The following is a 54427-nucleotide window of genomic DNA, read 5'->3' as shown; positions in this document are numbered from 1 at the left end:
CTCGGTGAGGGCGGTGTTCTCGAACTGCTGAAGCCGCGACGTGAGCAGATCGTTGACCGCCTCGGCCGCCTCCTGGGTCGAGCAGCCCAGGAACCTCTCCAGGACCAGGACACCGTTGCTGTTCTCGCCCTCGTCCTCGACCTCCCGCTGGTACGAGAACAGGTCGTTGCGCAGATGCACCGCGTCGGAGAACGCGTCCCTCAGTACGCGCAGTGGCCGCGAATCCGCCACCGGGTCAGGGACCTCCGCGTTCGCCGCGTACTCCACCAGCCCTGCCGACCACGGTGCCCCGCCGACCTTGCGGCGCATCTCGATGTACTCGACGGGGTTGGCGATCCGCCCCTCATTGATGTTCGAGAGCTCCCACAGGGACTCGTTGAGCAGATTCTCCGTCGCCTCGGCGAACCGGGCCCGCCAGGCGTCGGACATGGCCGGCACGGTCCTCGCCCAGAGATCGGCCAGGCCCGCCTCCACCGGATTGTCCGGCTCCGGAGTCGGCGCACCCCGCTCCATAGGCATGAAGGCGGGCAGCCGGTCCAGATACCGCTTGCCGCCCTCACGGTCCGGAGTGCGCTTGAACAGTTCGAGGAAGTGGTCGTCGAAGAAGAAGACCCACACATACCAGTCGGTGACGAGGGACAAGGCCTCGGCCGAGCAGTCCGGATGGGTGTACGCGCAGAGCAGCGCGTAGTCGTGGGCCTCGAGGTCCTTCTCCTCCCAGACACCGGAGCCCTCCAGCATCCCCATCCCGCGCGCCCACTCCCGGGTATGGGCCCGGGCAGCCTCCAGATGAGGGTTGAGACGCGCCGGGTACGGCACGTAGAAGTCCGGCAGTGAGAAGGGCTGTGCCATGTGCGTCCGGCCTTTCCGAGAACTCGCGCGATCCACACGGACCGGTCCTGTCGGCGCCAGCACTACCCCTCGGCCATACGGGGTACGCACAGCGCGGAATAGTCACACAAACCCATGTCTGGCGGCACACTGCACTCTTGACTCGCCAACACCTCCCGCCACAGAGTGTGCGCCGACCGACGAACACGGGGGCGTCCCCCCGGGAACCGCTTCGCCACCGGGCCAAGAAGGGTTGTCATGACGTCGAATCAGAGGACCGGACTCGCGCTCGCACTGACCACGGCAGGGGCGCTGAGCGTGGCGCTGCTCTCCCCGGCCGCGGCGGCAGCGGACAGCGTACGACCGGAATGCCCACGCGGACTCGCCTGCGACTGGATCCCCGCGGCCTACCGGCAGACCGGCGACCCGGCGGACAAGGAGACCTACGGCAACTACGACACGGCGAACCGGCCCGACAGCAACGCCATCCGGTTCATCGTCCTGCACGACACCGAGGTCGACTACGACACCACCCTGAAGATCTTCCAGAACCCCGCCAACCAGACCTCCGCCCACTACGTGGTGCGCTCGGACGACGGTCATGTCACACAGATGGTGAAGAACAAGGACGTCGCCTGGCAGGCGGGCAACTGGTACCTCAACTCCCACTCTATCGGCATCGAGCAGGAGGGTGTCGCGGCCGACGGCGCCAAGTGGTACACCCCCGAGATGTACCGCTCCACGGCACGCCTCGTACGTCACCTGGCGGCGAAGTACGACATCCCGCTCGACCGGCAGCACATCCTCGGCCACGACGGCGTGCCGCCCACCAGCGCGGCGGGTACCCGGAACATGCACTGGGACCCGGGCCCCTACTGGGACTGGAACCGCTTCATGAGGCTGCTGGGCGAGCCCACCGTGCCGAGCGCCCCCGGAAGCAGTGAACTGGTGACCGTCAGCGCGGACTTCACCAAGAACCAGCAGGAGTTCCGCGACTGCGAGAAGAACGTCGACCTGCCCCGGCAGGGCAGCAGTGCGGTACCGCTGCACACCGAACCGTCCGAGGACTCGCCGCTCTTCTCCGACCCGGGTCTGCACCCGGACGGCTCGCCCGGGACGAACTGCGCGGCGGACTGGGGCAGCAAGATCAGCGCCACCCAGCAGGCCGTCGTAGCCGGCAGGGCACCCGGCTGGACGGCGATCTGGTGGTACGGGCAGAAGGCGTGGTTCCGCACCCCGGTCGGGACCCGGACCGTCACCCCCACGTCCGGCCTCGTCGTACGGCCGAAGACCGGCAAGGAAGCAGTGCCGGTGTACGGCGTCGCCTATCCGGAGAAGGCGGAGTACCCCACCGACTTCGACAAGCCGACCGTGGGCAGTCCGCTCCTCTACACCATCAAGGCGGGGCAGGCGTTTCCCGGAGGGGGCGAGGCACCCACCGGCTACTACTACGCACCGACGATCGACGCCTCGAAGCCGTACGACCACACGTACTTCCGCGGAAGCCAGAAGTATGTGACGGTCCAGATCGGACACCGGATCGGTTTCGTGAAGACGTCCGACGTCGATGTGGTGCGAGCCGGGTCGTGAGCGGCTGCCGAGACGCGAACAGCGCGCGCTGCGGGACCCATGTGTCGGCACCGGTCCCGCAGCGCGCATCCCCCGTCCGTCGGGCCGGTTTACCCGGCGTGGTCAGCGTGTCCCCACCGCGGCGCGCACGGCCCGCCGGGCCATCGCGCAGTCGTCGTGCAGTCTGCGCAGCAGCAGCCTCTGCTCCTCGCCCGAGGTCAGCAGGCCCTGCCGTGCCTGACCGGCCCCGGCCGGCGCCCCTTCACGCATGGCCCGCTGGACAGCCGTCTCGTACGTACGGATCTCGCGGGTCAGTACGATCATCAGGTTTACCAGGAAGGCGTCACGGGCGGCAGCTCCGGCCGCCTGCGCCAGCTGGCTGATCTGCCGCCGGGACGCCGGTGCGTCACCGAGCACGGCCCAGAGCGTCGCCAGGTCGTATCCCGGCAGATACCAGCCGGCGTGCTCCCAGTCGACCAGCACGGGCCCGGTGGGCGGCAGCAGGATGTTCGAGAGCAGGGCGTCGCCGTGGCAGAACTGGCCCATGCCCTGCCGCCCGCCCGCGTGGGCCAGGCCGTGCAGCAGCTTCTGCAGGTCACCCAGATCACGATCGGTGAAGAGACCCAGCTCGTGATAGCGGGCGATGCGTGAGGCGTAGTCCAGCGGGGCGTCGAACAGCCCGGCCGGCGGCCTCCAGGCATTGATCCGGCTGATGGCTCCGAGCACGGCCCGCAGATCCGCACGGGGCGGCGCCTCCGCGGGATGCCTCGTCAGCGCCGCGACCCGTCCGGGCATCCGCTCGATCACCAGGGTGCAGTTCTCCGGGTCGGCTGCGATGAGCCGCGGGGCCCGGACCGGCGGGCGGTGCCTGACGAAAGCGCGGTATGCCGCTATTTCGTGCCGGAACCGCTCCGTCCACGCCGGGGAGTGATCGAGTAAGCACTTGGCCACCGCGGTCGCGCGGCCGGTGGTGCCCACGATGAGCACCGAACGCCCGCTGCGGCGCAGCACCTGCACGGGATTGAACTCCGGGCAGATGCGGTGCACGGAGGCGATGGCCATCCGCAGCTGCGCACCCTGGGCGCCGGACAGGTCCAGTCTTCCGCTGAGCGGTTGGGAGCCCGGCCCCGCCGCCCGCCGGGTCCGACCCGTGCCGGACGCCGGAGACGCGGCGCGGGGGTCGAGATACGGCCCGCCGCCCGCCCCCGAGGGACGGAGCGGCCGGGGCGGGGCGGACACGGAGGACGATGCTGTGTACATGGGCGAGACAGATCCCTTCGTGCGCCGACAAGTTACGTGCGCCGCCCCGGCCGGCGGCCGTCCGGCACCCTGGGGAGTACCTAGGGCTGCCGGGCGGGGTGGCGCTTTCCTACCTGACACCGGCCCGCGGGTGGCACAACATCTAGCGACCCCTGGCGAACCCTGGCGAATATTCGCCCGGCATCCGCCGGGGGGCTAGGGTCAAGTCAGCCGAGAACCTGGGGGCTTGACGTGACCGGAGAACCCAACACCCGTCTTTCCGACCTGTTCGGCCTGGCCGGCTGGTCCAAGGGCGAACTCGCGAGAATGGTGAACAGGCAGGCGGCGGCCATGGGCCACCTCCAACTCGCCACCGACACCTCGCGGGTGCGGCGCTGGATCGACATGGGGGAGTCCCCCCGCGATCCCGTGCCCGAGGTGCTGGCAGCTCTGTTCACCGAGCGGCTCGGCCGTGTCGTGACCATCGAGGACCTCGGGTTCGGCCGGCGCGGGCGTGTGGGGAAGCGGCGAAAAGCCGGGACGGAAGACAATCCCGACGGTTTGCCGTGGGCGCCCGAACGGACGGCAGCGGTCCTCACCGAATTCACGGGAATGGACCTCATGCTCAACCGACGCGGCTTGGTGGGCGCGGGCGCCGCGCTCGCCACCGGCTCAGCTCTGACCGGCGCCATGTACGACTGGCTGCATTCAGATCCCGCTCCGGCGGCCCGGGCCTCACGGATCAACGCCCCTCTGCACGCCGACAACGCCGGCTTCGACCTCTACGAGGCCGCGCCCATCGGGTCCGAGGAGATCGAGGCACTCGAGCGCTCGGTCGAGGTGTTCCGGGCCTGGGACGCCTCCAGAGGGGGCGGACTCCAGCGCAAGGCCGTCGTGGGCCAGCTCAACGAGGTGGGCGGCATGCTCGCCTACCACCACCCCGAGCATCTGCAGCGCCGCCTCTGGGGCGTCGCCGCCAATCTCGCGGTCCTCGCCGGCTGGATGTCCCACGACGTCGGCCTCGAACCCACCGCCCAGAAGTACTTCGTGATCGCCGCCCACGCGGCCCGCGAGGGCGGCGACCGTCCGCGCGCGGGAGAGGCGCTCTCGCGCGCCGCCCGACAGATGGTCCACCTGGGCAGGCCCGACGACGCCCTGGACCTGATGAAGCTCGCCAAGTCCGGTTCCGGGGAGGAGACCCTGCCGCGTACGCGGGCGATGCTGCACACCATCGAGGCCTGGGCACAGGCATCGATGGGACGCGGGCAGGCCATGCGGCGCACCCTCGGCGAGGCGGAGGAGCTCTTCGTCTCGGACAAGGGCGATGTGCCGCCGCCGAGCTGGATGCAGATGTTCGACGAGGCGGACATGCACGGGATGCAGGCACTGGCTTTCCGTACGCTGGCCGAGCACGACCCGGGGGCGGCCTCCACCGCGCAGCGCCACGCCAAGCAGGCACTCGATCTGCGGATAAACGGCCGCCAGCGTTCCAAGATCTTCGACTACATCTCACTCGCCTCGGCGTGCTTCATCGCCGACGACCCCGAGCAGGCCGATCGCTACGCACGGCTGGCCCTGGTGTCGATGGGGGAGACGTCCTCGCACCGGACCTGGGACCGGCTGCGCGAGATGTACCGGCTCACCGGCCAGTTCGCGGGCTACGCCAAGATCGAGGACCTGCGCGAGGAGATCGAGCTCGTCCTCCCCCCGAGCGGAGCCAAAAAGAAGGCCAGGGGCTCCCAGGTCTGATCAGAGCCCGCCATCGATGAGCGCACCAGACCTTCCACAGGCCGGCCGGGGCGCGGTCATGCCTCGACGCGGGCCACCAACACGCAGGCGTCGTCGAACCGTTCGGCAGACCCGAGCGACTCGACCACCGCTCGTACGCATTCCTGTGCCGTGCGAGCCTGCGCGAACCGCGGTGCCAGTCCCAGAAGCATGTCCGGGCCTGCGCTCCGGTCCGTCAGTCCGCCGGTGTGCAGTACGAGCACATCGCCCGGGAGCAGGCACACCTCGTCCTGCTCGTAGGTGACCCCGGCTGCTGCCCCGAGCAGTACTCCGTCAGGTGCCGGCAGAGGACGCCCCACTCCGTCGCGGAACAGCAGCGGCGCGGGGTGCCCTGCCTGTGCCCAGACGAGCGTGCCGGTCGCCGGGTCGAAGCGGCAGCACACGGCGCTGCCCAGGGCGGGCTGTGCGGAGCACTCGATCAGCTGGTTCAGATGGCCCATGACCGGCCCGGGGCCGACGCCTGCCACAGCCATGCCGCGGAGCGCGCCGAGCAGCATCGCCATGGCCGAGGTGGCGGGGATTCCGTGGCCGGTGAGGTCGCCGACGGTGAGCAGGGTGTTGCCGTCCGGGAGTGGCAGCGCGTCGTACCAGTCGCCGCCGATGAGGTCGCTCGACCCTGAGGGAAGGTAGTGCGCGGCGATGTCCAGGCCGCTCGCGCCCTGCCCGGATATCGGCAGCGAGCCGCGCCACGGTGGAAGCACGGCAGCCTGGAGTTCCACGGCCATCCGGTGCTCGGCCCGGGCCATCTGTTCCTGCCGCCGCAACGTGTCCCGCGTCCTGCCCACGATGTGCTGGCTGCGCCGCAGCTTGGTGACATCGCGCAGGACCGCCCACATGGAGGCCGTGCAGCCGTCCGCGTCGAGAACGGGTTCGCCCGTCATGTGCAGCGTGCGCATACCACCGCCCGGCAGCAGGATCCGGAATTCGCCGTCTATCGGCCGCCCGTCCACCAGACAGTCGGTCACCATCGACGTCAGAAGAGGCTGGTCCTCCGCGAGGAGCACGGACGGCAGTTCGTCCAGCGACAGGCCTCCCGCCGCCGGGTCCCTTCCGAAGATCTGGTACAGCTCCTCGGACCAGCTGACCTCGTCCGTGAGCAGGTTCCACTCGGCGCTGCCCACTCTGCTCAGGAGCGAACCGGTCGGCGGTTCGGCCGGCGCCGGACGGCGCTCTCCCGCAGGCTCCGGGGCCGTGACACGGGGGACGCCGTCCCTCAGCTGTCCCAGATGTTCGCCGAGGTCGTCGAGCTGGTGCACCGCCAGGTCGCAGAGCGCCCGCTGCCAGCGCTGCTGGGGATCGTCGTCGTCGATCACAGACGTGTCGCTCCGGACCGCGTCGATATCGCCCCGGAGCAGCCGGGTCCGGTTGATCAGGGCGTCGACGGCGTCCCGCTCGGGCGGTTGCGGGGCGGGGCGGTCCGCAAACAGATGGGACGGCATCTGGTACTCCGATACAGGCGGAACGGCCGGTTCGTGGGGGTGGACCGAACACGACTGTTGCACAGGCTCCGGAGCCCCGTAAGGGGTTTGGCAACACTCGATACGTTCTTGCTTCCGGCATATGCCATCGGCTGGGTGGAGCGAGGGTCCGCCGAACACCCTTGCCCCTGGCGGTGAGTTGACGCAAGTCCCCGGGCGTGAGCCGCTCGGCGTACGCCCGCGCGTGCGACCCCGCACGGCTCGCACCGGCCGGGATCTGGGCATATGCGGGGTCGCGTGGGCCGTGGATCCTACGGCGTGCGCCGTCGGCGCCGACGCGGGGCCGATGAAGTGTTCGATCTTGTGACGCAGGTGCGTCGGTCGTCTGTTCGATAGCCGGGTCCGAGGCGTGGGGGCTCGCCGTCCCGGCTGGCCGGCGGAGGGAATGGTGGTGCACGTGTTCGTGTTGGGTGAAGCAGAAACGAAAACGACACTCATCCCCACCCCGGGGGCGAGGTCGGCATCCCTGTCTGGAGGCTCCATGGCACGCAGTGAGACCAGGCCCGTCGTCCTGCTCCGCTCCACGGCCGGAACCGGCCACACCTATGTGACGCGGAAGAGCAGGCGCAACAACCCCGACCGGCTGGAGCTTCGGAAGTTCGACCCGGCCGCCGGGCGTCATGTCACGTTCCGTGAGGCCCGCTGACGACCGGCTGGGTCACCTTCCGGTAGTCGTGAGGTCCCCGGCCTGCGGGGTCGTGGTGTGGATCACACGGCCGGGGGCGGATTCACGGGAACGCCGAGTGGTGGTGGTTCGTTCATCTATGCGTCGGGGTGAGCGGCTGAAAGCCGCCGGGCGGCAGTCCGCCCTCACCTCCGCACACAAGCCGCCCCGGCTGGATTCCCCCGATCCGGCCGGGGCTTCTCCTTGGGCCGCCCCCTGTGTCGCGCGATCCCATGGGGGCGGGACTTGCCGGGGTCCCCTGCTCGAGCTGCTGCCCGCACGGGACTGTGCTCACATGGTCCGCGTGAGGTCTGCGGCGTAGTGCTCGATGGCGGGCCGGTACTGCTGCACGCCCGGGCTCTCGCTCGTCGCCGCCAGCAGGCACAGCAGGAGCTGCATGGCCTCGTGGTGCTCGCCGGTGTTGAACAGAGCCATGGACAGGAAGGTCTTGAGGGCCCCGTCGTCCGGGAATTCCGCCACACCGCGCCGGAGGGTCTCAACGGCCTGACCGAACCTGCCCAGGACGCGATAAGTGCTGCCGAGACCCAGCAGCGCGCCCCGGCGTTCCTCATCGGTGAGGCCGTGGCCCTGCAGGCTCCGCTCGTAGTACGGGACGGCCTCGGCCTCCAGGCCGAGCACGTCATGGGCCCAGGCGGTCTGATAGGCGACGTCCGCCGCGTCGGGGAACGAGGCCGTGAGGGAGAGGAGACGTTCCCTGGCCTGTTCGGGGTGGCCTTCTTCCCGCAGCCGCACGGCTTCCGCCAGCAGTTCGTCCTTCTTCTGTGCGCTCATGCGCACATGGTCGCACCCGCCCAGGGTGTGGCCGACGGGGTTGGGGGCATCCGTTCCGCCATGACAGCAGAGGCGAATCGTAGTGCACGACGCAGAGGCGTGGGGAATCTACTGCTGCGCGCGGCGGTGCTCGCGGCGGCGTTCGTGGCCCTTGTCGCGTTCTCCGTGGTCCTGGCGAAGGTGACGCTCACGCCGTCACCCGCGTCGGAGGACATCGTCACGTCCAATCTGAAGCCGGGGCGGTCCTTGCGGCAGTACGCGCAGGAGTACACGTTTCTCGCAGCGTGCAAACAGGCGGGCGGCAACCTGCTGCTGGGCGCCCCGTTCGGCGTGCTGCTGCCGATTCTGGTGCCGCGTCGGCTCCGGATGATCCGGATGACCGTGCTCACCGTGCTGGTCATGGCAGTCGTCGAGCTCGCACAGGGCGCGCTCGTGGCGGGGCGGGCCTTCGACATCGACGACGTGATCCTCAATACGGCAGGCGCGCTGCTGGGGTACGCACTCGTGGGGCGGCGCATCAGCCACCGCTACCACGCGCTCTCGGACGAGCCGGCCGCCGCGGACGAGGCGAAGCCCGGACCGCGGACGCCGGCTGGGACAGGGGCGGCCTCCAGCAGCAGTGCGAAGCCCGGCGCCGCACCGAAGCCAGGGAACAGGACGAAGCCCGGCGCCGCGTCCGAGCCCGGCGCCTCGCCGAAGTCCGGGGCCACGACGAAGGCCGCCGGCAGCCCCGCGACCGGTTCCGCCGCACGGCGGAGCGCGCCCGCGCCGATGGCTCGCGGACGCGCTCTGCTCGACAGGTGGCGCGGTCGGCGGGAGGGCCCGGGCGGGGGAGCGCCCGGAGCCCGCCGACGCGGAGCCTAGAGCGCCGGGTGGGCGTTCTTCATGAGCTCCTGGAACTGCGCGGAGAACCACTGGCCGGAGATCGGGGCGTCGGGCAGCGCACCGGACATGTTGTTGCCGTTGCGGACGTTACCTTCGTAGGTCGGGTCGCACATCCGGTCGAATCCCTTGCCGTCCGGGTTCGGGATCAGCTTGCTGGAGCCGTCCGACTCCCCCGGGGGCTTCATCCAGACGTACGCGTCGATGCCTGCGGCGGGAGCCGCCTGCGGCCGTTCACCGAGACCGGCTCCGGCCTGGTTGCACCAGTTCCCCAGGTGGATGCGCCGGTCGTAACGGCCGCCGTCCACATAGGTGTCCACGCTGGTGGTCGCACCAGGTCCGGTCGGCCGGTCGGCGCCGCCCCAGCCGTTGCGGGAGGTGTCGATGAGCATGCCGATGTCGGAGTTGAAGCCGACGGAGACCAGCTCGTCGCGGAAGGCCTGGGCGTAGGACTGCTCGTCCGTGTAGCGGTTCCAGTCGACCCACTTCGACTGGCGCACGGAAGTGCCGTTGACGGAGTCGTCGATGGAGAAGTGATCCTCAGTCGTCGCACCGTAGTTGGCCGTGTTGGTGATGAAGCCGTGGACGTCGTCGACGGTCGCGCCCTCGGTGGTGGCGGCCTCCTTGAAGATGTCGGCGGTCGGACCGAAGTTGTCGTCCCAGCCGATCCAGCCGTGGTGGCCGGCGTCTATGTAGTTGTAGACGTTCGGAGCGTCGCCGAGCTTGTTGAGGGCATAGCCGACGCCCTTCTGGTAGTTGCCGTTGGCCTTCATCACGTCGCACTCCGGCGTGGCGGTGGGACGGCCGCCGGCGTTGGTGATGAGGTTGGGCAGCGAGTCGATCTCGACGGTGGTGACGATGCGCAGACCCGCGTACTTCGCGTCGCCGAGGATGGCCGCGATGGGGTCGATGTACTCGGTCTTGTAGCGGTCGATCTCGGTGGGGCCGAGCTCACCGTTGGAGGCGAGTGCCGAGCAGTCACGCCCGGGCAGGTTGTAGATGACGAGCTGGACGACGAGTTCGCCGGAGCCCTTCTGGGTGAGGGCTTCGTCGAGGTGGTCGCGCAGCCCCATTCCGCCGTTGGCGCCCTCGATCGCGGCGATGCGGTCCAGCCACACACCGGTCGGCTGGTCGGCGATGCGGTCGCCGCCCGGCTCGGCGGCGGCGTTGGCCGACCACTCCGGGTTGACGTAGACCTTCGAGCCCTCGTACGGGTTGTTGACCCGGTCCGAGGGATCGGTGGGCGGGTCGGTCGGGTCCGGCGGGTCGGTCGGTCCGGTGGTGCCTCCGTCACAGGTGACGCCGTTCAGCTTGAACGTCGCGGGCACGGTGCTGTTCCCGCTCCCGGTCGCGTTGAAGCCGAACGTGGCGGAGGACCCGGTGGCCAGTGCGGCGTTGTAGCCGGCGTCCTTCGCGGTGACGGCGGTGCCGCTCTGCGAGACGGTGGCGTTCCAGCCCTGGCTGACCTTTTCACCGCCGGCGAACGACCACTGCAGCTGCCAGCCGGATACGGCGTCGCCCAAATTCTTGACGGTCACCGAGGCTGTGAGACCCCCGTTCCACTGGTTCTGGATCTTGTAGTCGACGGAGCAGCCTGCCGCCGCTGCGGCAGAGGTTCCGAAGGGTGCCACCGCCGCGGCGGATCCGGCGGCTGCGGCGACGAGTGCTCCCGCGGCTATGAGCGCCGTTCGGGATCGGCGCAGGGTGGTGCGGCTCGTGCGGCTCATACGAATTCCGTTTCCTCAGCTGTCGAGGGCGCGCAGATGATCACGCGGCCCGATTCCGTACGGGGGTGGGGATACCGTCGTAGTCGCTGATCAAAGGCAGGCCGATGGGGCGGTGCTCCGGCCTGTTTCGCTTGCTGCGAGGGGGACTTCGGCCCGATCGGTGCGCGCGAGGAGTTCGAGCGGTCCTCGTTCACACAGGTGCGTTCGTGCCGACCGCGATGTCCGGTCCCCGGAAACCGCCGGCCCGATACTGCGCGGCGCTGTTCTCCACCGTGCGTACGAGGGCGGATCCGGAAGCCGTGGCCGTGTCCGGGAGACTGCTTCCGGACACGCCTGGCACTGCTCCGGGGAGCAGCCTGAACAGGTGCGGTATGTGCGGGGGGTGAAGCATGAGCGACTCCTTGCAGATCGGGCGTGCCCCCTACGGCACGTCGACTGGTGGAACCGCTCCCACTGGTGTGGCTTGACGTTAGAGCGTCAAGTGGTGGCGGTCAACACACCAGTTCCCATCTCTTGGTATCGAATTAATTCGACTCTTCAAGTCTCTTGACTCCCTTTTTCCTCGTCCCCATGCTGGGAGCGCTCCCACTGGTTCAAGGCTTGTGCTCAGCCCCGCACACCCCCCATGTCGCCGAGCCGCGAGGAGGTACTCCGCATGCCATCGGGACGCACACGAAGAACCTGGTTACCCGGAAGACCACGCAGAACCGGAGCCGTGAACCGACGTTTGTGGACGGCATCGGTGGCCGCGCTGGCCCTCCCTCTGGGGATGACCGCCGCAGCCGGTACGCCGGCCCAGGCCGCCGCCGTCCAATGCAGCGTCGACTACAGAACCAATGACTGGGGTTCGGGCTTCAGTGCCGAGCTCACCGTCACCAACAGGAGCTCCACCCCGATCGACGGCTGGACGCTGAGCTATGACTACGCCGGCAGCCAGAAGCTCACCAACGGCTGGAACGGGAACTGGTCCCAGTCCGGCAAAACGGTCACCGTCAAGAACGCGAGCTGGAACGGCACCATCGCCGCCGGGGCCGCCGCCACGACCGGCGCACAGTTCACCTACAGCGGCACGAACACCGCGCCCACCACCTTCGCCGTCAACGGCACGGCATGTGCCGGCGCCCACCAGCCGCCGATCACCGTCCTCACCAGTCCGGCGGCAGGCGCCGTCTTCTCCGCCGGAGACACCGTCCCCCTGGCCGCGACGGCCGCGGCCGCCGACGGCGCGGGGATCAGCAAGGTCGAGTTCTACGACGACACGACACTGCTCGGCACTGACACGACCTCCCCCTACACGTACGACGCCGAAGGGCTCGCCGTTGGCGGCCACTCCGTGTACGCCAGGGCGTACGACAGCCTCGGTGCGTCCGCGGAATCGACCCCCGCCGGCATCACCGTCGCAGCAGGCCCGGCCGTCGTCGCCACCCCCGCCCAACTAGGCGTTCAGCAAGGGAAGTCGGGGACCTTCGAGGTCTCGCTGTCCACCGCCCCGGCCTCGCCCGTCACCGCCACCGTGGCGCGGAGCGCCGGCAACACCGGTCTGAGCGTCACCGGTGGCGCGAGCCTCACGTTCACCCCGTCGAACTGGTCCACGCCTCAGAAGGTGACCGTCTCGGCCGACGGCTCCGGTACGGGAGCCGCCACCTTCACCGTGACGGCCCCGGGCCACTCCACGTCCCAGGTCACCGTCACCCAGCTCGCGGAGGCGAAGGAGTACGACGCCCGCTTCCTCGACCTGTACGGGAAGATCACCGACCCGGCGAACGGCTACTTCTCCCCGGAGGGCATCCCCTACCACTCCGTCGAGACGCTGATCGTGGAGGCTCCCGACCACGGGCACGAGACGACGTCGGAGGCGTACAGCTATCTGATCTGGCTCCAGGCGATGTACGGGAAGCTCACCGGGGACTGGACGAAGTTCAACGGTGCGTGGGACACCATGGAGAAGTACATGATCCCCACGCACGCAGACCAGCCCACCAACTCCTTCTACAACGCCTCGAAGCCCGCCACCTACGCACCCGAACACGACACCCCGGACGAGTACCCGGCCGTCCTCGACGGATCGGCGGCCTCCGGCTCCGACCCGATCGCGGCCGAGCTGAAGAGCGCGTACGGCACCGACGACATCTACGGGATGCACTGGATCCAGGACGTCGACAACGTCTACGGGTACGGCAACACGCCGGGTAAGTGCTCGGCCGGCCCCGCCGAGACCGGGCCGTCGTACATCAACACCTTCCAGCGGGGGGCGCAGGAGTCGGTCTGGGAGACCGTCACCCACCCCACCTGTGACAACTTCACCTACGGCGGGGACAACGGCTACCTGGACCTGTTCACCGGGGACGCCTCATACGCCAAGCAGTGGAAGTTCACCAACGCACCGGACGCGGACGCCCGAGCCGTACAGGCCGCCTACTGGGCCGACACCTGGGCGAAGGAGCAGGGCAAGTCGGGTGAGGTCTCCGCGACCGTCGCCAAGGCGGCGAAGATGGGCGACTACCTGCGTTACTCCATGTTCGACAAGTACTTCAAGAAGGTCGGCAACTGCGTCGGACCGGCCACCTGCCCCGCAGGCAGCGGCAAGGACAGCGCGCACTACCTGATGTCCTGGTACTACGCCTGGGGCGGTGCCACCGACACCTCCGCCGGCTGGTCCTGGCGGATCGGATCCAGCCACGCGCACGGCGGCTACCAGAATCCGATGGCGGCCTACGCCCTCAGTTCCGTCGCCGACCTCAAGCCCAAGTCGGCCACGGGTCAGCAGGACTGGGCCAAGAGCCTGGACCGGCAGATGGACTTCTACCAGTGGCTCCAGTCCGACGAGGGAGCCATAGCGGGCGGCGCGACCAACAGCTGGAAGGGCAGCTACGCCCAGCCGCCGGCCGGGACGCCGACCTTCTACGGCATGTTCTACGACGAGAAGCCCGTCTACCACGACCCGCCGTCCAACCAGTGGTTCGGATTCCAGGCATGGTCGATGGAGCGCGTCGCCGAGTACTACCACGAGTCGGGTGACGCACAGGCCAAGGCCGTACTCGACAAGTGGGTCGACTGGGCCCTGTCCGAGACGACCATCAACCCCGACGGCACCTACCTCATGCCCTCCACCCTCAAGTGGTCGGGCGCGCCCGACACCTGGAACGCGTCGAGCCCCGGCGCGAACTCCGGGCTCCACGTCACGGTCGCCGACTACACCAACGACGTCGGGGTGGCCGGTGCCTATGCCAGGACGCTGACCTACTACGCCGCCAAGTCCGGTGACGCCGAGGCGAAGGCCACGGCCGAAGGACTGCTCGACGGCATGTGGAGCCACTACCAGGACGACGCCGGTGTCGCGGTTCCCGAGACCCGCGCCGACTACAACCGGTTCGACGACCCGGTGTACGTCCCGGACGGCTGGACCGGCGTAATGCCCAACGGCGACACCGTCGACAACGACTCGACGTTCCTGTCCATCCGGTCGTTCTACGAGGACGACCCGAACTGGCCGAAGGTGCAGGCCTATCTCGACGGCGGGAGCGCACCCGTGTTTACCTACCACCGGTTCTGGGCACAGACCGACGTCGCACTGGCTCTGGGGGCGTATGCAGACCTCCTGGAGTGAGTGACAGCACCCGGCGGATCCCGGCCGCACCGGCGGCCGGGATCCGCTCGGTGCCCTGTTCCGGCCCGGCCCGCCTTCAGGAGAAGGCGCCGGTGTAGTTCTCGGCGAACTCGGCTGCAGCGTGGCGGGAGTCCGCGATCCGGTGCAGCTGCGACAGCTGGAGCCGGCTGTCGAACGGGCTCCCCTCCGGATGTGTGTGCAGGGTCGTCGTCATGAAGTACGAGAAGTGCTCGGCACGCCATACCCGGCGCAGACAGGTGTCCGAGTACGCGTCGAGAAGTGCGGAGGACCCCTCACGCTCAAGATGCTCGAACGCGCGGGCGAGCACCACCACGTCGGCGGCCGCGAGGTTCAGTCCCTTCGCGCCCGTGGGCGGCACGATGTGCGCCGCGTCGCCGGCCAGGAAGACACGGCCGTGGCTCATCGGCTCGGTCACCTGGCTGCGCATAGGCAGCACCGACCTGGCCGTGATGGGTCCGCGTTCGAGCTTCCTGCTGCCCGCCGAGGCCAGCCGGACGTCGAGCTCGTCCCATATCCGCTCGTCGGGCCAGTCGGCCGGATCCTCTCCCCCGGGGACCTGGAGGTAGAGCCTGCTCACCTCCGGCGACCGCATGCTGGCCAGCGCGAAGCCACGCGAGGAGTGCGCGTAGACCAACTCGTCGTACACCGGGGGCGCGTCCGCCAGGATGCCCAGCCACGCGTACGGATAGGTCCGTTCGTACGACCTCAGCGCACCCTGGGGGACCGACCGCCGGGTCACCCCGTGGAAGCCGTCGCACCCGACGACGTAGTCGCACTCCAGCGTCTGCGCACGGCCGCCGTGCCGGTAACGGATCAGCGGGCGGGCCGTGTCGACCCCCTCGACCGAGAGGGCCTCCGCCTCGAACAGCAACGGTGCTCCGTCGGCCAGCTGGAGCGCGATCAGGTCCTTGACGACCTCGGTCTGCGCGTACACCCACACCCGGCTGCCACCTGTCAGCGACGGGAAGTCCACCCGGTGCGAGCGCCCGTCGAAGCGCAGCTCGACCCCGTCGTGCGCGATGCCTTCCCGGTCCAGACGTGCACCCGCACCGCTCGCCCGCAGCGCGTCGACCGTGCTCTGTTCCAGGATCCCGGCGCGTTGACGCTGCTCGGCATACGCGCGGTCCCGGCTCTCCAGGACGACGCAGTCGACGCCGTTCCCGTGCAGCAGCCGGGCCAGGAGCAGGCCCGCGGGGCCCGCGCCGACGATCCCCACACGGGTGCGGCGGGGGAGGGGTACGGCGGTGTCCACAGAGAGGTCCTTTCGGACGGGGTCGGAGCTCCGTTGTCGTCGGGCGGAGCCGGTGGCGACCACATGGTCATGAGAAATCCTCCTGCCGCGACAGGAACAGCCTGGCCCGTTTCGGCGGATCCCGGAAATCGATTCTCTGGATGAGGTGGATCCATCCGGCGAATACCCGGGCTTCTCTTCCCGGTTCCGCGTGCCGCCGGGTCCCGCAGAGGGGCTCGCGGGACCCGGCCCGTGGGAGGCATGATCATGCGATGACATGGACAGCTCCCGAAGCCACCCGCGCCATCGGACCGCTCGCCGGCGGCGAGCGCGAGACGCTGACCGCGTTCCTCGCGTTCTACCGCAGCACACTGCTGCAGAAGTGCTCGGGCCTGACGGGCCACCAGCTCGCCGAGCAGACGGTGGAGCCGTCCGGACTCACCCTGCTCGGCCTCGTCCGGCACATGGCCAAGGTGGAACGCACATGGTTCCGCGAGGGTCTCGCCGGCCTGGATCTTCCTTCGATGTACGACACCCGGAAGGGCAAGGACGCCGACTTCGAGGACCTCTCGCCGGACCGCGCCCCCGAAGACTACGCCCGTCTCCTCGACGAGATGCGTCTCGCCGACGAGTCGGCGGCGGACGCGCCGCTCGACACCACCTTCACCCGGCGCGGTTCGGTCTACTCGCTGCGCACGGTGTACGTCCACATGATCGCCGAGTACGCGCGCCACATCGGCCACGCCGACCTGCTGAGGGAACGGCTGGACGGTACCACCGGCGCCTGAGGCCGCCCGAGACCCCGGGGCCATGGGGTCCTGAGGCCGGCCAAGACCTCGCGCCCGTACAGGATCTGGCGTAGTCGTGCGCCCAGGCGGACTGAATCCCCCGGACGGGGTCACACGGAAGGCATGACGTCCACTGACGTAAGGACAGACGGCGGCGCCGGGGACCCGGCCCGCGGAGGAGCGCCGCGTCGCCGCGCCCGCACGCGAGGATGCCTGCCGTTCGCGGGTGTGTGCGCCGCGGCGCTGGTTCTGCTGCTCCTGGGCACCCGCCTCAGCCTGCTGCCGGGGCTCGGCGGCCTCTTCGGCGAGGAGACCACCGACCGCTCCGGCCCCGCGGTGCTCAAGTCCATCCAGGACATGAGTGCGTACGAGGCGGCATCGGGCAACTTCCAGGTCGTCGTCGACCTGGAGAAGGACGCGAAGTTCCTGCCCGACGCCATCCGCGGCACCCGGACGCTGTACGTCGGCGCGGGCACCGTCGGAGCCTCCGTCGACCTCGGCAAGGTCGGGGCCGACGGGGTGACCGTCGACGAGGACCGCACCACGGCCCAACTCGTCCTGCCTCACGCCGTGCTGGGCAAGCCCGCCCTGGACCCGGACCGCTCCTACGCCGTGTCCAAGCAGCGCGGCCTCCTCGACCGGCTCGGTGATCTCTTCTCCGACAACCCCGGCAGCGAGCAGGCGGTCAACAAGCTGGCCGCGCGGCACATCGGGGAGGCGGCCGAGGAGAGCGGCCTCACGAAACGGGCCGAGAAGAACACCACCTCGATGCTCCAGGGGCTGCTCGCCTCACTCGGGTTCGAGAAGGTCACCGTCCGCTTCACCGAACCGCGCGGCTGACCTCCTCGCACCCCCACCCGCCCCGGCCCCGCGGCCCTGCGTCACACTCGCCGGGACGAACGGTCGCCTCATCGACCGTCAGGAGCCGGGGAGTGATGACCATGACCGCCGAGACCACGGAACGCTTCAGGGCAGCTGTCCAGAAGCGGGACCACGCGGCACTGGAGGAACTGTTCACCGACGACGTACGCCTCTTCAGCCCGGTGAAGTTCACTCCCTTCGAGGGCAGGCCGATGGTGCTCGGCCTCTTCGGCGTCCTCCTTCGCACCTTCGAGGACTTCCGCTACGTCGGGCATTTCGAGGGCGAGGCCTCCACCAGTGCGGGGAGCGCCCAGGAGCCCTCGGAGATCCTGCTGTTCAGGGCCACGGTGGACGGCAAGGAGATCCACGGGATCGACCTCCTCCAGTTCGGTGAGGACGGCCGGATCAACGAGTTCACCGTGATGGTCCGCCCGATGTCCGCGGTCCAGGCGCTGGGTGAGGCCGTCCTGCGGGGGCTCGCCGCCGACGGTCTCGTGCCCGACGGGGCGGCCCGCTGAGAAGACTGTGCCCGGGCCGGGGCCCCCGGCCCGGGCACCGGACGGCATGGCGCAACGCCGTTGCGGAGTCGTTCGGTTACCCTACGTGAGCTCGACGAGCACTCATCGGCATCCGAGGGGACCCCCGAATGAACCGCATCCGCACCGCACTTGCCGCCGCCGGCCTCGCCGCCGGCCTGGTCGCCGCTCCCGTTGCGAACGCCGCGCCGCACGAGAACCGCACGGCGGCAGCCGTCCACGATCCCTGCACCGGCGAGTTCCTCGGGGACGCGCGGCTGGGCCCCAAGTGGCTGCCCTCCACCAAGCAGGCACCCGTCGGCCCGCTGCTCAAGGGGTACAAGCGCACGGGCGGCCTGTCTCCCTCCGCCTTCCTGAACAAGTACTGGGAGGGACCGGCGGACACGGGCAGCTGGAAGTATCCGCCCAACGACGGCTTCGCCGAAGTCAACGGTGAGGTCGACAAGGAGCCCACCGAGCTGCGCACCGGCCAGCGCCTGGACCGCTTCGGATCGGAGTACGGCGCCTACCTCGCACCGGCCGGCGACGCCTACAAGGAGCGGGCCTTGCCTCCGCAGAACCTCAACACCCGTGACACCGCGGTTTCTTGTGACTACCGCGTCTACAAGGTGGCCAAGCCCTTCTGGGTCTGGGAGGGCGGCATCGCACCGTGGTTCGAGCAGCCCGGCGGAGGCCGGCAGATCAAGCTCGACGCCGTGTTCCTCGACCCGGGCGAGGGACAGCGCCTCAACGTGAAGTGGCTGCTGGACCACGCCTACCTCACCCCCGTGAGCGCGTAGCACCCGCTGTGGAACGCCGCGAACTGCGTGCCGCCCTGCACGCGGCAGGCGTGGACGACGGTTACTACCGGATCGAAGGCGTTCATGAACCGGCCCCCACACCCCCCGACTTCCTGTTCCTCAGGAAGGCGCCCGACGGGGTGTGGGAGACCGGCGCCTACGAGCGGGGCACCTACGAGGTGATCGCCCGGCACCCGGACGAGGCGGCAGCCTGCGCGCACCTCCTGCGTCTGCTCGTCTGACGGGGGCGGCGGCGGGTTTGCCGGATCGGCAAGTTCCCTTGGCCGGCGGTACCGCGACGCCGAATGATGGACGTGCCGACAGGCCACCGTGAACCCGAGGAGACACATGCCGCAGTCCGCCCCCGCCGCCGAGCCCTCCACCACCGTCCCCGGGGCGTTCCACCGGCTGGTGGACGTCCCGGGCGGCCGGATCCATCTCCTGGAACAGGGAACAGGCCCTCTGGTCCTCCTGATCCACGGCTTCCCCGAGACCTCGTACTCGTGGCGCCACCAGCTCTCCGCCGTCGCGGAGGCGGGCTTCCGGGCGGTCGCCGTCGATGTCCGCGGCTACGGGCGCTCCTCGGCCCCCGGTCCCGTGGACGCCTACCGTATGACGGCCCTCGTCGCCGACAACGTCGGTGTCGTGCGCGCACTGGGGGAGGAGACCGCGACGGTCATCGGCCACGACTGGGGCTCGACCATCGCCGCCGACAGCGCACTGCTGCGGCCCGACATGTTCACGGCCGTGGGCATGCTCAGCGTTCCCTACGCACCCTGGAACGCGATGCGGCCCACCGACGGCTTCGCCCGTATCGGCGGGACCGAGGAGTTCTACGTCAGCTACTTCCAGCAGCCCGGCCGTGCCGAGGCGGAGATCGAGCCCGATGTACGCGGCTGGCTGGCCGGCTTCTACACCTCGCTCTCCGGCGACACGATGCCGCCGCCCGGTGCGGACAGCCCCTTCTTCGTGCCCGCCGGAGCAGCCATGCGCGACCGCTTCACCGGCGGCGCCCTGCCGTCCTGGCTCACGGAGCGCGACCTGGACATCTGTAGCGCGGAGTTCGAGAGGACCGGCCTGACCGGCGGGCTCAACCGCTACCGCAACGTCGACCGCGACTGGGAGGACCTGGCCGCCTGGGACGGAGCCCCGCTCTCGAACCCGGCCCTCTTCGCCGGGGGCGCCCTGGACTCCTCCACCACCTGGATGGCCGATGCCATCGCGGCCTTCCCGACGACGCTTCCGGGCCTGGTCTCCTCGCACATCCTGGAAGGGTGCGGACACTGGATCCAGCAGGAGCGACCCGAGGAGGTCAATGCCCTGTTGACGAACTGGCTGCACACCGTGCACCCGTGACGGCCGCGTGTCGAAGTAGGGACCCCGTGCGCGGAGCGGCCATGGTGGTCGTATGAACAGTGCAGGCATTCTCGCCGATGCGTTCGAACGCATCCATGAAGCGGTGCACGCCGCAGTCGAGGGCCTCCCTCCCGAGGACCTCAACGCCAGGCTCGACGACGAAGCGAACTCAATCGCCTGGCTCGTGTGGCACCTCACGCGCGTCCAGGACGACCACATCGCCGACGCGGCGGGCACCGAGCAGGTCTGGTTCGCGAAGGACTGGGCGTCCCGCTTCGAACTGCCCCTGGAGAAGGGATCGACGGGCTACGGCCACAGCAGCGCGCAGGTGGGCTCGGTGACGGTGACGTCGGGTGATCTCCTCCTCGGCTACTTCGACGCCGTGTACGAGCAGACCCTCGGCTTCGTCCGGGGACTCGACGGCCGGGCCCTGGACCGTGTCGTGGACGACGCCTGGTCGCCGCCGGTGACCCTCGGCGTGCGGCTGATCAGCGTCATCGCCGACGATCTGCAGCACGCCGGGCAGGCCGCGTTCGTCCGGGGCGCGCTGGAACGCCGTCAGTAGGACGCGGAACCGGTGCGCGCGTAGTGGCCCGGACTCGTGCCGACCACACGCTTGAAATGCCGGGAGAGGTGGGCCTGGTCGTAGAAGCCGACCGAGGCCGCGACCTCCGGCCCGCGCATCCCGCCCAGCAGCAGGCGGCGGGCCAGATCGACACGGCGCCCCGTCAGGTACTGGTGCGGAGCCATGCCGAACTCCCTGCTGAAGGCACGTACCAGGTGCGTGTGATGGGCGTGCAGACGCTCCGCTGCCTCGCGGAGCGTCAGCCCTTCCACGACGTGCTCGTCGAGCAGATCCCGTAGGGCGTACGCGATCCGGCTGTCCGGCACCTGCGGGGCGACCGGCTCGTCGCGCAGGTGCCCTGTGAGTCGTTCGGAGACGAGCGCGAGACGGCTCTGGGCCTCCAGCTCGTCCCCGGGGCCCTGGAGCGTCCGGTGCAGCTGGTCGACACGCAGGCGCAGCCGCGGATCCCGCAGCACGGGCCGGTCGACCGCGCGCCCGACGAGATCCGCGTCGATCTGCGCGGTGTTCAGGTACAGGACACGCTTACGGAACCCCCCAGGGGTCGCCGCGTCACCGTTGTGCGGCACATGCGGAGGCAGCAGCGTCACCACCGAGCTGGGGGCCCCGTGCTCATGGCGGTCCAGGTCGTAGCGGACCATTCCCTCGTCGACGATGAGCAGCGTCCACGCGTCGTGCGTGTGCATGGGATAGGCGTGATCGGCGAAGTGCGCGTGGAAGACCTCGTCGATTCCCTCGACGCGTGGACGCCACGCGGTGATCTCCGGACGTGCACCCATGCACGAAGCGTACAAGAGCGTGCCGGAACCCCGGCGACGTGCAAACTTCGTACAAGACGGCTGCCCGCCGGGCTCGGCAGACTCCTGCCATGACCGACGAGAACGCCCCCGTACGCTTCGACACCAAGATCGCCGTGCTGCTCCGCGACGACCTCGAGACCTGGCAGCGCCTCAATGTCACCGCCTTCCTGGTGAGCGGCCTCGGCACACAGGTCCCCGAGGTGATCGGCGAACCGTACGCCGACGCCGACGACACCCCCTACCTGCCCATGTTCCGGCAGCCGGTCCTCGTGTTCGCCGGGCCCAAGGAGCTCCTGACGACCGCGCGCACCAAGGCGGTCAGCAGAGGCGTTCACCTGGCCGTGTTCACGTCCGACCTCTTCGCGACCGGCCACGACGAGGCCAACAGGGCGGCCGTCCGGGCGGTGCGCGGGGACGGGATGGATCTGGTGGGCCTGGCCGTCCACGGCCCCCGCAACGCAGTCGACAAGATCCTCAAGGGCGCCTCCATGCACCCGTGACCAGCGCCCGGGCGTCACCGGCCGGATACTCACGGACACACCCGTGCGGGTGATGGTTCCCGGTGCCATACTCAAGACAAGTCCGCTTGACAGGCTTGTCATTGTCCCGAAAGGCGACGCGTCATGAACTGGGCATCGTGGACCACCCTCGGTGTCTTCGCGGGAACCGGCGGAGTGCGCACCGAAGAGGTAGGTGTCGTGAGCGGTGATCTGACCGTACACACGACGTGGACCGAGAAGCAGGCCGAGGTCGCTGTCCAGTACAGCGGCGCCTCGGACTGGTTCACACTGGCCGGCAGTCCGGTGCCCTGCCCGTCCGAGGAAGCGAGCAGGGCCCTCCACCAGAGCGTCGTCGAGGCGGTACGCGCCGGCGGCGGAGCCACGGTTCCGGCTCCGCACACGGTGTAGTGACACGCACCGTCGGCGCGACAGGTGGGTCAGTCTCCCGCGAAGCGCACCACATACCGCCGCTGCCAAGGCGTCTCGACAGCCTTGGGATGGTAGTTCCGGCGGACGAAAGCGACGGCTTCCTGCGCCGGAACCCCGTCCAGGACGGCCATGCAGGCCAGAGCCGTGCCCGTCCGTCCGCGGCCGCCCGCGCAGGCGACCTCGACCCGTTCGCCCGACGCCCTGCTCCACGCCTCGTCGAGCACGGCGCGCGCCGTGCTCCTGTCGGAGGGCAGACGGAAGTCGGGCCAGCGCAGCCACCGGGACTCCCAGGCCACCGGGGGAGGAGGACCGCCCAGGAGATGGACGGCGAAGGAGGGATCCGGCCCCATGGGGAGCGGACGTCTCAGTCCGCGGCCACGGACCAGCCGGCCCGAGGGCAGGCACATCACGCCTTCACCGGCCGGGTCCCAGCTCTCCGTCATGTTCATTCCTTGCCGCCGAGGTCCTGCCGGTCGAGGTCTCAGCTGTCGAGATCCTGGGACAGCAGGCTAGCCAGCTCCTCGACCGCGTCCGGCGCGCTTTCGCCCATGGCGGACAGCACGAGCGTGTCGCCGTGCTGCGCCGCGAGGGCGAGCACCGAGAGCATGCTCCGGGCGTCGACCGGGGCGCTGCCCTCGCGTGCGACGGTGACGGGGACCGGCTGCCGCATGGCGGCCTGGACGAAGAGCGAGGCAGGACGGGCGTGCAGGCCGCTGCGGGAGCCGACGGAGACGGTGCGCTGGTACACGGGTTCACTCCAGGGTCGAAGAGGTCGAAGAGGTCGAAGAGGTCGAAGAGGGAGTTCGGGGAGGGACGGGGATCAGGCGGCCACGGCGACAGCGGAACCGTCGTCGGCCGTGGCGGCGGCCTCCGGGCTCCGCCGCATGCCCTTGAGGATGACGACCAGTGCGGTGGACACCACGGTGCCGGCGGCGATCGCCAGCAGGTAGAGGAACGGCTCGCCGATGAGCGGCACGACGAAGACACCGCCGTGGGGGGCCCGGAGGGTGCAGCCGAACGCCATGGACAGCGCGCCCGTGACAGCCCCGCCGGCCATTACGGAGGGGATCACCCGCAGGGGGTCCGCCGCGGCGAAGGGGATCGCGCCCTCGGTGATGAACGAGGCGCCCAGCACCCATGCGGCCCGGCCGTTCTCCCGCTCGGTCCGGGTGAACAGCCCGCGGCGTACGGTCGTCGCGAGGGCCATCGCCAGCGGAGGCACCATGCCGGCCGCCATCACCGCGGCCATGACCTTGAGACTGCCCGGTGTCGGGTCGGCCAGCCCGCCGACCGCGAAGGCGTAGGCGACTTTGTTCAGCGGTCCGCCCATGTCGAAGCACATCATCAGGCCGAGGACGACACCGAGGATCACCGCGTTGGAACCGGACAGTCCGTTCAGCCAGTCGGTGAGGGCGTTCTGGAGAGAGGCGATCGGCTTGCCGACCACGACGAACATCAGGAAGCCGACCGCGGCCGACGCCAGCAGCGGGATCACCAGCACCGGCATGATGCCGCGCAGTGTGGGATGCACCTTCACCCGCTGGATCGCCATCACCGCCGCACCGGCCAGCAGCCCCGCGACCAGACCGCCGAGGAAGCCCGCGTCGATGGTGAGCGCGATGGCGCCGCCGACGAAACCTGGGACGAGCGCCGGCCGGTCCGCCATCCCGTAGGCGATGTAACCCGCCAGCACCGGGACCAGGAAGCCGAAGGCCGCCGTACCGATCTGGTTCAGCAGGGCGGCCCAGCTGGCCGCCTCGCCCCAGACGAAGTGGTCGGCCACCGACTTCGCGCTCGCGATCTCGTAGCCGCCGATCGCGAATGACAGGGCGATGAGCAGCCCCCCGGCGGCGACGAACGGCACCATGTAGCTGACGCCGGACATCAGATAGGTACGGAGCCGGACTCCGAAGTGACCGGGCGCCCCCGCTGAACCGCCCGTGCCGGCCCCCGGCTCGTCGGGGTCTTCGGCGACTCCGCTGATCTCTCCGCGCCCGGCCTTGCGCCGGGCTTCGGCGATGAGCTCGCCAGGCCGGTTGATCCCGGCCTTCACTCCGGCGTCGACCACCGGCTTTCCGCCGAACCGGGCCTTCTCCCGTACGTCGACGTCGTGCGCCCAGATGACGGCGTCGGCGGCTGCGATCACCGCCGGATCCAGCCGCTCGAAACCGGCGGATCCCTGAGTCTCGACGTCCAGGACGACACCCTGGGCGCGCGCGGCCGCCTCCAGCGACTCGGCGGCCATGTAGGTGTGCGCGATCCCGGTCGGACACGACGTGACGGCGACGATGCGGAAGGGTTCGGCCGCCGCCTTGTCCTCCTCCACCGCCGCGGTGTCCTGCGGATCCACTGCCGCGGGGGCCTCTTCGCCGCGGATCAGGGCCGCCGCGGCGGCGGGGTCACCTTCCGCCCGCAGGGCGCCGGTGAAGCCCGGGTCCATGAGCCGGCGTGCCAGGCTCGACAGGATGGTGAGGTGGTCGTCGTCCGCGCCCGCGGGCGCGGCTATCAGGAAGACGAGGTCCGCGGGGCCGTCCGCGGCACCGAAGTCGATGCCCCCGGCGCTGCGGCCGAAAGCCAGCGTCGGCTCGGTGACGTGCTCGCTCCGGCAGTGCGGGATGCCGATGCCGCCGTCAAGGCCGGTCGGCATCTGGGCTTCGCGCGCCGCCACGTCGGCGAGGAAGCCGTCGAGATCCGTGACGCGGCCGGCCTCGACCATCTGTCCGGCCAGTGACCGGGCGGCCGCGCTCTTCGTGTCGGCGGAAAGATCGAGATCGACCAGTTCCGCGGTGATGAGCTCAGTCATCGCGGGGCTCCTTGCTCGTGGACCGCCCGGGGACGGGGCGGGGGGACGGGGGCGGCGTACGTCTGGACAGGGACGAGGGCGGTCATACGGCCTGCTCCGTGAGAGCCAGGTCCATGGGGATGTCCGATGTGGTGACCACCGCGGACGGATCGAGGTCTGCTGGCGTGGGCATGGCACTTCCGGGCAGCTGCACGGCGGCGGCGCCGTGCGCCACCGCGGCCGACAGCGCTGCCCGGCCTGTTCCGCCGGCGGACAGGAACCCCGCGAGCGAGGCGTCCCCCGCGCCGACATCGCTGCGTACGGCATCCACCCGCGCCACGGCGAAGTGTGCTCCCGACGGTTCCACCAGCAGCTGACCGACGGCGCCCAGGCTGGCGAGCACCGAACGTGCGCCGAGCTCGCACAGCTCCTGCGCCGCCTTGAGCGCGTCACCGACCGTCGCGAGCGGACGGCCCACGGCCTCGGCGAGTTCCTGGACGTTCGGCTTGATCACGTCCGGCCGCTCGCCCAACGCGGCGACGAGCGCGGCGCCGGAGGTGTCGAGCGCGATCCGGACCCCGGCCCGGTGGCTGCGGGCGACCAGTTCGGCATACCACCGGGGCGGCAGCCCGCGCGGCAGACTCCCGCAACAGGCGATCCAGTCCGCGCCCGCCGACCGGGTCCGGACGGTCTCCAGCAGGCGCTCGGCCTCGGCGGGGGCGAGCTCGGGGCCCGCCGCGTTCACCTTGGTGAGCGTGCCGTCGGGTTCGACGAGGGTGACGTTGACACGGGTGCTGCCGGCGATGGGCACCCCCGCGGACTCGATGCCGTGCTCTCCGAGGAGCCGGGCCAGCAGCGCTCCCTCGGGGCCGCCCAGCGGCGCGACAGCCACCGTACGGTGCCCGGCGGCGGCGACCGCGCGGGAGACGTTGACGCCCTTGCCACCGGGATCGACACGGTCCGCGGTGGCCCGGAGGACGGCGCCACGGGTGAGCCCGGGGAGTTCGTACGTGCGGTCCAGGCTCGGATTGGGGGTGACGGTCAGGATCATGCGCGTACCACTTCCGTGCCCCGGCTCTCGATGGCCCGGGCGTCCTCGGGGCTCAGCCCCGTATCGGTGATCAGCAGGTCGACGTGGGAGAGATCGCCGAAGCGTGCGAAGTGCTGCTGCCCGGACTTGCCCGAGTCGGCGAGGAGCACCACCCTGCGGGCCGCGGCGATCACGGCACGCTTCACGGCGGCCTCGGCCAGATCCGGAGTGGTCAGGCCACCATCGGGCGAGAAGCCGTTGGTCGCCAGGAAGGCGACGTCGGCGTTGATCTCGGCGTACGCGCTCAGTGCCCAGGCGTCGACGGCTGCGCGGGTGCGGTGCCGCACCCTGCCGCCGACCAGGTGCAGCGCGATCTGCGGGTGGTCGGAAAGACGAGCCGCCACAGGCAGGGCATGGGTGACCACCGTGAGGCACGAGTCGAGGGGGACGGCGCCGGCCAGCCTGACCGTCGTCGTCCCGGCGTCGATGATGATGTTGCCCTCGGCCGGTAGTTCGCCCAGGGCGGCGGCGGCGATGCGGTCCTTCTCGTCGGCCGCCACGGTGTCGCGCTCGGCGAGATCCGGCTCGAAACCGAGCCGCCCGGCCGGGATCGCACCGCCGTGCACCCGGCGGAGGAGCCCCGCCCGGTCGAGCGTCTTGAGGTCACGCCGGATCGTCTCCGCCGTCACCTGGAACTCCTCGGCCAGGGACAGCACATCGACGCGCCCGCTCTCGCCGGCGATGCGGAGGATTTCTTGCTGCCGCTCCGGTGCGTACATGTGGTTACGTTTCCGTTTCATGCCCGAGTCTGTTGATTCATCGGCAGACTACGGCTACATCTCAGGAAAGTAAACACATTCGGGCGAGGAGTGGGCATGAACGGACACACGAAACGGTGATACGGCGGTTCTGGACTCCTCAGCCGAGGCCGTGGGTGGCGGGTCGCGGGCTCAGCGGCCGGGCCAGCAGTGGCGCCCCCAGGACCTGATGGCCGCCGCTCGCCTGCATGCGCACCTCGCCGCGCTCGCTGATCTCGGCACGCACGATGCCGGTCTCGTCGGCGTAGACCGGGTAACCACCCGCGCCGTAGCGGTCCGTGAGGTGGACGACGACCACATCGTCCTCGGCGCCGCCCGCCTGGAATATGAGCTCGTAACTCTCCGGATGATCCATGACGCACCTCCTGACCGGGCATGGCGGCAGCCGCTCGCCCGTCATCTCCATTGTTTCGCACCGGAGCTCCCGGCGCTCAGGGGAGCACGAGCGGCTGACCGTCCGTGACTGCGGATGCGGAAAGGGTGAGGCGGGGCGACCATCATCTGCAAGGGACCGGACGCGTGCTGTCAGCTTCGCACGGCCGCCCGTGACGCCAGGCGGTACCGCCGGCGCGATCGGACTTCGTCGGCGCGGGGCCCGCGGGCTCCCGGCCGCCCTGTGGAGAGGAACTGCCGTGCTGATGGCCAATCCCGCAACGCTGCGGAATCTCGTCAAGCGCTACGAGACACTGCGAAGCTCCCATGCACGGCTGGGTACTTCCGAGAGCAGCCGTCGGCTCGAGGACGTTTCCTACACTCTCTGCGTCACCACCGGAACCAGGACCGTGCCCGACGCGCTGGCTGCCGCGGCGGCCCAGTTGCGCGCCGTCCCGTCGGCGGGATCGCTGGGCCCCGCACCGGGGCCGGCCCAGGTCCAGCTGACCGCCTGACGCCGCACGGCTCCCGCGGGAACGGCGCCGGTTCCGTCGGACCGGCGCCATTCGTCTGTCCGGGGACCACCGGCAGGCGCTCGCGCGACACGCCGAATGGGCGGACGGCGCCGTCGATCGGGTGACACCCGCCGGTCGGACAACATGACTGTCGGCACCGACGGCTAGGCATGCAAGCATGAGATTTGAGCCCCGCCGAAACAAGACCGTTTCCCCGCGCACCCGCCGGCTCCGCGTCACCGGCGGCGCCCTGTGCGCCGCCGCTCTTGCCGCCACCCTCGTGACCGGCTGTGGTCAGGACAGCGGCGACGAGACCGCCGCGGCGACTTCCGAGGCCGCGAAGGTCCTTCCGAACCAGACGACCAGCCCTTCCGGGAGCGTTTCGGGCAGTCCCTCCGAGACGGCCCAGTTGACACAGGACCAGGCCGAGCGCAAGGAACTGCTGTCGGCCGTCAAGGTCACCTTTGACAAGGCCGCCACGACGGCCGTCGGTGAGGTGTCCGGTGGCAAGCTGACCGATCTGGACCTCGAGGGCGTCGACGACGAGGACGATGACGACGCGACCGGCAGCCCGAGCCCGACCGGCAGCCCGACCGGTGGCACCAGCCCGAGTCCCGAAGGCAGCGCCAGCCCGGGCGGGACCGGCAGCCCGAGCCCGAGCGGCAGCCCGAGCCCGAGTGGCAGCCCGAGCCCGAGTGGCAGCGCCACCAGCCCGAAGTGGGTCGCGGAGGTCGTGGAGGAGGACGGCACCGCCCACAACGTGACCATCGACGCGGTGTCCGGAGCCGTCATCGATTCCGCGCCGGACGCCGATCAGAGCGCCTCCGACAAGCAGGAGCTCGCCGACCAGCTCTCCAAGGCGACGCAGACGCCCCAGCAGGCCGCCAAGGTCGCCACGGACAAGAAGCCCGGCAAGGTCACCTCGATCGCTCTCGACGAGAACGACAGCAATGTTCTGGTCTGGCAGGTCGACGTGGTCTCCAAGGACTGGAAGAAGACCACCTTCGACGTGGACGCGGCCAAGGGCACGATCACGGACGAGCAGGTCGACAACGACTGATCACAGCACCGACGGCCTCACCGGTGGCGTGCCGCATGGCGGTGCGCCACCGATGTGCGTCGCGGACCCGCCGCGATCGAGGCGAGGGCACCGGGAACACCAGGCCTCACGGCCTCAGGGTGCGATCCCCACGTCCCGAGGCGGCTCCACCTCCTCTCCTGCGCCCTCGTCATCGCCGGCCAGTGGGTCGCCCCCGCACGGGGTTTCACCCGCGAGGCGTAGGAGGCGGGACGATGGTCCGGCCGGAAGAAGCACCCGGTCCCGTGAACGGCGTCGTAGGCGGGGCAGGAGGCCGCGACGGACGACGGAGTCGGCTTACGGCCCGTCCGTATCCACTCGGCCAGTGCCGATACCGCCGTGGCGTACTCCGACGCGCTGAGACCGCAGTGCGCGCCCTCCTGGGTGAAGGTCTGCACGAGGTGACGGTCGCGGTGAGCGCCCTCCAGGCTTTCGCGGTACGGCCGCCTCGTGCTCGACGAAGGCGGTGGGGTCGTCGATGGCGTGCATGGTCAGCACCGGGACGGACGCCGCCCCCCCGTCACATCACTGTCGTACGACAGGTCGCGCCGCGCCGAGGCGTCGGCGGAGAACCGCGCGACACCGGCGTTCGGTGCCGCGTCGTCGTGCGAGCCGCTGTAGCGCACGTGCTGGTTGCCGGAGGGGCTGCGCAGACCGACTCGCCGGACGATGTCGCGGAAGGTGAAGGTCGCGAAGGAGAGGTGAGATTCGAGGGTCCGCTCGGGAATCTTCGTGACCGCGAGGATGTCGTCCAGGTTCCGCTGCTGCAGGGGCGTCCGGTCCTCGGGCCGTGAGGCGTGACCTGTGCACTCCTGGAGCCCGGCTCGCAGGCCCGCCCGGTCATGGACGAGTCCTCGCGGAGCCCCGTCCGGAGGGGGTACGACGGCTCGGTCGGGCGTGGATGGTTCCGGCAGTAGTACTGGTGGACGACACGGAGGTCCACCCGGTAGCCGTAGCCGCGGGAGCCGCCCGCGAGGACACCGTTCGTGAGCAGTACGCCGTCGTAGGGCGAGCGGGAGCCGCCGTACATCTCGATGGTCTTCGCTGCCACGTTCCCGCCCCAGGACTGCCCGTGGATCAGCGTGGTGCTCGGGCGCCCGAACCTCTCCGTGAACAGCCGGCGCAGACTCTCCGTGTCCTCGGCCGCCATCCTCGTCCCGTATCCGCCGCGACGGTAGGCCGAACCGGCCCAGGCGCAGTTCTCGTCGACCATGACCGACCAGCGCTCCAGGTCGTCACGGCTGCGCCGCAGGTCCGACTCGTCGCCCGGGCCGGGTCCGCCGCGGGCGTGCATGACCAGTGTTCCGTTCCAGCTGTGCGGGATGGCGACGGTGTAGTTCCGCGATTGCGTTCATATCGTTTACCGGCAGCAGCCCGGGCGCGTATTTCAGTGCGAACGGTGACTTCGGGCCTTCGCGCGCGTTGTGCAGGGCGTGCCCACATCTTTCTCCAGCTCGCCCAACGTCCCTGCCGCGCCGGTGGTGAAGCCGAAGCCCTTCCTGCTGACGCCCCGCCAGGGAGAAGCCGCTCGCGCGCTCATGGCCTATGTGGGCTCGCTGCCTCTGAAGGGAGCCGATGCGCAGCTTCTCGCGGTCGTCGTCTCCATCCGGGCGGTCCGGCGCGGAATCGGCAACCTCACCGGGCAGGACCTGCGTTCGCTGCGGCTCGCCGACCCGGAGGGCGCCGTCACATCCTTGGCCGCGCTGGGCTGGCGGGGGCAGGACGCCCTGCTCGGCGAGGACACGGTCACACCCGTGGCCGTCACCGTGCCGGACCTCGCCGACGGGCCGGATGCCCGGCTGCCTTTCGGCAAGGTGATGCGGTCCAGGGTGTCGGGCTGGACGGTCCGGACCATGGCGGCCAAACCGGTCAAGAAGACCTCGACCGCCGCGCGATTGGCCGCACTGTTCCTGGCCGCCCACGGACCGGCCGACGAGCACGGCACGCTCCCCGCCCACCTGCCCGAGGACTGCCGGGCCGCCCTGCCCGAACTGCTCGCCAAGGGGTTCCTGTGCGAGTTGGACGGGGAGCGGTATCTGCTCTCCGAAGCCGTCAGGCACACGTCGGGAACGCGCCCTCCGTCCGACACCCCGCCCAGGACCCGCGAGGAGCCGGAGGCGGAGCGGCTGAGCTGGGACGAGTGGAAGGACCGGGCGAGCGTGGCCCTGCGGCGGCACGTCGAAGCGGTTGAGCGCTGCCCCGAGTGCTCCCTGACCACGGCCAGGGTCTCGGAGGCCTTCATGCGCACGGCGGTTCCCGCCCAGTTCGAGGAGAAGGTACGAGCGGCCTACGCGGTCTGGGAGGCCAAGTACCCCGACCAGGGGCCGGCCGCCGCGGAGTTCGCCGCCGCCTTCCGTGCCGCGCACGGTCACGGGCCCTCCGTCAAGCAGCTCTGCGGGGCGCTGGGCTGGGGGAAGATGTCCCGGGAGCTCCGCATCCACGTCATCCGCCGGTTGATCGCCGAGGGTTGGCTGATGAACACCGATCCGGTGCCGTGGACCCTGCGCCCGGGCAAGGCCGCCCAGGCCCGCACATCCGGGGCGACGGCCGCCCCTGGTGGACGCAGGAGCTGAGGCGTTGCTGTTCGGCGCGTGACCCGGTGAACCCCAGGGTTCAAGACGCTTGTGATGGGCATGTCAGGCGTAGTGCGCGTGCCCCCACATTCACGCGCCGACCGGGAGGACGCAGTGAGAAACGCACCGATCCGCAAGGCAGCACTCGTCCTGACCAGTGCCGTCGCTCTGGTCATCACCTCCGCGAGCAGCGCGCTCGCCGCACCGCCGACCGCGCTGCCCGCAAACGCGGCCGCGATGGAGCAGGCGTTCCAGCCGGCGTACGACTACGACACCGACGGCTGCTACCCCACACCGGCGATCGGCCCCGACGGCACGATCGCCCCCGGCCTCAACACCACCGGCGCGGTCAACGGAAGTTGCCGTGACGCGGTGGATCTGGACAACACCAACGGCTACGCCCGCTCCATGTGCAACAACGGGTGGTGCGCCATCATGTACGGGCTCTACTTCGAGAAGGACCAGGCGGTGGCCGGCAGCGGGCTCGGCGGACACCGGCACGACTGGGAGCACGTCGTGGTGTGGGTCCAGAACAACGAAGCCCGCTACGTGTCAACCTCCGCCCACGGCGACTTCGACGTCCACGCCGGTGACCGGATCCGGTGGGACGGAACCCATCCGAAGATCGTCTATCACAAGGACGGGGCGAGCACCCACTGCTTCCGCCCCGCGAATCCTGACGACGAGCCGCCGGAGAACCACTACGGGGAGTGGCGGTTCCCGGCTCTCGTCGGCTGGGACGGCTACCCGGCCGGCCTACGGGACAAGCTGGTCCAGGCGGACTTCGGGAGCGCGGTCCTCGGTATCAAGGACGGGAATTTCGCCGCCCATCTGCAAAAGGCCCGACCGGCCGGCATCCCCTTCGACCCCTACGCCTGATGTGGCCGAGGCGGGCGACGTCGCGAGCCCGCCCCGGCACGGGGCGGGTGGCGGAGCGGCCGCCCCGCGAGGTGTCAGCGGGCCGACAGTTCGGAGGGTGCCTCCTGGACCACCCATCCGTTGCCGTCCGGATCGGCGAAGGACATGAACGAATTCCAGGTGTCCCCCTTGCCCTCCTCCCAGCCCGTCGCACCGACATGCCGGATGGGGGAGACGTCCACGCCCCGGCTCGCCAACTCCTCACGTGCCGCCTCGATGTCCGTCACACAGACCTGGAGACCGTGCAGGGTGCCGGGAGCCATCACCTTCTCTCCGGGGAAGGCAGGCATCCCCTGGAGCATGGCGATCGAGCACCGCGAACCCGGCGGCGTCATCTGGATGATGCGCATACCGGGGGCGACCTCGTCGTCCAGATCCAAGGTGAAGCCGGCCTTCTCCGAGTAGAACGCTTTCGCCCGGTCCATGTCGGTGACAGGGATCGGGACGACCTCGAGTGTCCAGTTCATGCAGCCTCCTCAGCAGCCTGTGTGCCTGGAGGTCCACCGTCACCCACGAGGCAGCCGCATCGCACGCCGAAACGCCAGCAAGGCCTGCACTTCGACCGTTTACTCCGCCGGAGATCCTAGGTAGCAGCCTGGGAGCTGTCCCGGAAGCCACCCCAACCGTGCCAGCGGTCGATCTCGATCCAGGCGTTGACGCGAGCACGCTCACGGTCCGCGTACGGCTGGCCGAGGTACTGCCGGGACAGCCGGTCGATGCCGGCCAGACCCTCGTCGTCGCTCATCTCGACGACGCGCCCGATCAGGGTTACATGGGTGTACCAGTCGGAGTCGTCGAGGACTGTCAGGGTGACACGGGGATCCCGGCGTACGTGGTCGAGGCGCTTGCGCCCCTCGTCCATGTTGACCAGCACTCGGCCGTCCTCCCAGAGGTACCAGGTGGCCGTGGACACCGGCTGCCCGTCCGAGCGAAGGGTGGCGATCACCGCCGGGTTCGGCTTGCGGAGCATTGCCACCGCGGCCTCGGGAAGCGGAGGTTTCGACATGTTCTCTCCTCTGTCTCGTGCTGCGCCCTCCCCGTGACGGTGAACCCCATGATTCGGAGGGCGCGCCTCCACGCTGCCACACGACGTGAGCGGCGGCCGGTACCGCCCCACGCTGCGCGTCCGCGCCCAGCAGCTCACGGCCCGCTGCTTCCGCATGTGACCGGTGCACCGCGGTCCCCGTGCCGGAGGGAATTGTCGGTGGTGGCTGTGATGCTGGAGCCATGGACGAACTGATGAGACGCCGCGTCTACGGCGCCGACCACGACGACCCCGACCCAGGTCCGCGGCCCGGGCACGTCTACGTGGAACTGACCGGCGGCCCGCTGGACGGGCTGCTCCTGGACGTGACCGGCTGGTCCGGGGAGCGCCTCGCCGTAGGGGCCGCGCTGGGCACGGAGCTCGGGAAGTTCGGTGCGGGAGGACGCGCGGTGTACGGGCCGGTGGCCGGCGATCCTGGACGCTGGGCCTGGGAGGCGGACAGCCCTTGAGCCGGCCGCCTCCCATCGCGGTGAGGGCACCGGAATTTAGCCGTCGGTCCGCCGCCGGCACACCGCGGCGTGCGGCAGCCGTGCCTGCCCCGGGCGCCATGGGGAGGTCCCCTGCGCCGCAGGCGCGTTCGGGTCGACGGTGACTGCGGCAGTTCCGGGTCCGCCCGGCCACGCACTCGTTATCATCGGCAGCATGAGCGCTGAGCTTTCACGCCCCGTTCCCCTGCGCGCTTCCGACGCGGACCGCGAAGCAGTGGTGGCGGAGCTGCAGGATGCGGCTGCCGACGGCCGCATCGACCTCGACGAGTTGGGGGCACGGCTGGAAGTGGCCCTGGCCGCCAGGACGCACGACGAGCTGGCGCCGCTCACCGCCGATCTGCTGCCGGCCATGCCGCCGGCTCAGCCGCTGGTGCTCAAAGGCGGCGTCGCCGGCGCCGTGCGGGAGGGGTCCTGGCGTGTACCCGAGCAGATCAAGGCGTACGGCGGTCTGGGTAGCGTCAAGATCGACTTCACCCGGGTCGAGTGCAGGCTCCGGGTGGTGGAGATCGAGGTGGACGGGCAGACCGGCGGTGTCGAGATCGTCGTTCCTGACGGCTGGGTGGTCGAGGCGGGGGAGTTGGACCCCGGTCTGGCCGGCCTGCGGAACAGGACGACGGACCGGAAGCTCCCGGGCTCACCCCTGATCCGCCTGACCGGCACCTGCGGAATGGGCGGAGTGACTGCCCGTCATCCCAAGCGCGGCGAACGCCGCAAGCTGCTGCGGGAGATCGGCTGATCAGGGGCGGCGGTCCTCAGCTCCAGCCGGCCGCTCGCTCCGGAGTGACAGGCGCGGCCCTACTTCGTTTCGACCCGCCCGAACGCGCGGGGGCCGGTCGTGAGCGCTTGACACGCCGCCTGCCACGCCGGGTCCCCGGCGTAGAGCTGGGTGCGGAGGTAGGCCCAGGTGAGCCGCTGGACCGCGGACACCCGCTCCGGGCTCTCGTCCGTGGTCTCGGCGACGTCATATCCGGAGACCCCACCGAGTCCGTGCTCCGCGTCGAACAGGGTGAGCAGTGCCTTGGAACCGGATGAGAGGACGTACGCATCCGCGTGCCATTCCGGGCCCCGGACGGTCGCATGGGGCGAAGAGTCCTTCTCGCCGGCGACCACGAGCGTGGGTGTCGTCATCGTGGAGAAGTCCGTGGTCGAGGCGAAGGAGAGGATGCCGGCCGCGTAGTCGGTGCGGGCGTCCCCGCCTCTGCCGGGTGCCGCCAGCAGTACGCCCGCCCTGATCCGGGGATCGGCCAGAGCGACCTCCGCTCCGTCGTCGGGATCGGTGATCCGGGCTCCGAGCAGAACGCTCGCGGTGTGCCCGCCCATCGAGTGCCCGACCACGGCGACCCTGGTCCCGTCCAGTCGTCCGAGGAGTTGCGGTACAGCGGCCTCGATCGCGTCCAGCTGGTCGAGGACCCTGCTCATGTCCTCGGCCCGCGAACGCCAGTGCAGGGGTGCGCCGGGGGTGTCCGGATCCAGGCTCAGTGATTTCGAGCTCAGATGCGTCGGCTGGATCACGGCGAACCCGTGCGCTGCCCAGAAGTTCGCCAGGGGAGCGTAGCCATTCAGTGAGGAGAGGTGGTTCGAGGGGCCCTGCCCGTGCGAGAGGAGGATGACCGGCAGGCCACTCCCGGTCATGGGTGCGGAGACCCGCACCTCCAGGTTCAGGGCGCGTCCCGGAGCCGGCAGCGTCACCGGGCTGACCGACAGGACAGGGGTGGGGGAGCCGAACGCGTCCGCGGCTCGGGCTGAATCACTCATCGTGCGTGTCCATTCGCTGTCGACTCCGATGTCCCCGCCGCAGGTCCGGTCCGGCCGGGCGTGCGCGGGCTGAGGCGTCCGGGCGCAGCGCTACTGAAACCGGAACGTCGTTCCGGTCAGAATATGGAGCGAGGTTCCGCTTTGTCAACGAGTTCCTGGCCTCCCACCCGCCTGATCCAGAAATGCCGGGGCACACGTGTTCCACCAACGGAAGGGACAACATCATGCTGGGTATAGCCGCGGCGGTACTGTTCTTCATCGCCTTTCTGATCAACGCCGCCGACATCGCGACGAATGACATCTTCGCCTCGACGAATGTCATGCTCATCGGCCTCATCGCGCTGGCCCTGCACGTCGCAGGCATCGGCAACGGGCGGCGTGCCGGCCGGCGCTGAGGGCCGGGCCGCCCGGTGAGCTCGCCTGTCCGGGGCGGTCCACGCGGGGACCGGACACCGAGAACGATGTCCTCATGCGTGGCCGCCCCGTGACCATCGACGAGCTTCCGCTGCTCCTTCGAGCGAGCCGCCGGACAGTGGTTCCGCGACTTCGGCATGCCCGAGACCGCCGAGGGCGAGCCACTGCCGGTCGGCCGGTCACGCCGCGGCCGGCCACGGCCTGGACCGATGGCCGAGGGCCTGTATGCGCAGAGACCTGTGACCCCGTGCGCGGTGTCTCTCCGCGGAGGCGGCCCCTACAGCTCGTCGCCGAACGCCTCTGCCAGCGCACGCCATTCGGCCCGCGGCAGACCGCTGCCACCCTCGTCGGCGGTGAGGACCTGGAGTGCGACATGGTCGGCGCCGGCGTCGAGGTACTCCTGGGTACGGGCCTTCACACGCCCGGCGTCACCCAGGGCGAAGAGCGCGTCGAGGAGACGCACGCTGCCGCCGCCGTCGAAGTCGCTCTCCGTGAATCCCAGGCGCAGCAGGTTGTCCGTGTAGTTGGGCAGCTGGAGATACATCGCCAGCATGCTCCGCGCGGTGGTGCGGGCCCGGTCGGCGTCGGTGTCGAGGACCACCGAGAGCTCCGGGGCGAGCAACGCGTCGGGTCCGAGCGCCGTACGCGCCTCCGCGGTGTGCTCCGCGGTGACGAGATAGGGGTGCGCTCCCAGCGCGCGGTCCGTGGCGAGCTTCAGCATCTTCGGGCCGAGCGCGGCGAGGACCCGGCGCCCCGGGCCCACCGGTGGGCTCGCGGCGTCGAGCGCGTCGAGATAGGCGACCATCGCGCTGTACGGCTTCGAGTACTGCGGCACCATCGGGCCGTGGCTGACGCCCAGGCCGAGCACCAGCCGTCCGGGCGCGCTCGCTTCGATCCCGGCGATGCCCGCAGCCACCTCCTCGGCGGAGTGGTCCCAGATGCTCAGGATGCCGGTGGCGACGGTGACCGTGCGGGTGGCGGCGACGACAGCCGCGGCGTCGGCGACCGAGGGACTGCCCCCGATCCAGAGAGTGCCGTACTTCAGCTCTTCGAGCTCGGCGGCCGCTTCCGCGATCGCGTCCCTGCCCGCGTCGTCCGTACGTGACGCGTGCAGCGCACCGCTCCAGATGCCGACCCGTCCGAATGTCTCACGCTTCTCAGAAGTCATGGTGATGCCAACACCCACCTGAACCCGCTATTCCCCGCAGGTCAGGAATCACCCGAACGGGGGCCGGGAGAGCGGCGCCGCGGAGAGCCCGGGGCTTCCCCGGGGGGACCGTTACGCGTACGTTCATGAGGTCCTTGCTGTGGGGCCTCGTGCGGGCCGGATCCCCAGGATTGGCTTCGCGGCGTCCAGCCCGACGCAACAGACGAGGCACACATGTCCCTGAGGCACGCAGTCGCCGGCCTGGCCCTTCTGCCCGCGCTCGCTGTCCCGGCGACCGCGCAGGCGGCCACGGCCATCCAGGAGTACGAACCGGTTCGCAGGGTCGCATTCGACCTGCAGGCCCACCGGGGAGGCCTCGGTCTCACCACGGAGGCCTCCATAGAGGGCTTCGCCAAAGCGATACGCCTGGGTGTCAGCACTCTGGAGCTGGACACCCAGGTCACCAAGGACCGGAAGGTGGTGGTGACTCACGACCGGCAGGTGAGCGCCCAGAAGTGTGAGGACACCGGTCCGCTCACACCCGGCGACCCGATGTACCCGTATGTCGGCAAGTACATCAAGGACCTGACGCTCGCGCAGATCAGGAGCATGGACTGCGGTTTCCAGCAGTTGCCCGGCTTCCCCGATCAGGAACGGATCAAGGGCCACCGCATGGTGGAACTGAGGGATGTCCTCGACCTGGTGAAGAGTTACGGCGCGAAGCGGCTCAAGCTCAACATCGAGACGAAGGTGGAGGCCGGAGCGCCGGAGCAGACCGCCCCGCGCAAGCTGTTCGTGCGCCGCGTCCACGAGGAGATCCGCCGTTCCGGCATCGGCGGGCAGGTGTCCGTCCAGTCCTTCGACTGGGGGGCGCTCAGGGAGATGCACGCGATCGCGCCCGCCTACCCTCTGGTGGCCCTGACGAACCACGACTTCCTCGAAGTGGGGAAGCCCGGAGCCTCCCCCTGGCTCGGCGGCATCGACGCCGACGACTACGACGGTGACTTCGTGAGGGCGGCCGCGTCCGTCCCCGGCGTGACCGCGCTGTCCCCGAACTACGGGTTCCCGCAGAACGGAACGGTCGCGGACCCCGGCTTCCGCTTCTACCCCGACAGGAAGATGATCCGGGACGCGCACCGGCGCGGACTGGAGGTCATCCCCTGGACCTGTGACGACCCGGCCACCGTCGAGGCGCTCATGGACATGGGCGTCGACGGAATCATCACCGACTACCCCGACCGCGTACGGGACATCATGGCCGCTCGTGGCATGCCTCTGCCCAGGGCCTACCCGGCGCCGCGTCACTGACGGCGCCGGTCGGAGACGGATCCGCTACATGCCGGACCGGCTGCTCGCATTCCCGTTCCGCAGCACACCGGCGCAGAGCAGTGCGAGCAGCCCGGCGAGTGGCACCACCAGGAGGCCGACACGGAGACTGGTGGCGTCGGTGACCAGCCCGACGACCGGAGGCGAGGCCAGGAAGCCCAGACGCATGAGCCAGGAGACGATCGCCAGCCCCGATCCGGGCTTGAGGCCGGGGAGTTCGTCGGCCTCGTGCATGGCCGCGGGTACGAGTGTCGCCACTCCGAACCCGGCCGCGGCGAAACCGAGGACCGTGCCGGGCACGGAGGGCGCCGCAAGCGCGAGGCCCATGCCGGCTGCCGCGATCAGGCCGCCTGCCCGCGCCACGGTGCGCTGGCCGAACCGGTCGACAAGCCGGTCGCCGATGATGCGGCCGATGAACTGGGCTCCCACCAGGGCGATGTAGCCGAAAGCGGCCAGGGTGACCGAAGCGTGCAGAGACCCGGAGAGGTAGAGCGTCGCCCAGGAACTCCCCGCGTCCTCGACGAGGGTCCCTGCCGTCGCGATGAGCACGAGGGCAGCCAGGACGTAGACGGTCCGCCGCCGGGCCGTCGCCTCATGGCCCGGCGCGCGGTCCACACGGCCGCCTGCCTCCGGAGCAGGAGCCGGCTGACTCTCCGGGCCGGTCAAGCAGTACCGCAGGGCGACACACGCCGCGAGCGCGAACACCACAGCAGAGATCGTCAGGTGCTGGCCTCTCGAGAGACCGAGCGCGATCGCGGCGGCGGCCATGGACCCTCCGGTGACGGCGCCGATCGACCAGATCGCGTGGAAGGAATTGATGATGGAGCGCCCGTACCGGCGCTGCACCCGCAGCCCATGGGCGTTCTGCGCGACATCCGTGACGGCGTCCATCGCGCCGGCCAGGAACAGCGCTCCCGCGAAGAGTACGACCGAGTCGGCCAGGCCCGCGGCGAGAATGCCCGCACCGGTCAGCAGGGTGCCCAGCACCGCCGCCCGCGCCGAACCCAGCTTGCGGATGGCGGCGCCCGCCGCGAGACCGGCGGCGATGGCCCCCGCCGGGAACGCCGCGACGGCCAGCCCGTAGACGGCGTTGCTCATGTCCAGGTCGGCTTTGATCTGCGGATATCTCGGCAGCAAGTTGGCGAAGAGGGCCCCGTTGGTGAAGAACAGCACGGCAACGGCTACCCGGGCCTGCCGCTCGGCCAGGGCGGGCCGGCTCGGCGCGTCGACAGTCATACGGCGACCCTACAGTCCAGGCGTACGATCGTACACTCCCAATCCTGTACGGTGCACGCTTCTTGCTCCCGGGCCGGCCTGCCCCGGACAGGCTCATTTTCCTCCGCGCCGAGCGGCGACGGTATGGGAGTCATGGGGGACGAGGCAGCCGGGAGGCGGGATGAGGCGCGCCTCCCCGGCCGCCGCTTCGTCGACAACGCCGCGGATGCGCGTGCCGGACCCCGCGAGCCCGGCGTGTTCGGACCGGAGCGGCCGGACAGGCGGTCAACGGCCTGAGGCCGGGCCGGGGCGCGCGGGCTTTCAGCCCTTGAGCCGCAGTTACTCGGCAGCGGTGCCGGCGCCGCTGACGGCCGCGGCGGAGACAGGGCTGTAGTAGACGGAGCGACCCTGCTTGGAGCGCTCCAGCAGCCCGTGCGCGACCCCCTGCTCAAGGGTGTTGCGCACCACGGTGACCTGGGTCGTCCGCTGGGGATGCGCCTCGCTCAGGGCGGCTGCCACCTCCGCCGCGGACCTCGGCTCCCGCTGATCCGCGAGATACCCCGTGACCAACTCACGCCACGTCGGTTCCCCGGCCTTCTTGGACGCCGTGCTCCGGTCGGAGGCGACCGGCTTCTGTTCCGCCTGACGCTTCGACCCGCTGCCGCTCTTCTTCACCGCGGCCTTGCCCTTGGAGCGCCGCGCGGCCGGAACGGTAGCCGCCTCCTTGCCCGCCTTGACCTTGCGTGCGGCGGGCTCCCCGGCGCCGCCGAGCACCTCTTGCATCTTGACCAGGATGCGCTCGCCCTCTTCCAACTGGACAAGCTCGTCCTGCAGTCGGGTCAGCTCGGCGCGCGTCCGGTCCTGCTCGCTTCGGTTCGCCGCGAGATCGTCGGTGATCCGCTGGGCGTAGTCTGCGCTGATGCCGGATGTAGGAGTGTTTTCGGACATGCAGTCCTCGTCCTTCGCTGGGTGTCTCAAATACCTATGGCGGCTGATGCTACCGACACCGACGTACGTAACCCCCCAGCGGATACCGAACTGCCACGGATAAGGGGCTCGCCCGTGTGCTCGAACGCGGACGGCCGGGGCGCCCGGCCGTAGGCGGGCGGACTTCCGCGCCTGCGGTGGCCCCGCGAGGTTGGCCCGAAGTCGTGCCTGGAGGAAAGCGACCACGAGGCGCCGGACGTGCGTCATGCGTGGCGCGTCGTCGTGAGCCGTCCAGTGGCACACACATCCACGGTTCACGCCGAAATCGCTCCGTAGGAGTGAGCGTGGCCGACCGGACGCACACATAGCCCCGTTGCTCTCTGGTGGGGGCCGGTTTCGCCATGTAGCGTCACTGCCAGATGTCGTGGTTCGCCGTACCTGCCCGCGCTTCGGTGCGGGCGCTTCGCTGTATCGGTGCGGACCCACGACGCCTCCGGGACCGCGAGGTGCGGATCCGGATATCAAAGGGAAGGCACCAGCATGGCCAGCGGAACCGTCAAGTGGTTCAACGCCGAAAAGGGTTTCGGCTTCATCCAGCAGGACGGCGGCGGGCCGGACGTCTTCGCTCACTACTCCGCCATCAACGCGACCGGCTTCCGTGAGCTCCAGGAAGGCCAGGCCGTCACCTTCGACGTCACCCAGGGCCAGAAGGGCCCGCAGGCGGAGAACATCACGACTGCCTGACGCGCAGGTCGAGATCGCCCAGGCCCTCGGGAAGCACGATCCGGGGGCCTGGTGTCCCGCACAGGCCCAACTCGCCGGCACCGCCCCGCTCACGGAGGAGTCAGCACGTGGAGTCAGACGACGGTGTGGCGGGCGGCGATCACCGGGCACAGGTGATCGTGGTGGGTGCGGGACCCGCGGGTTCGGCCGCGGCGCTCCACCTGGCACGGGCCGGCGTGGACGTACTGCTGCTCGAGAAGGGCAGCTTCCCCCGGGACAAGGTGTGCGGTGACGGTCTCACACCGCGAGGGGTGCAGCAGTTGGTGCGGATGGGCGTCGACATCGACGCTCCCGGCTGGATGCGGACCAAAGGCATGCGCTGGGTCTGCGGAGGGCGCCAGGTACACATCGACTGGCCTCGCTCCGGCAGCCACCCGGACTTCGGCCTCACCCGCTCCCGGCATGACTTCGACGACCTCCTGGCCCGGCAGGCCGTGACCGCCGGCGCGCGGTTGTGCCTGGAGACCAAGGCGACGGGCCCCCTGACCGACCGTGCCGGCCGCATCATCGGGGTGAGTACGGTCGCGGGAGCAGACAAGCAGCCGAGGAACTACCACGCGCCCGTGGTGATCGCCGCGGATGGCGCCTCCGCCCGGACCGCCCTCGCCATGGGGCTGGAGCGCGACCCGAACAGGCCGATGGCCACCGCCGCTCGCCGCTACTACCGCAGCGAGGTCCGCACCCATGACCCCTACCTGGAGCTCTGGGCCGACCTGCGCTGTTCCCGAACCGGCCGTGACCTGCCGGGATACGGATGGATTTTCCCGCTCGGCGACGGCCGCGTGAACGTAGGCCTGGGCGCCCTCCCGCACCGCGGCCACGGATCCGTGGATCTGCGGGCCACCATGGACCGCTGGCTGACCCGGGTGCCCCAGCACTGGGACCTGCGCGAGGAGCACGCCGATTCGCCGCTGCGCAGCGCCGCGCTACCCATGGGGTTCAACCGCAGGCCTCAGTACCGACGTGGGCTGCTCCTGGTCGGTGACAGCGCGGGCATGGTCAGTCCATGGAGCGGGGAGGGCATCGTCCAGGCCATGGAAGCGGGCGAGGTCGCGGCCGAAACCGTCGCTCTGGCCCTGCACCGTCCGGCCGGCCCCGGGCGCGAGCAGGCTCTGGATCAGTACGCGAGCGAGGTGAACCGCCGCTGGGGACGCTACTACCGGCTCGGCAACACTGTCGCCGAACTGGTGCTCGCCCGCTACGGATACCGGCCGCTCCTCAGCCGCCGTGTCATGGCGTCGCCCGCTCTGGTGCACACCCTCGCCCGGCTGCTGACCCACGGAAGCGACGCACCGTCCGACGACCTGATCGACACACTCGTCCGCGGCATCGTACGGATGGTCCCGTCGCCCGGCAGGCGCACGCGAGCGCTGGGTGTGCGGCGTCCCCGGTGACCGCGGCACGTCACGGGTATCCGCCGGGACGCACAACGATCGCGCGGGGGGCATCACGGGAGCACCCCCGCTTCGGTGTCACCTCTCCAGGACGTCGGCCACCTCGTTCGCCATCACCCGGTAGCCGGCGTCGTTGGGGTGCAGCGCGTCCTTGTAGGCGTAGGCGGCATCGAGGCGGTCCGGGTCCGAGGGTGCGGCGAGTGCCCTGTCGAAGTCGACGTACTCGTCGAACTCGCCCGAGCGCCGGATCCAGTCGTTGACCTCGTTACTGACCTGCGCCGCGTGCGGGCCCCAGTGGTCCGAGCCCTTGAAGGGAAGCAGAGTGGCCCCGACGACTTCGAGACCCTTGTCGTGCGCGGCGTCGATCAGCGCGCGGTAGGCGCCGATGAGCTGGCGGGACGACACGACGGGGGCGGGCTTGTAGGTGGCGGGCGGATTCGGCCCCTTGGCGGCTTCGCTGAAGCCGATGTCGTTGACCCCTTCGAGGATGACGACCGTGGAGATGCCCGGCTGGTCCAGGACGTCGCGCCTGAACCGGGCGGTGGAGCGCTCACCGAACCAGGCCGAGTCGTTGAGCAGCAGGTTGCCGCCGATGCCCTGGTTGACGACGGGCCGCCCTGTCAGCTCGGCGAGTGCGTCGGAGTAGCGCCGGTCCGTGTTGGGCGTGGAGCCGAAGCCGTCGGTGATGGAGTCGCCGAAGACGGCGATGCCGCCCCCGTCGTCCGCGCCTCGGGCGTACATCCGGGCTGCCCCTGAGGGGTGGGCGTCCGCCGCGCCGCCGACCTCGATGCCGGAGAGGTAGTACCAGGACTGGGTCCGGCCGGTGAAGGCGGTGCCCGTCGTGTCGGACCGGTGATCACCTTCTGCCCGGTAGGTGTCGGTCCAGCCCTGGGAGTGAAACGTCGCAGGGCCCGTCGTGCCCGCGAAGTAAAGCGTGACCGTCACCGACTCCAGGCTCTCCAGGCCCAGTTCCGCCGCATCGCTGCGGAGTTCCCCATGAGCCGGTATCCACGTCGACCGTTCACCGTTGAAGGTGAGGTGGCGGACGGAACCCTGCTCGACCGCCGCTCCCCGGGCGGTGCGTGCGATCACCGCCCCCGTGATGTGCAGTGGTGAGGTCCCGTACGCGTTGGAGAGCCGGATCCTGGCCAGGTCGCCGCCCTTGGTGACACGGACGACCTGGCGTACGGACTGGTGGGAGAAGCCTTCCTGGGACCAGTTGGGCGTGAAGCCGGTGCTGGGCAGCTGAGGGGAGGCGCCCCAGGCGGCCGTCCAGGTGACGGGCGCGGCCTCGGCCGGGGCGGCCAGGATGCCGAATGCGAGGGACCCGGCGAAGAGGGGTGCGGCGAGACGGCGGACGTAGGTGGTGCCCATGACGACTCCTAATGGGAATGTAGTTCCGTTAACTTCCGAGAACCGTAACAGATCGCCGAAGCTAATGGAACTATGAGCCCGTTTGGCGCGTCGCCGTCGCGAAAGGGCCGTGGACCCCGGCATCGGCGAGCCGCTGATCGTGCCGCGCAGCTCCGTGCTCACCAGTAGGGGAAGCGGTAGCGGGCGCCCCGGCGGTCACCCTCGAGGTGCTCGATGAGCCGGGAAATCGTGCGCCCCCCGGCCGGCCCGGGCCTGGGGAGTTCCCGAACCCGGCCGACCCGGAAGGCCGTCGACGTCGTCAGTCCCGCTCGGTGGAGCCGGTTCGCCGGTGCACGGTCATCAGCAGGGTGCTGGGCCGCACGGTGGCCCGTGCCACGGGCCGGACGGCCCGGTCCGGCGGGATCTCGAACCGCACTCGCCTGATGATCGTCGCGATGGCGGTGAGCAGCTCGGTGAGGGCGAACCGGTCGCCGATGCACTTGTGTTTGCCGGCACCGAAGGGCAGGAAGGCACCCGGCGTGAAGGCCTTCGCCTGAGCCTCTTCCAGCCAGCGGTCCGGTTCGAAGGTGAGCGGGTCGGGGAAGAGCGCCGGGTCGCGGTGCAAGGCATGCTGACAGTAGGCGAGTTCGGTGCCGGCGGGAACGGACCACGGCCCCAGCTGTGTCCGGGTGACGGTGCGGCGGGTGACGAGCCAGCCGGTGTGGTGCAACCGCAGCGTCTCCCGGACGACGCGCCCGAGGTAGGGCAGACGGGGGAGGTCCTCGAAGGTGATCGGCCGGCTGTCGAGCACTGTGTCGAGCTCGCCCAGAACCCTTCGTTCGACATCGGCGTCCCGGGCGATCTCATAGAGCGCCCAGGCCAGGACCGAGGCGGTGGTCTCGGTGCCCGCCACGGCCAGCGTGAGGATCTCCGAGCTGATCTGGTGACCGGACAGCGGAAGGCCTGTCTGCTCGTCCGTGGTGCGGAGCAGCAGGGACAGCATGTCACCGGTTTCCTGCCCTGATTCCTGGAGTTCGGCCACGGCCTGGTCGATGGTGGCCCGAACCGCGTTCCTGGCGGCCGTGAACCGGCGGTTGAAGGGCAGGGGGAGCCTCTCCACCCAGTCGGGCAGCATGACGCGAGCCCCGACACCGTTCATGACGACCGAGAGGTCGTCGCGCAACTGACGGAACGTCGCGTCGTCCAGACTTCCGGCGAAGACGGTCTTCGCGAGCATCTCGAGGGAGAGCTCGACCATGGCCTCACGGACGTCGAGCTGACGCCCAGGGGCCCACGAGTCGAGGGCGTTGGTCGTCGCGCCACGCATGATGTCGACGTAGCGGTCGATCTCCGGCCGGGCGAAGGCGGGTTGGAGCTGGCGCCGCTTGCGGACATGCTCCTGGCCAGACGCGGTGACGACGGAGTCGCCCAGCAGCTGACCCATCTTCTCGAAGAAGCGTCCCTTGTCCAGCCCGGGACCGAGGTCGGTCAGCATGGTGCGGATGAGACCGGGGTCCTGGACGATCACAGTGCGGGTGCCGGGCTGGAGCGTGATCTCGACCAGCGGGCCGTAGTCGTCACGGAGCGAGGAGATGAAGCCGAGGTTGTCGCGTACGAGCTGTACCGCGTGACCCAGCAGCGGGACGGAACCCGCCGCTCTGGGTATGGGGGGAGGCGCTACGAGCGTCACGGGAGCATGCCACCTTTCGAGCTGATCTTGGGCGCCATATGGCTTCCCTGACCGGTCCTCGGGGCAATCCACCCGGCGACGTGGTATACGCCACGGATAAGGATGTTTGGCGTATGGCGCCGGGGGACGGCCCGGCGGGGTGGACATCGGCGGACGGCTGGACTCCACCCACGGTTCCACTCGTGGGTCCGGGGGCTGCGAGCCCCGCCCCGGGATTCATGAACGCACGACAGCGACCGAGTGGATCACCGACATCGTCCTCGTCGTCTTCCGACAGCGGAGAGAAGGCCGGCTCGACCTCAAGTCCTTCCTGATTCCCTTGGGGATCGTGGCGTTCGTCGTCCACGTGTACCTGGACACCGTTCCCACCGCCGGCAACGAGCCCAGGTCGAGGTGGTAAGTCAGAACCAGCGGTTCGTCGGCGATCTCCGCCAGTGTGAGCACCTCGGTTCTTTCGACGGCACAGGTCGGCGGACGGAATCCACCGGCGACCAGGTTTCGGCCACGCTCTGCCTGGTCCGCTGCGCGCACCGGAGCGCGTCCCCGCCGCCGGGCGGGAACGCGCTCCTCACAGGCCGGAAGGGAGTCAGTGCCCCTTGACGCCGCTCAGCTCGTTGGGGGCCTTCGGCAGTTCCGTCTCGGCCAGTTGCTTGCCCGACTCGATGTCGACGGCCAGCAGCTTCCTGCTCGACGGGTCCGTGACGTACGCCGTGTGATCGCGCACGAACAGCGCCGGCCTGGACTGCTGCCAGTCCAGCGGCTCCTGCCACGGGTTCAGGACGGAGATCTTCTTGGTCACCTTGCCGGTCTCCGGGTCGATGACATGGATCCTGCCGTCGGTCCCCAGGACGAGCGCCTCACCGTGCGGACCCCGTGCCAGCGAACGGAAGGTGTAGCTCGTACCGATGTCGACGAGCCGCATCCTGCCCGTTTCCGTGTCGATGAGGGACACCTGCTCCGGGCGCTCCAGCTCGGCGTCCTTGTCCGTCTTGTAGTCCCCGAGGACCACGGGCGACTGCTCGGACCCGGCCTGGTTGCCGATCCGACCGTACTCCGCGGGGCTCTTCACCTTCTTGATGGCGCCGTCCCTGTAGACCAGGACACCGTCCTCGCAACCGATGACGACCGCCTCGCCCTGCGCGGCCGCCTCTCCATGGACACCTGGGCACTCCTCGCTGCGGGTGATCTCCTTGCGGTCCTTGTCCAACACGGCGATGCCGACACGCTTCTCCTCCGTGCCGAGCGTGGTCACCAGCCTGCCGTCGGCCAGTTGGATGGCGACACCGTGGTGCGGGGCGGCGGAGGTGTACGTCTCGGCCTTCGGCTTCGTCCCGCCCAGGTCCTCGGGATCGAAGACCGTGACCACGCCGGTACCGTCTGCGAAAAGGATCGTCCTGCCCGCGTGCCGGACGACGTGGCCCGGCTTGCTGCCTTCGAACTCGACATCGGTGAGCTTGCGCCCCGCCGCGTCCAGTACCCGGAAGCCGGTCGCGGTCGAGACCATCACATGGCGGTCGTCGCCCGCCGGGTTGACCCGGTTGAACCCCTCCAGCGGTATGTCCTCGGCGAGCTTCAGCGTCTTGCCGTCCAGGACGTACAGACCCCCGTCGTACGTCGCGACGATCGGTTCCGCGACCTGGGCTGCCGGTGAACCCGACGCCTTGCCCGTCGTCCTGGCAGCGGACTCCTCGTTGCCGCTCCCGCAAGCGGTGAGCGCGACGGAGACGCCGAGAAGGGCGCTGACGGCAGCCACTGCCCTCGGGCGTACTGCATGCTTCATCATGTGGATTTCCTCTTTTCAGCTGTCGCGTACGAACGGCGACAGGTGGCTATTCGGCTCCCAGGCCCGTGGATATGGCCCTGGTATTGGCGCGCATCATCTCCAGGTAGGTGGCCGCCCCCTTTCCCTCAGCGGTGAGGGATTCGGAGAACAGCGGCACGACATCGACCTCGATGCCGCTCTCGCGTTTCAGTACCTGGGCCAGCCGGTCGGGCTGCGACGAGTCCGCGAAGATCGCCTTCACACCGGCCGTCTCGATCGCCGTGGCAAGGGACTTGAGGTCGGAGGCGCTCGGCGAGGCGAGCGTGGTCCCGCTCGGGATCACCGCACCCACGATCCGGAAGCCGAAACGCTGCGCCAGATATCCGAAGACATGGTGGTTGGTCACCAACTGGCGATGCCGCGGCGGGATGTGGTCGAACTGTCCGCGCATCCACCCCGTCAGTCCGGTGAGCTGCGCGGCGTAGGCGTCCGCGTTCTTCCCGACGACGGCGCTGTCGACGCCCCGTACGTGCTCGGTGACCTGGTCCGCGATGAGCCCGACGGCTTCGCGGACCCGCTCGGGATCGGTCCAGAAGTGCGGGTCCGCCTCGTCGGCCGACTCGCCCGCCGTGTAGGCGATCGGGTCGACGGATTCCCCCACCGCAAGGGTGGAGACGCCGGCCTCCTCGGCAGCCTCCACATGGCGCAGGACGTTCTCCTCCAGGCCGAGACCGTTGTGGACGACCAGATCGGCCTGTTCGATGGACGCCGCCTGCTGGGCCGAGACACCGAACGAGTGAGGATCGGCGCCGGCCTGCATCAGCACGGTCACCTCGGCCTCGTCGCCGACGACGTTGCGGGTGATGTCACCGAGGATGTTCGTGGTGACGACCACCGAGGGGCGGTCCTGTCCACCTCCCGAGCAGCCGCTCATCCCGAGGAGCAGTACGCCGGCCAGGGAGGCCACAAGGAGGCGCGCGGTCGCTGAACCTGTGCTCATCGGCCGGTCTCCACCATGTATGTCGGGGCGAAGTCGAGCGGGAACGTCCGGGCGAGCCGGAGCCGGTCGTTGTAGTCGATCTCGTAGACCTTCCGTGCCGCGGCATCGTTGACGTACGCCCGGGTGGTGTCGACCTCGATGACCGCTGACCCGGCCCCCTCCGGGAGGAGTGCCCTACGGGTGAGCCTCTTCCCGGTGTCGATGTCGTACGCGGTGAGCGCACCGTCCTTGCCGAGCGCGAGCAACGGAGAGCCCTCTCCCGCGGTGTTGGCGGCCACGACCGGGCCGGTGGCAATGCGTGTCCAGGAGCGGTCGGTGACGTCGAGGACCCAGGCGGCGTCATCGCCCGACCTGGCCGCGAGCGTGGTGCTGCCCGCACGGTGGCGGAACTCGACCGCCCGATCCGAAGCCTTGACCGCTGTGCCGTACGGGATCTTCTCCGCGTCGAACACGCCCTTGCGCTCGCTGACCAGCAACGCGCCGTCGGCGCAGCCGAACACCACTCCCCGACGGGTGACCGCCTCGCCTCGGGCCTGGGCACACGGCTCCTTCAGCGTGGTGACCCGCGAACCGTCGCGGTCGCGCACCTCGACGGATTCCTCCCCGGCGCCGGCCGAGGCGACCAGCAGATGTTCCTTGAAGGGGACGGCCGCCCCGCTGCCCGCACCGGTCAGCTCGCTGCCACGGGGGACGGTGCCTCCCTCCAGCTTTTTGCGGTCGAGCAGCAGGGTGCCGCCCCCGGTCGAGGAGACCGCCGTGACGGCCTGATCGCTGTGGACACGGGCGGTGGCCGTCGCCGCGACGGTCCCCGCGACATCGCGGATCGCGGCACGGTAGTAGTGGACGTGGTCGCCGTGATCAACCGTCCAGGCACCGGTGTCGACGACGTGTGTGCTGCCCCCCGAGCTCAGATAGGCGAACCTCCCGTCGGAGCGCACGCCTTGTACGCCTTCTCTGTCCTCGAGTGCTGTGATGTCCTCGGTGGTCAGGTCCAGGACCTTGACCGCCCCCGTGCCCGCGTCTGCGAGAACGAGCCGTGACTGCTGTTCGGAGGCCTCTTCGGCTCCCTCGACGTACCCGTGGGGTTTCGCCGCGGAGGCGGAGGCCTTCGAGGGCGACTTCGCGTCGCCGCCGCTCTGGCAGCCGACGAGCAGCCCGGAGCTGACGAGGACGGCGCAGAAGAGAGCTGCGGCGGGTCGGGTTTTCCTGCGTGTCATGACGGATGTCCGTATTCCATGTGCGGGCGGTCGGTCGTGGAGGCCGGGGGAGTGGACCGTGACCACCGGCGGTGAAGGCCGGAGACCGCGGTGGAGATCAGGAACTGGACGACCGCCGTGGCGGCGATGCTCGCCCCCGCAGCCGTGCGCAGGTGCCATGAGAGCAACAGGCCGAAGAACGTCGCGCTCGCCCCGAGGCAGGCGGCACCGGCCATGATCACCGGGATCCGGCGTGCCCACGGCAGCATCGCCGCCGGCGGCGCGATCAGCAGGCCGAAGACCAGCAGGGTCCCCACCACGTGGAACGACGCGACGACGGCGAGGGTGAGCAGGGCCAGCAGGGCCGCCTGCGCGAGTCGCGGCCGGAGTCCCAGCGTGTGCGCCTTGCGCTCGTCGAACGCCAGCGCGACGAACGGCCGGTAGCCGAGCACGGAGACCACCAGCGCGATGACCAGCGCGCCTCCGAGGTAGGCCAGGTCCGCCGGACGCACGGCGAGCACATCGCCGAAGAGGAAGCCGGTCAGGTCGACCGCGAACGACTCGGAGCGCGAGACGATGATCACGCCCAGCGACAGCATCCCCACGAAGAGCAGGCCGATGCTGGTGTCCTGGGACAGCCGGGGTGAACGGCCGACGGCGCTGACGCCGAGCGCCATGACGGCCGCGCTCACGGCGGCGCCGACGAGCAGGTTGCCTCCCAGCAGCGAGGCGAGCGCGATCCCCGGAAGCATGCCGTGCGACATCGCGTCCCCGAAGAACGCCATACCGCGCAGAACGACCCACGTACCGGCCAGGGCGCAGATCGACGACACGAGTACGCCGCCCCACAGGGCCCGTTGGACAAAGGTCACCTCGAAGGGGCCCATCAACCATTCCATGCTGCCGGACACTACAATGAAAATGATTATCACTACAAAGAAGTGACCGGAAGAGGCTCGGAAGATGCAGCGACAGGTAGGACTCGCCGGCGTGTCGGCCGGATACCCGAACCGTGCAGTGCTCGACCAACTCACCTTGGACATACCGGCGTTGACGACAACGGCCGTGGTCGGACCGAACGGCTCGGGCAAGTCCACGCTGCTCGGGGTGATCGCCGGAGTGATCCAGGTAACAGCAGGCGAGGTGGAGCACCGCACGGACAGGCGCGTGGCGTTTGTGACGCAGCGCAGCGCGGCGGCCGATGTACTGCCACTGACGGTGCGGGACGCGGTGGCGATGGGGAGGTGGAGCAGTCGCGGCCCGTGGCGAAGGCTGACACGAAGGGACCGGGACACCGTCGAGGCGAGCATGGACAGGCTCGGCATCGGCGCCCTCGCCCATCGACAGCTGGGAGAACTGTCGGGCGGCCAGCGCCAGCGCGCGCTCGTCGCGCAGGGACTGGCCCAGGAGGCGGATCTACTCCTGCTCGACGAGCCCACGACCGGACTCGACGCCACGGCCCAGCGGCTCATCGCCGATGTGCTGGCCGAGGTGACAGCGGAAGGAGTGACGGTGGTCCAGGCGACCCATGACCTCGAGGTGGCCAGATCCGCAGGCCATCTCCTGCTGCTCCAGGACGGGCGGCTGCGGGGAGCGGGAGACCCACGGGAGGTCCTGACCGGCGAGACGATCGACCAGATCTGGCAACTGCCCCCGAGGACGTGAGGTCATGCGGGTGGAGAACGCCCTGGTGTACCGACTTGGCGATGCGCCGACGCCAACCCTCTTCGGCGTGTTCGAAGCTGTGCCGACCGGGCCGTCACCCCGGACGGCCGGACAGGAATGAGTGAACCGCCCCGCCCGATACAGCAGCAGGGCCGGGACCGCGCATCGCGGTCCCGGCCCTGCCCGTGCGGCTGCGGTACGTCAGCTCTGGGCGGTGCCGCCGTCCGCCTGTCCGGCACCCTCCGCTGCGCCTGTCTTCTCGCGCATCTTGCGCACCAGCTCCGCCTTCTGGTCGGCAGCACTTCGGCGATCGAGGTTGCGGTGCGGACCGTTGTTCTGCCGTTCGGCGCGCGACAGCCGCTTGCGCTGGCCGCCGCCCATTCCCACGGGGTTGTTGATGTTCTTGCTCACGGTCATGGGTTCTCCCGGTAATGATGTGAAGTGATCTACGGATTCATCGGTGGGGGACGGGCGACGACGTCGAAGGACGTCAGCAGGGGCTCATCACGCGCTCACTCGTGAATCGGCGTCTGGAAGAACATGACAAATACGTTACCCGCTTCCGTCGGCACCGCACACCAGCCCATCGCTCACCGGCCTGCCCCTGGCGAGCGTCCCTCGGTACTCGCGGAGCGGGAGTCACCCGGCGGTCTCCCCTACGCCGGCGACCTCACCTGTCGGCCGCCCGTGTCCGACAGCCGACGCACCGTGTCCAGGTCCAGCGCCCCGTTCGCAGCCGCATCGTGGGCGAACTCCTCGTCGTGCAGGAGCGCTGCCGACCGGGACGGCGGAAGGTTCGGGTGGTGCGTCGCCGCAGCCCTCACGGCATGTTCCGGGTCCCTCGTGAGCCGCTCCACTGCTGCCGGCTCCGTCGAGGGGGCGCGTACGGCCAAGGCCCGGACCTGAGGATCCTCGCGCTCGGCGAAGGCGACCAGTCCAGTCCGTCGGTCGGGAAGTCCGGCCGGGTGGTGAGACGACCGCGCTCGGGCCCGGTGTACTCGAGGAAGCTGCGCAGCAGAAGTCCGCGGGGCGTCCGGATGGTTCCGGCCCAGCAGGACCCGTACGCCGACGTCGTCGTCGGCGGCCAGGCGCGCGACGAGATCCGGTGGCAGCAGACGGTCGCCGGCCGCCTTCCGCCGCAGCAGCGGATGGCTGGAGAGCGCGTTCCGGCGGACGGCGTCGGAATCCCGTGGCACCTCGCCCGCATGCCGCAAGACGAGGTGACCGTCCATGGGGGCCTGGTAGTCGATCCGGTCTCGTTCCGCCTCACTCAGCGCGGGGCGGAGGGACACGGCCAGCCGGACGTCGGGATGGGGGTCGCCATGAGCCTGCGGCGCTCGGACGGCCCCAGGTCCGCGCGGTACGCGACCTGTGTGCGCACCTCCGGGCCCCGCTCGGCGACGAGTGCGCGGCACCCGGCGGACCCGAGGTCTGCGCGCTGAGCGATCAGCCCCCGAATCTCCGGATCCAGGTCGGCGGCCAGGAGGACCACCACGTCGGCAGGGAGAGTGGGGTTCACGGCGATCATCGCCTGGACGGTCAGGGAGCGCACTCTCCACCCACGCCGGGTCCTCAAGGCGCGCCCGCCGCTGAGCCGTCTCCAGGACCTTGCCGTCGGGGGCCCGTCAGGAGAGCGGCCCGCACGTCCGCGGACAGCGACGCCCACTCACCGCCCCCCCCAGCGGCGGACCTTCGCGAACGGATGGGTGGGCATGGACCGGCGCAGCCCGGGGGAGACCTGCTCGTAGAAGGGACCGCCCAGGAGTTCGTCCTCGTACGTGCTGATCATGTGGACGACCGTTCTCGTCGGGCAGGGGCCACGGACGGGTTGAGACCCGGTCCGGCGAGTCGACCGGCCAGGTGAAGACCAGATCCACGACCCTGTCCACCGCGCGCAGCGAGAGGTCGGGGACGGACAACGCCGAACAGCACCCGTCCCCAGGGCACCGGCCCGGGAGCGGCGTCCCGCCAAGGACGACCGCACCCGGGCTCTCACCGACCTGCGTCGCGATCAGTCAGACCTGCAGGCCCGGCCGTTCAGCTTGAACGACCCCGGATCCGGCGCCGGGCCCGCGGCCGAGGTGTTGAAGCCGAAGTCGACCGATTCGCCCGGAGCCAGGACCCGGTTCCACGGAAGCGGCCTGGCACTGACCGTCCGGCCGGACTGTTCGAACTCCGCGCTCCACGTGTGGCTCAGACGCTGATCCCCGGACAACAGCCACGTCAGCGACCACGGTGAAACCGGCTCCTGGCCTGTGTTCTTCACACGGACCGTCACCGTCGACCCGCTGCTCCACGGGTGCGAGGAGTACGCGACCTCGCACGTACGGGCCAGATCGGCCTGCCCGTCGCCCGCGTCGTCCAGGTAGGAGGCGATGAAGGCCAGCGGCGCGTTCCAGTTGATGGTGATCTCGTTGGTCGCCCAGGAACCGATGTCGTCGACGTAGCACATGGCCGGAGCACAGCCGCTCAGCTTCTCCGCCGCCACGGGATCACCGGACGCCCCCGCGGTCAGGTTGGGCCCACCGGCGACGGAACCGGGTGCCGGGTGGGGCAGAGCGGGATCATTCTGATGCGCCCAGAAACGGTGGTGCTGGTTCCGGGAGTCCCGCTCGCCGTAGCCGGTGACGTAGGACTGGTTGAGGGGGTTGCGGCCGAGCAGGTAGTCGGCGCCCCGCAGCACGGCGTCCTGGTAGACGGCGTCACCGGTCAGGTCGTGG

Annotated in this window: 57 protein-coding genes and 1 pseudogene (2 of these 58 running past the window's edge); 26 read left to right on the top strand and 32 right to left on the bottom strand. The window is 70.0% G+C overall.

Annotated features, from left to right (window positions below; translation table 11 throughout):
* On the bottom strand, positions 1-852 hold the 5' end (the start) of the coding sequence (locus tag ACZ32T_RS22875) for a family 2 encapsulin nanocompartment cargo protein terpene cyclase (RefSeq protein ID WP_467368677.1). It extends 1386 nt beyond the left edge of the window; 852 of the gene's 2238 nt are visible here — the first part of the coding sequence; it begins with the start codon at positions 850-852; its stop codon lies off the left edge, out of view.
* Between the two features lie 237 nt (positions 853-1089).
* Here ACZ32T_RS22875 and ACZ32T_RS22870 point away from each other — a divergent pair, with 237 nt between their 5' ends.
* Positions 1090-2421, top strand: a complete 1332-nt coding sequence (locus ACZ32T_RS22870; RefSeq protein WP_467368676.1) for an N-acetylmuramoyl-L-alanine amidase — start codon at positions 1090-1092, stop codon at positions 2419-2421.
* Positions 2422-2523: 102 nt separating this feature from the next.
* On the opposite strand, the gene ACZ32T_RS22865 is transcribed toward ACZ32T_RS22870, so the two are convergent.
* Entirely contained in the window at positions 2524-3660 is a 1137-nt protein-coding gene (locus tag ACZ32T_RS22865; protein ID WP_467269157.1) for an aminoglycoside phosphotransferase family protein, read from the bottom strand.
* Between the two features lie 231 nt (positions 3661-3891).
* Between ACZ32T_RS22865 and ACZ32T_RS22860 the strand changes: the two genes are divergently transcribed.
* Entirely contained in the window at positions 3892-5388 is a 1497-nt protein-coding gene (locus tag ACZ32T_RS22860; RefSeq protein ID WP_467368674.1) for a DNA-binding protein NsdB, read from the top strand.
* 56 nt (positions 5389-5444) lie between these two features.
* On the opposite strand, the gene ACZ32T_RS22855 is transcribed toward ACZ32T_RS22860, so the two are convergent.
* Positions 5445-6866 carry a PP2C family protein-serine/threonine phosphatase gene (locus ACZ32T_RS22855; RefSeq protein ID WP_467269160.1) on the bottom strand — a complete coding sequence of 474 codons (1422 nt, stop codon included), beginning with the start codon at positions 6864-6866 and terminating at the stop codon, positions 5445-5447.
* Between the two features lie 520 nt (positions 6867-7386).
* Between ACZ32T_RS22855 and rpmG the strand changes: the two genes are divergently transcribed.
* Positions 7387-7551: a 50S ribosomal protein L33 gene (gene rpmG, locus ACZ32T_RS22850; RefSeq protein ID WP_104791189.1), complete on the top strand. Its 165-nt coding sequence runs from the start codon at positions 7387-7389 to the stop codon at positions 7549-7551.
* A gap of 309 nt (positions 7552-7860) precedes the next feature.
* On the opposite strand, the gene ACZ32T_RS22845 is transcribed toward rpmG, so the two are convergent.
* Complete coding sequence (locus tag ACZ32T_RS22845) at positions 7861-8361, bottom strand: tetratricopeptide repeat protein (protein WP_467368672.1); 501 nt, start codon at positions 8359-8361, stop codon at positions 7861-7863.
* Positions 8362-8421: 60 nt separating this feature from the next.
* On the opposite strand from ACZ32T_RS22845, the gene ACZ32T_RS22840 reads away from it, so the two are divergent.
* A complete protein-coding gene (locus ACZ32T_RS22840) occupies positions 8422-9225 on the top strand; it encodes a VanZ family protein (RefSeq protein ID WP_467269163.1) in 804 nt (267 codons plus the stop codon).
* Here ACZ32T_RS22840 and ACZ32T_RS22835 read toward each other — a convergent pair.
* Positions 9222-10970, bottom strand: a complete 1749-nt coding sequence (locus tag ACZ32T_RS22835; RefSeq protein ID WP_467368671.1) for a glycoside hydrolase family 6 protein — start codon at positions 10968-10970, stop codon at positions 9222-9224. The genes ACZ32T_RS22840 and ACZ32T_RS22835 overlap by 4 nt on opposite strands.
* A gap of 190 nt (positions 10971-11160) precedes the next feature.
* Positions 11161-11361 carry a hypothetical protein gene (locus tag ACZ32T_RS22830; protein WP_467368670.1) on the bottom strand — a complete coding sequence of 67 codons (201 nt, stop codon included), beginning with the start codon at positions 11359-11361 and terminating at the stop codon, positions 11161-11163.
* Between the two features lie 378 nt (positions 11362-11739).
* On the opposite strand from ACZ32T_RS22830, the gene ACZ32T_RS22825 reads away from it, so the two are divergent.
* Positions 11740-14577, top strand: a complete 2838-nt coding sequence (locus tag ACZ32T_RS22825) for a glycoside hydrolase family 48 protein (RefSeq protein ID WP_467369025.1) — start codon at positions 11740-11742, stop codon at positions 14575-14577.
* 76 nt (positions 14578-14653) lie between these two features.
* Here ACZ32T_RS22825 and ACZ32T_RS22820 read toward each other — a convergent pair whose 3' ends face one another.
* Positions 14654-15850: a 4-hydroxybenzoate 3-monooxygenase gene (locus tag ACZ32T_RS22820; RefSeq protein WP_467368668.1), complete on the bottom strand. Its 1197-nt coding sequence runs from the start codon at positions 15848-15850 to the stop codon at positions 14654-14656.
* A 251-nt stretch (positions 15851-16101) separates the two neighbouring features.
* On the opposite strand from ACZ32T_RS22820, the gene ACZ32T_RS22815 reads away from it, so the two are divergent.
* The 7 genes from ACZ32T_RS22815 to ACZ32T_RS22785 all read left to right on the top strand — a co-directional run bounded on the left by ACZ32T_RS22815 (position 16102) and on the right by ACZ32T_RS22785 (position 20714).
* Positions 16102-16617: a DinB family protein gene (locus ACZ32T_RS22815; RefSeq protein ID WP_467368666.1), complete on the top strand. Its 516-nt coding sequence runs from the start codon at positions 16102-16104 to the stop codon at positions 16615-16617.
* A 123-nt stretch (positions 16618-16740) separates the two neighbouring features.
* A complete protein-coding gene (locus tag ACZ32T_RS22810; protein ID WP_467368664.1) occupies positions 16741-17457 on the top strand; it encodes a DUF4230 domain-containing protein in 717 nt (238 codons plus the stop codon).
* Positions 17458-17558: 101 nt separating this feature from the next.
* Positions 17559-17996 (top strand): nuclear transport factor 2 family protein, encoded by a 438-nt coding sequence (locus tag ACZ32T_RS22805; RefSeq protein WP_467368662.1) that lies wholly within the window; start codon positions 17559-17561, stop codon positions 17994-17996.
* Positions 17997-18124: 128 nt separating this feature from the next.
* The gene (locus ACZ32T_RS22800; protein WP_467269172.1) at positions 18125-18793 is read left to right on the top strand and encodes a TNT domain-containing protein; all 669 of its coding nucleotides are present in this window, start codon (positions 18125-18127) and stop codon (positions 18791-18793) included.
* An 8-nt stretch (positions 18794-18801) separates the two neighbouring features.
* A complete protein-coding gene (locus ACZ32T_RS22795; RefSeq protein ID WP_467269174.1) occupies positions 18802-19035 on the top strand; it encodes a DM13 domain-containing protein in 234 nt (77 codons plus the stop codon).
* A 106-nt stretch (positions 19036-19141) separates the two neighbouring features.
* A complete protein-coding gene (locus ACZ32T_RS22790; protein WP_467368660.1) occupies positions 19142-20149 on the top strand; it encodes an alpha/beta fold hydrolase in 1008 nt (335 codons plus the stop codon).
* 52 nt (positions 20150-20201) lie between these two features.
* Entirely contained in the window at positions 20202-20714 is a 513-nt protein-coding gene (locus ACZ32T_RS22785) for a mycothiol transferase (protein ID WP_467269178.1), read from the top strand.
* On the opposite strand, the gene ACZ32T_RS22780 is transcribed toward ACZ32T_RS22785, so the two are convergent.
* Complete coding sequence (locus tag ACZ32T_RS22780) at positions 20708-21511, bottom strand: helix-turn-helix domain-containing protein (protein WP_467269180.1); 804 nt, start codon at positions 21509-21511, stop codon at positions 20708-20710. The genes ACZ32T_RS22785 and ACZ32T_RS22780 overlap by 7 nt on opposite strands.
* Before the next feature lie 89 nt (positions 21512-21600).
* On the opposite strand from ACZ32T_RS22780, the gene ACZ32T_RS22775 reads away from it, so the two are divergent.
* Together ACZ32T_RS22775 and ACZ32T_RS22770 are read left to right on the top strand one after the other, a co-directional pair.
* Positions 21601-22032, top strand: coding sequence for a DUF2000 family protein (locus tag ACZ32T_RS22775; RefSeq protein WP_467269182.1), 432 nt, complete (start codon positions 21601-21603; stop codon positions 22030-22032).
* Between the two features lie 123 nt (positions 22033-22155).
* Positions 22156-22440: a hypothetical protein gene (locus ACZ32T_RS22770; protein ID WP_104791202.1), complete on the top strand. Its 285-nt coding sequence runs from the start codon at positions 22156-22158 to the stop codon at positions 22438-22440.
* 29 nt (positions 22441-22469) lie between these two features.
* On the opposite strand, the gene ACZ32T_RS22765 is transcribed toward ACZ32T_RS22770, so the two are convergent.
* The 6 genes from ACZ32T_RS22765 to ACZ32T_RS22740 all read right to left on the bottom strand — a co-directional run bounded on the left by ACZ32T_RS22765 (position 22470) and on the right by ACZ32T_RS22740 (position 27446).
* On the bottom strand, positions 22470-22904 hold the full coding sequence (locus ACZ32T_RS22765; protein ID WP_467269184.1) for a protein-tyrosine phosphatase family protein: 435 nt from the start codon (positions 22902-22904) through the stop codon (positions 22470-22472).
* 38 nt (positions 22905-22942) lie between these two features.
* Positions 22943-23209: an HPr family phosphocarrier protein gene (locus tag ACZ32T_RS22760; RefSeq protein WP_467269186.1), complete on the bottom strand. Its 267-nt coding sequence runs from the start codon at positions 23207-23209 to the stop codon at positions 22943-22945.
* Between the two features lie 72 nt (positions 23210-23281).
* Entirely contained in the window at positions 23282-25264 is a 1983-nt protein-coding gene (locus tag ACZ32T_RS22755) for a PTS fructose transporter subunit IIABC (RefSeq protein ID WP_467368658.1), read from the bottom strand.
* A gap of 82 nt (positions 25265-25346) precedes the next feature.
* Positions 25347-26294, bottom strand: a complete 948-nt coding sequence (gene pfkB, locus ACZ32T_RS22750) for a 1-phosphofructokinase (protein WP_467269189.1) — start codon at positions 26292-26294, stop codon at positions 25347-25349.
* Positions 26291-27052, bottom strand: a complete 762-nt coding sequence (locus tag ACZ32T_RS22745; protein ID WP_467369023.1) for a DeoR/GlpR family DNA-binding transcription regulator — start codon at positions 27050-27052, stop codon at positions 26291-26293. Before ACZ32T_RS22745 ends, pfkB begins: the two co-directional genes overlap by 4 nt.
* A 139-nt stretch (positions 27053-27191) precedes the next feature.
* Complete coding sequence (locus tag ACZ32T_RS22740) at positions 27192-27446, bottom strand: DUF6296 family protein (RefSeq protein WP_467269191.1); 255 nt, start codon at positions 27444-27446, stop codon at positions 27192-27194.
* A gap of 277 nt (positions 27447-27723) precedes the next feature.
* On the opposite strand from ACZ32T_RS22740, the gene ACZ32T_RS22735 reads away from it, so the two are divergent.
* Both ACZ32T_RS22735 and ACZ32T_RS22730 read left to right on the top strand, forming a co-directional pair.
* The gene (locus ACZ32T_RS22735; protein ID WP_362930899.1) at positions 27724-27978 is read left to right on the top strand and encodes a DUF5133 domain-containing protein; all 255 of its coding nucleotides are present in this window, start codon (positions 27724-27726) and stop codon (positions 27976-27978) included.
* A gap of 178 nt (positions 27979-28156) precedes the next feature.
* A complete protein-coding gene (locus tag ACZ32T_RS22730) occupies positions 28157-29038 on the top strand; it encodes a PepSY domain-containing protein (protein WP_467368656.1) in 882 nt (293 codons plus the stop codon).
* A 116-nt stretch (positions 29039-29154) separates the two neighbouring features.
* Here the strand turns inward: ACZ32T_RS22730 and ACZ32T_RS22725 are convergent.
* Positions 29155-30395: pseudogene (locus ACZ32T_RS22725) on the bottom strand (hypothetical protein); the annotation flags it as partial.
* Positions 30396-30480: 85 nt separating this feature from the next.
* Here ACZ32T_RS22725 and ACZ32T_RS22720 point away from each other — a divergent pair.
* Positions 30481-31629 carry a hypothetical protein gene (locus tag ACZ32T_RS22720; protein ID WP_467368654.1) on the top strand — a complete coding sequence of 383 codons (1149 nt, stop codon included), beginning with the start codon at positions 30481-30483 and terminating at the stop codon, positions 31627-31629.
* 60 nt (positions 31630-31689) lie between these two features.
* Positions 31690-32508 (top strand): NPP1 family protein, encoded by an 819-nt coding sequence (locus ACZ32T_RS22715; RefSeq protein WP_467269197.1) that lies wholly within the window; start codon positions 31690-31692, stop codon positions 32506-32508.
* A gap of 74 nt (positions 32509-32582) precedes the next feature.
* On the opposite strand, the gene ACZ32T_RS22710 is transcribed toward ACZ32T_RS22715, so the two are convergent.
* Both ACZ32T_RS22710 and ACZ32T_RS22705 read right to left on the bottom strand, forming a co-directional pair.
* On the bottom strand, positions 32583-33014 hold the full coding sequence (locus tag ACZ32T_RS22710) for a VOC family protein (RefSeq protein ID WP_467269199.1): 432 nt from the start codon (positions 33012-33014) through the stop codon (positions 32583-32585).
* 116 nt (positions 33015-33130) lie between these two features.
* Positions 33131-33553, bottom strand: a complete 423-nt coding sequence (locus tag ACZ32T_RS22705) for a PPOX class F420-dependent oxidoreductase (RefSeq protein ID WP_356706893.1) — start codon at positions 33551-33553, stop codon at positions 33131-33133.
* 221 nt (positions 33554-33774) lie between these two features.
* On the opposite strand from ACZ32T_RS22705, the gene ACZ32T_RS22700 reads away from it, so the two are divergent.
* Together ACZ32T_RS22700 and ACZ32T_RS22695 are read left to right on the top strand one after the other, a co-directional pair.
* Positions 33775-34041: a hypothetical protein gene (locus ACZ32T_RS22700; RefSeq protein WP_467269201.1), complete on the top strand. Its 267-nt coding sequence runs from the start codon at positions 33775-33777 to the stop codon at positions 34039-34041.
* A gap of 193 nt (positions 34042-34234) precedes the next feature.
* Complete coding sequence (locus ACZ32T_RS22695; RefSeq protein ID WP_467269203.1) at positions 34235-34816, top strand: DUF1707 SHOCT-like domain-containing protein; 582 nt, start codon at positions 34235-34237, stop codon at positions 34814-34816.
* A 59-nt stretch (positions 34817-34875) separates the two neighbouring features.
* Here the strand turns inward: ACZ32T_RS22695 and ACZ32T_RS22690 are convergent, their stop codons facing one another.
* Complete coding sequence (locus ACZ32T_RS22690) at positions 34876-35835, bottom strand: alpha/beta hydrolase family protein (protein ID WP_467368652.1); 960 nt, start codon at positions 35833-35835, stop codon at positions 34876-34878.
* 224 nt (positions 35836-36059) lie between these two features.
* Here ACZ32T_RS22690 and ACZ32T_RS22685 point away from each other — a divergent pair, with 224 nt between their 5' ends.
* The gene (locus ACZ32T_RS22685) at positions 36060-36230 is read left to right on the top strand and encodes a hypothetical protein (RefSeq protein ID WP_356706885.1); all 171 of its coding nucleotides are present in this window, start codon (positions 36060-36062) and stop codon (positions 36228-36230) included.
* Between the two features lie 296 nt (positions 36231-36526).
* Here the strand turns inward: ACZ32T_RS22685 and ACZ32T_RS22680 are convergent, their stop codons facing one another.
* Positions 36527-37417, bottom strand: a complete 891-nt coding sequence (locus tag ACZ32T_RS22680) for a TIGR03620 family F420-dependent LLM class oxidoreductase (RefSeq protein ID WP_467269207.1) — start codon at positions 37415-37417, stop codon at positions 36527-36529.
* Between the two features lie 213 nt (positions 37418-37630).
* Here ACZ32T_RS22680 and ACZ32T_RS22675 point away from each other — a divergent pair, with 213 nt between their 5' ends.
* Entirely contained in the window at positions 37631-38704 is a 1074-nt protein-coding gene (locus ACZ32T_RS22675) for a glycerophosphodiester phosphodiesterase family protein (protein WP_467368650.1), read from the top strand.
* A 24-nt stretch (positions 38705-38728) separates the two neighbouring features.
* On the opposite strand, the gene ACZ32T_RS22670 is transcribed toward ACZ32T_RS22675, so the two are convergent.
* Complete coding sequence (locus ACZ32T_RS22670; protein WP_467269211.1) at positions 38729-39958, bottom strand: MFS transporter; 1230 nt, start codon at positions 39956-39958, stop codon at positions 38729-38731.
* A 318-nt stretch (positions 39959-40276) separates the two neighbouring features.
* Positions 40277-40885 (bottom strand): hypothetical protein, encoded by a 609-nt coding sequence (locus ACZ32T_RS22665; protein ID WP_467269213.1) that lies wholly within the window; start codon positions 40883-40885, stop codon positions 40277-40279.
* 519 nt (positions 40886-41404) lie between these two features.
* Here ACZ32T_RS22665 and ACZ32T_RS22660 point away from each other — a divergent pair.
* Both ACZ32T_RS22660 and ACZ32T_RS22655 read left to right on the top strand, forming a co-directional pair.
* A complete protein-coding gene (locus ACZ32T_RS22660) occupies positions 41405-41608 on the top strand; it encodes a cold-shock protein (RefSeq protein ID WP_014158060.1) in 204 nt (67 codons plus the stop codon).
* A gap of 107 nt (positions 41609-41715) precedes the next feature.
* Entirely contained in the window at positions 41716-43041 is a 1326-nt protein-coding gene (locus tag ACZ32T_RS22655) for a geranylgeranyl reductase family protein (protein WP_467368649.1), read from the top strand.
* A gap of 78 nt (positions 43042-43119) precedes the next feature.
* Here the strand turns inward: ACZ32T_RS22655 and ACZ32T_RS22650 are convergent, their stop codons facing one another.
* Both ACZ32T_RS22650 and ACZ32T_RS22645 read right to left on the bottom strand, forming a co-directional pair.
* Complete coding sequence (locus ACZ32T_RS22650) at positions 43120-44415, bottom strand: SGNH/GDSL hydrolase family protein (protein ID WP_467368647.1); 1296 nt, start codon at positions 44413-44415, stop codon at positions 43120-43122.
* Positions 44416-44713: 298 nt separating this feature from the next.
* A complete protein-coding gene (locus tag ACZ32T_RS22645; RefSeq protein WP_467368645.1) occupies positions 44714-46084 on the bottom strand; it encodes a cytochrome P450 in 1371 nt (456 codons plus the stop codon).
* Between the two features lie 106 nt (positions 46085-46190).
* Here ACZ32T_RS22645 and ACZ32T_RS22640 point away from each other — a divergent pair, with 106 nt between their 5' ends.
* Positions 46191-46484: a hypothetical protein gene (locus ACZ32T_RS22640; protein WP_467369041.1), complete on the top strand. Its 294-nt coding sequence runs from the start codon at positions 46191-46193 to the stop codon at positions 46482-46484.
* A 186-nt stretch (positions 46485-46670) separates the two neighbouring features.
* Here the strand turns inward: ACZ32T_RS22640 and aztD are convergent, their stop codons facing one another.
* Genes aztD through aztB form a run of 4 tightly spaced genes read right to left on the bottom strand, consistent with a single transcriptional unit; the run spans position 46671 to position 50941 of the window.
* Positions 46671-47864, bottom strand: coding sequence for a zinc metallochaperone AztD (gene aztD, locus ACZ32T_RS22635; RefSeq protein ID WP_467369020.1), 1194 nt, complete (start codon positions 47862-47864; stop codon positions 46671-46673).
* 49 nt (positions 47865-47913) lie between these two features.
* Positions 47914-48846, bottom strand: coding sequence for a zinc ABC transporter substrate-binding protein AztC (gene aztC / locus ACZ32T_RS22630; protein WP_467269220.1), 933 nt, complete (start codon positions 48844-48846; stop codon positions 47914-47916).
* Positions 48843-50063: a hypothetical protein gene (locus ACZ32T_RS22625; RefSeq protein WP_467269222.1), complete on the bottom strand. Its 1221-nt coding sequence runs from the start codon at positions 50061-50063 to the stop codon at positions 48843-48845. Before ACZ32T_RS22625 ends, aztC begins: the two co-directional genes overlap by 4 nt.
* Positions 50060-50941, bottom strand: a complete 882-nt coding sequence (gene aztB / locus ACZ32T_RS22620; protein WP_467368640.1) for a zinc ABC transporter permease AztB — start codon at positions 50939-50941, stop codon at positions 50060-50062. The genes ACZ32T_RS22625 and aztB overlap by 4 nt, the downstream gene beginning before the upstream one ends.
* 64 nt (positions 50942-51005) lie before the next feature.
* On the opposite strand from aztB, the gene aztA reads away from it, so the two are divergent.
* On the top strand, positions 51006-51707 hold the full coding sequence (gene aztA / locus ACZ32T_RS22615; protein WP_467269226.1) for a zinc ABC transporter ATP-binding protein AztA: 702 nt from the start codon (positions 51006-51008) through the stop codon (positions 51705-51707).
* A gap of 201 nt (positions 51708-51908) precedes the next feature.
* Here the strand turns inward: aztA and ACZ32T_RS22610 are convergent, their stop codons facing one another.
* The 5 genes from ACZ32T_RS22610 to ACZ32T_RS22590 all read right to left on the bottom strand — a co-directional run.
* On the bottom strand, positions 51909-52124 hold the full coding sequence (locus ACZ32T_RS22610) for a DUF6243 family protein (RefSeq protein WP_467269228.1): 216 nt from the start codon (positions 52122-52124) through the stop codon (positions 51909-51911).
* A 239-nt stretch (positions 52125-52363) separates the two neighbouring features.
* Entirely contained in the window at positions 52364-52939 is a 576-nt protein-coding gene (locus ACZ32T_RS22605; protein ID WP_467368638.1) for a hypothetical protein, read from the bottom strand.
* Between the two features lie 38 nt (positions 52940-52977).
* A complete protein-coding gene (locus ACZ32T_RS22600; RefSeq protein ID WP_467368636.1) occupies positions 52978-53235 on the bottom strand; it encodes a hypothetical protein in 258 nt (85 codons plus the stop codon).
* Positions 53236-53373: 138 nt separating this feature from the next.
* Entirely contained in the window at positions 53374-53496 is a 123-nt protein-coding gene (locus ACZ32T_RS22595) for a hypothetical protein (protein WP_467368634.1), read from the bottom strand.
* Positions 53497-53718: 222 nt separating this feature from the next.
* Positions 53719-54427, bottom strand: the final stretch of a protein-coding gene (locus ACZ32T_RS22590) for a glycoside hydrolase family 9 protein (RefSeq protein WP_467368632.1). Its footprint extends 1880 nt past the window's final position; 709 of the gene's 2589 nt are visible here — the last part of the coding sequence; its start codon lies beyond the right edge, outside the window; its stop codon occupies positions 53719-53721.

The organism is Streptomyces sp. NPDC023573 (assembly GCF_055559735.1).
Note: the sequence above shows the minus strand (reverse complement) of the source record. Positions and strands in the feature narration are given on the sequence as shown.

Bases quoted from the DNA above. Each gene is read 5' to 3' on its own strand.
- ACZ32T_RS22865 (WP_467269157.1), bottom strand. From the start codon at position 3,660: ATGTACACAGCATCGTCCTCCGTGTCCGCCCCGCCCCGGCCGCTCCGT.
- pfkB (WP_467269189.1), bottom strand. From the start codon at position 26,294: ATGATCCTGACCGTCACCCCCAATCCGAGCCTGGACCGCACGTACGAA.
- ACZ32T_RS22700 (WP_467269201.1), top strand. From the start codon at position 33,775: ATGGACGAACTGATGAGACGCCGCGTCTACGGCGCCGACCACGACGAC.
- ACZ32T_RS22605 (WP_467368638.1), bottom strand. From the start codon at position 52,939: ATGGACGGTCACCTCGTCTTGCGGCATGCGGGCGAGGTGCCACGGGAT.
- ACZ32T_RS22800 (WP_467269172.1), top strand. From the start codon at position 18,125: ATGAACCGCATCCGCACCGCACTTGCCGCCGCCGGCCTCGCCGCCGGC.
- aztA (WP_467269226.1), top strand. From the start codon at position 51,006: ATGCAGCGACAGGTAGGACTCGCCGGCGTGTCGGCCGGATACCCGAAC.
- ACZ32T_RS22810 (WP_467368664.1), top strand. From the start codon at position 16,741: ATGACGTCCACTGACGTAAGGACAGACGGCGGCGCCGGGGACCCGGCC.
- ACZ32T_RS22650 (WP_467368647.1), bottom strand. From the start codon at position 44,415: ATGGGCACCACCTACGTCCGCCGTCTCGCCGCACCCCTCTTCGCCGGG.
- ACZ32T_RS22595 (WP_467368634.1), bottom strand. From the start codon at position 53,496: ATGATCAGCACGTACGAGGACGAACTCCTGGGCGGTCCCTTCTACGAG.
- aztC (WP_467269220.1), bottom strand. From the start codon at position 48,846: ATGAGCACAGGTTCAGCGACCGCGCGCCTCCTTGTGGCCTCCCTGGCC.
- aztB (WP_467368640.1), bottom strand. From the start codon at position 50,941: ATGGAATGGTTGATGGGCCCCTTCGAGGTGACCTTTGTCCAACGGGCC.
- rpmG (WP_104791189.1), top strand. From the start codon at position 7,387: ATGGCACGCAGTGAGACCAGGCCCGTCGTCCTGCTCCGCTCCACGGCC.
- ACZ32T_RS22670 (WP_467269211.1), bottom strand. From the start codon at position 39,958: ATGACTGTCGACGCGCCGAGCCGGCCCGCCCTGGCCGAGCGGCAGGCC.
- ACZ32T_RS22710 (WP_467269199.1), bottom strand. From the start codon at position 33,014: ATGAACTGGACACTCGAGGTCGTCCCGATCCCTGTCACCGACATGGAC.
- ACZ32T_RS22665 (WP_467269213.1), bottom strand. From the start codon at position 40,885: ATGTCCGAAAACACTCCTACATCCGGCATCAGCGCAGACTACGCCCAG.
- ACZ32T_RS22755 (WP_467368658.1), bottom strand. From the start codon at position 25,264: ATGACTGAGCTCATCACCGCGGAACTGGTCGATCTCGATCTTTCCGCC.
- ACZ32T_RS22680 (WP_467269207.1), bottom strand. From the start codon at position 37,417: ATGACTTCTGAGAAGCGTGAGACATTCGGACGGGTCGGCATCTGGAGC.
- ACZ32T_RS22690 (WP_467368652.1), bottom strand. From the start codon at position 35,835: ATGAGTGATTCAGCCCGAGCCGCGGACGCGTTCGGCTCCCCCACCCCT.
- ACZ32T_RS22835 (WP_467368671.1), bottom strand. From the start codon at position 10,970: ATGAGCCGCACGAGCCGCACCACCCTGCGCCGATCCCGAACGGCGCTC.
- ACZ32T_RS22705 (WP_356706893.1), bottom strand. From the start codon at position 33,553: ATGTCGAAACCTCCGCTTCCCGAGGCCGCGGTGGCAATGCTCCGCAAG.
- ACZ32T_RS22730 (WP_467368656.1), top strand. From the start codon at position 28,157: ATGAGATTTGAGCCCCGCCGAAACAAGACCGTTTCCCCGCGCACCCGC.
- ACZ32T_RS22845 (WP_467368672.1), bottom strand. From the start codon at position 8,361: ATGAGCGCACAGAAGAAGGACGAACTGCTGGCGGAAGCCGTGCGGCTG.
- ACZ32T_RS22610 (WP_467269228.1), bottom strand. From the start codon at position 52,124: ATGACCGTGAGCAAGAACATCAACAACCCCGTGGGAATGGGCGGCGGC.
- ACZ32T_RS22855 (WP_467269160.1), bottom strand. From the start codon at position 6,866: ATGCCGTCCCATCTGTTTGCGGACCGCCCCGCCCCGCAACCGCCCGAG.
- ACZ32T_RS22830 (WP_467368670.1), bottom strand. From the start codon at position 11,361: ATGCTTCACCCCCCGCACATACCGCACCTGTTCAGGCTGCTCCCCGGA.
- aztD (WP_467369020.1), bottom strand. From the start codon at position 47,864: ATGAAGCATGCAGTACGCCCGAGGGCAGTGGCTGCCGTCAGCGCCCTT.
- ACZ32T_RS22695 (WP_467269203.1), top strand. From the start codon at position 34,235: ATGAGCGCTGAGCTTTCACGCCCCGTTCCCCTGCGCGCTTCCGACGCG.
- ACZ32T_RS22815 (WP_467368666.1), top strand. From the start codon at position 16,102: ATGACATGGACAGCTCCCGAAGCCACCCGCGCCATCGGACCGCTCGCC.
- ACZ32T_RS22715 (WP_467269197.1), top strand. From the start codon at position 31,690: ATGTCAGGCGTAGTGCGCGTGCCCCCACATTCACGCGCCGACCGGGAG.
- ACZ32T_RS22675 (WP_467368650.1), top strand. From the start codon at position 37,631: ATGTCCCTGAGGCACGCAGTCGCCGGCCTGGCCCTTCTGCCCGCGCTC.
- ACZ32T_RS22625 (WP_467269222.1), bottom strand. From the start codon at position 50,063: ATGACACGCAGGAAAACCCGACCCGCCGCAGCTCTCTTCTGCGCCGTC.
- ACZ32T_RS22740 (WP_467269191.1), bottom strand. From the start codon at position 27,446: ATGGATCATCCGGAGAGTTACGAGCTCATATTCCAGGCGGGCGGCGCC.
- ACZ32T_RS22775 (WP_467269182.1), top strand. From the start codon at position 21,601: ATGACCGACGAGAACGCCCCCGTACGCTTCGACACCAAGATCGCCGTG.
- ACZ32T_RS22600 (WP_467368636.1), bottom strand. From the start codon at position 53,235: ATGATCGCCGTGAACCCCACTCTCCCTGCCGACGTGGTGGTCCTCCTG.
- ACZ32T_RS22790 (WP_467368660.1), top strand. From the start codon at position 19,142: ATGCCGCAGTCCGCCCCCGCCGCCGAGCCCTCCACCACCGTCCCCGGG.
- ACZ32T_RS22770 (WP_104791202.1), top strand. From the start codon at position 22,156: ATGAACTGGGCATCGTGGACCACCCTCGGTGTCTTCGCGGGAACCGGC.
- ACZ32T_RS22660 (WP_014158060.1), top strand. From the start codon at position 41,405: ATGGCCAGCGGAACCGTCAAGTGGTTCAACGCCGAAAAGGGTTTCGGC.
- ACZ32T_RS22870 (WP_467368676.1), top strand. From the start codon at position 1,090: ATGACGTCGAATCAGAGGACCGGACTCGCGCTCGCACTGACCACGGCA.
- ACZ32T_RS22785 (WP_467269178.1), top strand. From the start codon at position 20,202: ATGAACAGTGCAGGCATTCTCGCCGATGCGTTCGAACGCATCCATGAA.
- ACZ32T_RS22825 (WP_467369025.1), top strand. From the start codon at position 11,740: ATGACCGCCGCAGCCGGTACGCCGGCCCAGGCCGCCGCCGTCCAATGC.
- ACZ32T_RS22840 (WP_467269163.1), top strand. From the start codon at position 8,422: ATGACAGCAGAGGCGAATCGTAGTGCACGACGCAGAGGCGTGGGGAAT.
- ACZ32T_RS22805 (WP_467368662.1), top strand. From the start codon at position 17,559: ATGACCGCCGAGACCACGGAACGCTTCAGGGCAGCTGTCCAGAAGCGG.
- ACZ32T_RS22685 (WP_356706885.1), top strand. From the start codon at position 36,060: ATGCTGGGTATAGCCGCGGCGGTACTGTTCTTCATCGCCTTTCTGATC.
- ACZ32T_RS22745 (WP_467369023.1), bottom strand. From the start codon at position 27,052: ATGTACGCACCGGAGCGGCAGCAAGAAATCCTCCGCATCGCCGGCGAG.
- ACZ32T_RS22780 (WP_467269180.1), bottom strand. From the start codon at position 21,511: ATGGGTGCACGTCCGGAGATCACCGCGTGGCGTCCACGCGTCGAGGGA.
- ACZ32T_RS22765 (WP_467269184.1), bottom strand. From the start codon at position 22,904: ATGACGGAGAGCTGGGACCCGGCCGGTGAAGGCGTGATGTGCCTGCCC.